Source organism: Aeromonas sp. QDB62, from assembly GCF_027705695.1.
Lineage (GTDB): Bacteria > Pseudomonadota > Gammaproteobacteria > Enterobacterales > Aeromonadaceae > Aeromonas > Aeromonas allosaccharophila.
Genome location: NZ_JAPDCD010000001.1, coordinates 1 through 55,731 on the forward strand (window position 1 = coordinate 1; position 55,731 = coordinate 55,731).

Annotated in this window: 54 protein-coding genes and 3 tRNA genes (1 of these 57 only partly in view); 20 read left to right on the plus strand and 37 right to left on the minus strand. The window is 60.2% G+C overall.

Going from position 1 to position 55,731, the window contains the following annotated elements; translation table 11 throughout:
- Positions 1-88: 88 nt before the first annotated feature.
- From OKC27_RS00005 to OKC27_RS00060, 12 genes are all read right to left on the minus strand, one after another.
- Entirely contained in the window at positions 89-1,009 is a 921-nt protein-coding gene (locus OKC27_RS00005; protein WP_270805734.1) for a tyrosine-type recombinase/integrase, read from the minus strand.
- A 161-nt stretch (positions 1,010-1,170) separates the two neighbouring features.
- Positions 1,171-1,257: transfer RNA gene (locus tag OKC27_RS00010), tRNA-Leu, on the minus strand.
- 41 nt (positions 1,258-1,298) lie between these two features.
- Positions 1,299-1,372: transfer RNA gene (locus OKC27_RS00015), tRNA-Cys, on the minus strand.
- A 35-nt stretch (positions 1,373-1,407) separates the two neighbouring features.
- Positions 1,408-1,483, minus strand: a tRNA-Gly gene (locus OKC27_RS00020).
- 181 nt (positions 1,484-1,664) lie between these two features.
- Positions 1,665-2,219: a CDP-diacylglycerol--glycerol-3-phosphate 3-phosphatidyltransferase gene (pgsA, locus tag OKC27_RS00025; protein WP_042057638.1), complete on the minus strand. Its 555-nt coding sequence runs from the start codon at positions 2,217-2,219 to the stop codon at positions 1,665-1,667.
- Between the two features lie 211 nt (positions 2,220-2,430).
- The gene (gene uvrC / locus OKC27_RS00030; protein WP_270805735.1) at positions 2,431-4,284 is read right to left on the minus strand and encodes an excinuclease ABC subunit UvrC; all 1,854 of its coding nucleotides are present in this window, start codon (positions 4,282-4,284) and stop codon (positions 2,431-2,433) included.
- A 127-nt stretch (positions 4,285-4,411) separates the two neighbouring features.
- Positions 4,412-5,056 carry a UvrY/SirA/GacA family response regulator transcription factor gene (gene uvrY, locus OKC27_RS00035; protein ID WP_270805736.1) on the minus strand — a complete coding sequence of 215 codons (645 nt, stop codon included), beginning with the start codon at positions 5,054-5,056 and terminating at the stop codon, positions 4,412-4,414.
- Between the two features lie 213 nt (positions 5,057-5,269).
- Entirely contained in the window at positions 5,270-6,019 is a 750-nt protein-coding gene (gene kdsB / locus OKC27_RS00040; protein WP_270805737.1) for a 3-deoxy-manno-octulosonate cytidylyltransferase, read from the minus strand.
- Complete coding sequence (locus tag OKC27_RS00045; RefSeq protein WP_005347033.1) at positions 6,016-6,204, minus strand: Trm112 family protein; 189 nt, start codon at positions 6,202-6,204, stop codon at positions 6,016-6,018. The genes kdsB and OKC27_RS00045 overlap by 4 nt, the downstream gene beginning before the upstream one ends.
- A gap of 85 nt (positions 6,205-6,289) precedes the next feature.
- Entirely contained in the window at positions 6,290-7,279 is a 990-nt protein-coding gene (gene lpxK, locus OKC27_RS00050; protein ID WP_270805738.1) for a tetraacyldisaccharide 4'-kinase, read from the minus strand.
- Positions 7,279-9,042 carry a lipid A ABC transporter ATP-binding protein/permease MsbA gene (msbA, locus tag OKC27_RS00055; RefSeq protein ID WP_270805739.1) on the minus strand — a complete coding sequence of 588 codons (1,764 nt, stop codon included), beginning with the start codon at positions 9,040-9,042 and terminating at the stop codon, positions 7,279-7,281. The genes lpxK and msbA overlap by 1 nt, the downstream gene beginning before the upstream one ends.
- Before the next feature lie 104 nt (positions 9,043-9,146).
- A complete protein-coding gene (locus tag OKC27_RS00060) occupies positions 9,147-11,348 on the minus strand; it encodes a DNA internalization-related competence protein ComEC/Rec2 (RefSeq protein WP_234601440.1) in 2,202 nt (733 codons plus the stop codon).
- A gap of 27 nt (positions 11,349-11,375) precedes the next feature.
- Between OKC27_RS00060 and OKC27_RS00065 the strand changes: the two genes are divergently transcribed.
- Together OKC27_RS00065 and OKC27_RS00070 are read left to right on the plus strand one after the other, a co-directional pair.
- The gene (locus OKC27_RS00065; protein ID WP_182969279.1) at positions 11,376-11,894 is read left to right on the plus strand and encodes a DUF2062 domain-containing protein; all 519 of its coding nucleotides are present in this window, start codon (positions 11,376-11,378) and stop codon (positions 11,892-11,894) included.
- Positions 11,888-12,391, plus strand: a complete 504-nt coding sequence (locus OKC27_RS00070; RefSeq protein ID WP_234601468.1) for a DUF2062 domain-containing protein — start codon at positions 11,888-11,890, stop codon at positions 12,389-12,391. The genes OKC27_RS00065 and OKC27_RS00070 overlap by 7 nt, the downstream gene beginning before the upstream one ends.
- Positions 12,392-12,507: 116 nt before the next feature.
- Here the strand turns inward: OKC27_RS00070 and OKC27_RS00075 are convergent, their stop codons facing one another.
- The 9 genes from OKC27_RS00075 to glpT all read right to left on the minus strand — a co-directional run bounded on the left by OKC27_RS00075 (position 12,508) and on the right by glpT (position 22,417).
- Positions 12,508-13,698, minus strand: a complete 1,191-nt coding sequence (locus tag OKC27_RS00075) for an amino acid aminotransferase (RefSeq protein ID WP_270805740.1) — start codon at positions 13,696-13,698, stop codon at positions 12,508-12,510.
- A gap of 145 nt (positions 13,699-13,843) precedes the next feature.
- Entirely contained in the window at positions 13,844-14,785 is a 942-nt protein-coding gene (locus OKC27_RS00080) for a hypothetical protein (RefSeq protein ID WP_270805741.1), read from the minus strand.
- A 171-nt stretch (positions 14,786-14,956) separates the two neighbouring features.
- The gene (hdfR, locus tag OKC27_RS00085; protein ID WP_005337525.1) at positions 14,957-15,829 is read right to left on the minus strand and encodes an HTH-type transcriptional regulator HdfR; all 873 of its coding nucleotides are present in this window, start codon (positions 15,827-15,829) and stop codon (positions 14,957-14,959) included.
- Complete coding sequence (gene maoP, locus OKC27_RS00090; protein ID WP_042656085.1) at positions 15,829-16,200, minus strand: DUF413 domain-containing protein; 372 nt, start codon at positions 16,198-16,200, stop codon at positions 15,829-15,831. Before maoP ends, hdfR begins: the two co-directional genes overlap by 1 nt.
- Before the next feature lie 297 nt (positions 16,201-16,497).
- Positions 16,498-16,980, minus strand: coding sequence for a serine protease inhibitor ecotin (gene eco, locus OKC27_RS00095; RefSeq protein ID WP_042656084.1), 483 nt, complete (start codon positions 16,978-16,980; stop codon positions 16,498-16,500).
- Between the two features lie 218 nt (positions 16,981-17,198).
- Positions 17,199-18,287 (minus strand): glycerophosphodiester phosphodiesterase, encoded by a 1,089-nt coding sequence (gene glpQ / locus OKC27_RS00100; protein WP_270805742.1) that lies wholly within the window; start codon positions 18,285-18,287, stop codon positions 17,199-17,201.
- Positions 18,288-18,393: 106 nt separating this feature from the next.
- Complete coding sequence (gene glpD / locus OKC27_RS00105; protein ID WP_058054012.1) at positions 18,394-19,881, minus strand: glycerol-3-phosphate dehydrogenase; 1,488 nt, start codon at positions 19,879-19,881, stop codon at positions 18,394-18,396.
- A 316-nt stretch (positions 19,882-20,197) separates the two neighbouring features.
- Positions 20,198-20,956, minus strand: a complete 759-nt coding sequence (locus tag OKC27_RS00110; RefSeq protein WP_042012039.1) for a DeoR/GlpR family transcriptional regulator — start codon at positions 20,954-20,956, stop codon at positions 20,198-20,200.
- Positions 20,957-21,058: 102 nt separating this feature from the next.
- A complete protein-coding gene (gene glpT, locus OKC27_RS00115; RefSeq protein ID WP_270805743.1) occupies positions 21,059-22,417 on the minus strand; it encodes a glycerol-3-phosphate transporter in 1,359 nt (452 codons plus the stop codon).
- 498 nt (positions 22,418-22,915) lie between these two features.
- On the opposite strand from glpT, the gene OKC27_RS00120 reads away from it, so the two are divergent.
- Both OKC27_RS00120 and glpK read left to right on the plus strand, forming a co-directional pair.
- Complete coding sequence (locus tag OKC27_RS00120) at positions 22,916-23,764, plus strand: MIP/aquaporin family protein (protein WP_042057673.1); 849 nt, start codon at positions 22,916-22,918, stop codon at positions 23,762-23,764.
- A 38-nt stretch (positions 23,765-23,802) separates the two neighbouring features.
- Positions 23,803-25,305 (plus strand): glycerol kinase GlpK, encoded by a 1,503-nt coding sequence (gene glpK, locus OKC27_RS00125; protein WP_042057675.1) that lies wholly within the window; start codon positions 23,803-23,805, stop codon positions 25,303-25,305.
- Between the two features lie 176 nt (positions 25,306-25,481).
- Here the strand turns inward: glpK and OKC27_RS00130 are convergent, their stop codons facing one another.
- The gene (locus tag OKC27_RS00130) at positions 25,482-26,384 is read right to left on the minus strand and encodes a LysR substrate-binding domain-containing protein (RefSeq protein ID WP_270805744.1); all 903 of its coding nucleotides are present in this window, start codon (positions 26,382-26,384) and stop codon (positions 25,482-25,484) included.
- Positions 26,385-26,578: 194 nt separating this feature from the next.
- Here OKC27_RS00130 and OKC27_RS00135 point away from each other — a divergent pair, with 194 nt between their 5' ends.
- The 4 genes from OKC27_RS00135 (at position 26,579) to dkgB (ending at position 28,664) form a co-directional block, all read left to right on the plus strand.
- A complete protein-coding gene (locus tag OKC27_RS00135; RefSeq protein ID WP_213393081.1) occupies positions 26,579-26,977 on the plus strand; it encodes a DUF6404 family protein in 399 nt (132 codons plus the stop codon).
- Positions 26,964-27,326 carry a VOC family protein gene (locus OKC27_RS00140; protein ID WP_270805745.1) on the plus strand — a complete coding sequence of 121 codons (363 nt, stop codon included), beginning with the start codon at positions 26,964-26,966 and terminating at the stop codon, positions 27,324-27,326. Before OKC27_RS00135 ends, OKC27_RS00140 begins: the two co-directional genes overlap by 14 nt.
- A 173-nt stretch (positions 27,327-27,499) precedes the next feature.
- On the plus strand, positions 27,500-27,796 hold the full coding sequence (locus tag OKC27_RS00145; RefSeq protein WP_270805746.1) for a putative quinol monooxygenase: 297 nt from the start codon (positions 27,500-27,502) through the stop codon (positions 27,794-27,796).
- Between the two features lie 64 nt (positions 27,797-27,860).
- Positions 27,861-28,664, plus strand: coding sequence for a 2,5-didehydrogluconate reductase DkgB (gene dkgB, locus OKC27_RS00150; protein WP_270805747.1), 804 nt, complete (start codon positions 27,861-27,863; stop codon positions 28,662-28,664).
- A gap of 163 nt (positions 28,665-28,827) precedes the next feature.
- Here dkgB and OKC27_RS00155 read toward each other — a convergent pair whose 3' ends face one another.
- Complete coding sequence (locus OKC27_RS00155; protein WP_270805748.1) at positions 28,828-29,835, minus strand: HAD family hydrolase; 1,008 nt, start codon at positions 29,833-29,835, stop codon at positions 28,828-28,830.
- Between the two features lie 354 nt (positions 29,836-30,189).
- Here OKC27_RS00155 and OKC27_RS00160 point away from each other — a divergent pair, with 354 nt between their 5' ends.
- Entirely contained in the window at positions 30,190-31,368 is a 1,179-nt protein-coding gene (locus OKC27_RS00160; RefSeq protein WP_270805749.1) for an MFS transporter, read from the plus strand.
- 98 nt (positions 31,369-31,466) lie between these two features.
- Here the strand turns inward: OKC27_RS00160 and OKC27_RS00165 are convergent, their stop codons facing one another.
- From OKC27_RS00165 to OKC27_RS00200, 8 genes are all read right to left on the minus strand, one after another.
- The gene (locus OKC27_RS00165) at positions 31,467-32,075 is read right to left on the minus strand and encodes an HvfX family Cu-binding RiPP maturation protein (RefSeq protein ID WP_270805750.1); all 609 of its coding nucleotides are present in this window, start codon (positions 32,073-32,075) and stop codon (positions 31,467-31,469) included.
- Positions 32,072-32,866 carry an HvfC/BufC family peptide modification chaperone gene (locus tag OKC27_RS00170; protein ID WP_270805751.1) on the minus strand — a complete coding sequence of 265 codons (795 nt, stop codon included), beginning with the start codon at positions 32,864-32,866 and terminating at the stop codon, positions 32,072-32,074. The genes OKC27_RS00165 and OKC27_RS00170 overlap by 4 nt, the downstream gene beginning before the upstream one ends.
- On the minus strand, positions 32,859-33,716 hold the full coding sequence (locus OKC27_RS00175) for a DUF692 domain-containing protein (protein ID WP_270805752.1): 858 nt from the start codon (positions 33,714-33,716) through the stop codon (positions 32,859-32,861). Before OKC27_RS00175 ends, OKC27_RS00170 begins: the two co-directional genes overlap by 8 nt.
- On the minus strand, positions 33,704-34,033 hold the full coding sequence (locus OKC27_RS00180; protein WP_270805753.1) for a hypothetical protein: 330 nt from the start codon (positions 34,031-34,033) through the stop codon (positions 33,704-33,706). Before OKC27_RS00180 ends, OKC27_RS00175 begins: the two co-directional genes overlap by 13 nt.
- Positions 34,026-34,985 carry an MBL fold metallo-hydrolase gene (locus OKC27_RS00185; protein WP_270805755.1) on the minus strand — a complete coding sequence of 320 codons (960 nt, stop codon included), beginning with the start codon at positions 34,983-34,985 and terminating at the stop codon, positions 34,026-34,028. Before OKC27_RS00185 ends, OKC27_RS00180 begins: the two co-directional genes overlap by 8 nt.
- A gap of 128 nt (positions 34,986-35,113) precedes the next feature.
- Entirely contained in the window at positions 35,114-35,224 is a 111-nt protein-coding gene (gene cydX / locus OKC27_RS00190; protein ID WP_005337572.1) for a cytochrome bd-I oxidase subunit CydX, read from the minus strand.
- Between the two features lie 16 nt (positions 35,225-35,240).
- Positions 35,241-36,380, minus strand: coding sequence for a cytochrome d ubiquinol oxidase subunit II (gene cydB, locus OKC27_RS00195; protein WP_270805756.1), 1,140 nt, complete (start codon positions 36,378-36,380; stop codon positions 35,241-35,243).
- Positions 36,380-37,951 carry a cytochrome ubiquinol oxidase subunit I gene (locus tag OKC27_RS00200; protein WP_270805757.1) on the minus strand — a complete coding sequence of 524 codons (1,572 nt, stop codon included), beginning with the start codon at positions 37,949-37,951 and terminating at the stop codon, positions 36,380-36,382. The genes cydB and OKC27_RS00200 overlap by 1 nt, the downstream gene beginning before the upstream one ends.
- A 122-nt stretch (positions 37,952-38,073) precedes the next feature.
- On the opposite strand from OKC27_RS00200, the gene OKC27_RS00205 reads away from it, so the two are divergent.
- Positions 38,074-39,489, plus strand: coding sequence for an aminotransferase-like domain-containing protein (locus tag OKC27_RS00205; RefSeq protein ID WP_270805758.1), 1,416 nt, complete (start codon positions 38,074-38,076; stop codon positions 39,487-39,489).
- A gap of 92 nt (positions 39,490-39,581) precedes the next feature.
- Here OKC27_RS00205 and OKC27_RS00210 read toward each other — a convergent pair whose 3' ends face one another.
- The gene (locus tag OKC27_RS00210; protein ID WP_270805759.1) at positions 39,582-40,040 is read right to left on the minus strand and encodes a GNAT family N-acetyltransferase; all 459 of its coding nucleotides are present in this window, start codon (positions 40,038-40,040) and stop codon (positions 39,582-39,584) included.
- 154 nt (positions 40,041-40,194) lie between these two features.
- The gene (locus tag OKC27_RS00215) at positions 40,195-40,833 is read right to left on the minus strand and encodes a tellurite resistance TerB family protein (protein WP_270805760.1); all 639 of its coding nucleotides are present in this window, start codon (positions 40,831-40,833) and stop codon (positions 40,195-40,197) included.
- Positions 40,834-40,984: 151 nt separating this feature from the next.
- Here OKC27_RS00215 and OKC27_RS00220 point away from each other — a divergent pair, with 151 nt between their 5' ends.
- The 3 genes from OKC27_RS00220 to rsmS all read left to right on the plus strand — a co-directional run bounded on the left by OKC27_RS00220 (position 40,985) and on the right by rsmS (position 42,020).
- On the plus strand, positions 40,985-41,278 hold the full coding sequence (locus OKC27_RS00220) for a hypothetical protein (RefSeq protein ID WP_442866062.1): 294 nt from the start codon (positions 40,985-40,987) through the stop codon (positions 41,276-41,278).
- 20 nt (positions 41,279-41,298) lie between these two features.
- Positions 41,299-41,769, plus strand: coding sequence for an acyl-CoA thioesterase (locus OKC27_RS00225; protein ID WP_270805763.1), 471 nt, complete (start codon positions 41,299-41,301; stop codon positions 41,767-41,769).
- A gap of 95 nt (positions 41,770-41,864) precedes the next feature.
- Entirely contained in the window at positions 41,865-42,020 is a 156-nt protein-coding gene (rsmS, locus tag OKC27_RS00230; RefSeq protein WP_270805765.1) for a pleiotropic regulatory protein RsmS, read from the plus strand.
- Positions 42,021-42,090: 70 nt separating this feature from the next.
- Here the strand turns inward: rsmS and OKC27_RS00235 are convergent, their stop codons facing one another.
- A complete protein-coding gene (locus OKC27_RS00235) occupies positions 42,091-42,933 on the minus strand; it encodes a LysR family transcriptional regulator (RefSeq protein ID WP_270805766.1) in 843 nt (280 codons plus the stop codon).
- A gap of 176 nt (positions 42,934-43,109) precedes the next feature.
- Between OKC27_RS00235 and OKC27_RS00240 the strand changes: the two genes are divergently transcribed.
- Positions 43,110-44,372 (plus strand): cyanate transporter, encoded by a 1,263-nt coding sequence (locus OKC27_RS00240; protein WP_270805768.1) that lies wholly within the window; start codon positions 43,110-43,112, stop codon positions 44,370-44,372.
- A 68-nt stretch (positions 44,373-44,440) separates the two neighbouring features.
- On the opposite strand, the gene rluF is transcribed toward OKC27_RS00240, so the two are convergent.
- The 3 genes from rluF to OKC27_RS00255 all read right to left on the minus strand — a co-directional run bounded on the left by rluF (position 44,441) and on the right by OKC27_RS00255 (position 46,907).
- Positions 44,441-45,457: a 23S rRNA pseudouridine(2604) synthase RluF gene (gene rluF / locus OKC27_RS00245; protein WP_270805769.1), complete on the minus strand. Its 1,017-nt coding sequence runs from the start codon at positions 45,455-45,457 to the stop codon at positions 44,441-44,443.
- Positions 45,458-45,892: 435 nt separating this feature from the next.
- Complete coding sequence (locus OKC27_RS00250) at positions 45,893-46,261, minus strand: VOC family protein (RefSeq protein WP_040067818.1); 369 nt, start codon at positions 46,259-46,261, stop codon at positions 45,893-45,895.
- A 163-nt stretch (positions 46,262-46,424) separates the two neighbouring features.
- Entirely contained in the window at positions 46,425-46,907 is a 483-nt protein-coding gene (locus OKC27_RS00255) for a hypothetical protein (protein WP_270805771.1), read from the minus strand.
- Positions 46,908-47,061: 154 nt separating this feature from the next.
- On the opposite strand from OKC27_RS00255, the gene OKC27_RS00260 reads away from it, so the two are divergent.
- From OKC27_RS00260 to rsxG, 6 genes are all read left to right on the plus strand, one after another.
- Positions 47,062-50,205 carry a DUF3427 domain-containing protein gene (locus OKC27_RS00260; protein WP_270805847.1) on the plus strand — a complete coding sequence of 1,048 codons (3,144 nt, stop codon included), beginning with the start codon at positions 47,062-47,064 and terminating at the stop codon, positions 50,203-50,205.
- 166 nt (positions 50,206-50,371) lie between these two features.
- Positions 50,372-50,953: an electron transport complex subunit RsxA gene (rsxA, locus tag OKC27_RS00265; RefSeq protein ID WP_164536490.1), complete on the plus strand. Its 582-nt coding sequence runs from the start codon at positions 50,372-50,374 to the stop codon at positions 50,951-50,953.
- A gap of 2 nt (positions 50,954-50,955) precedes the next feature.
- The gene (rsxB, locus tag OKC27_RS00270; RefSeq protein ID WP_005350799.1) at positions 50,956-51,534 is read left to right on the plus strand and encodes an electron transport complex subunit RsxB; all 579 of its coding nucleotides are present in this window, start codon (positions 50,956-50,958) and stop codon (positions 51,532-51,534) included.
- A gap of 14 nt (positions 51,535-51,548) precedes the next feature.
- Positions 51,549-54,281: an electron transport complex subunit RsxC gene (rsxC, locus tag OKC27_RS00275; RefSeq protein WP_270805773.1), complete on the plus strand. Its 2,733-nt coding sequence runs from the start codon at positions 51,549-51,551 to the stop codon at positions 54,279-54,281.
- 11 nt (positions 54,282-54,292) lie between these two features.
- On the plus strand, positions 54,293-55,345 hold the full coding sequence (gene rsxD / locus OKC27_RS00280) for an electron transport complex subunit RsxD (protein ID WP_182969304.1): 1,053 nt from the start codon (positions 54,293-54,295) through the stop codon (positions 55,343-55,345).
- Positions 55,346-55,388: 43 nt separating this feature from the next.
- A protein-coding gene (gene rsxG, locus OKC27_RS00285) for an electron transport complex subunit RsxG (RefSeq protein WP_270805774.1) crosses the window boundary here: on the plus strand, positions 55,389-55,731 show its 5' portion. It continues 290 nt past the right edge of the window; only the first 343 of its 633 coding nucleotides appear in the window; it begins with the start codon at positions 55,389-55,391; its stop codon lies off the right edge, out of view.

A 55,731-nucleotide genomic window follows, 5' to 3' on the forward strand; every position in this document is an offset into this window, starting at 1 on the left:
ATGTTTCTGGATAACGCTGACGGGTCATAACACCTCCAATAGTTGCCTCATTTTAAGGCTGTGAGGTGTCTAGGGAAATGGGGGCGATTCAGATCGCCTCAATGATGGCCAGTGCCTGGCGTGACAACGGCACAATGTGCGGTTCTCGCATCTTGGCACCACGATGTGAGTATTTGACCCCTTCAATGGGGGGGCGGGACGCCGGGATCGTCCAGATTGCTCGCTCGATATCGAGCTCATCCCAGCGCATGAAGCGCAATTCACTCGAACGGACAAAGGTTAACAAGGTGAATTTCACCGCCATCTTGGTCAGCAGACGTCCCGAATAACTATCGAGACGGCGCACCAGCTTGGGAATATCCTGCAGCGGCAGCGCGGGATGATGCTGGACTTTGCGAACCGACAACGCCCCCGTCAAATCAGCGGCAGGATTGGTCTCAATCAAATCAGTTCGCATTACATAACTCATTATGCCATTGATGTGTTGCCGCACTCGTCCTGCCAAATCAAGCGCATTTCGCTGCGCTATCTTACGCAGTGGAACAAGCAGGTCACGAGTCTTGAGTTCGGCAACGGGGCAATGGCCAATCAATGGAAACACGTCTGTTTCAAGCCGGGTCAAGATGCGTGAAGCGTGATCGGAGGACCACTTGCCAGCATTTTTTGCATGCCATTCACGGGCAACAGCCTCAAAACTATTCGCTTGTTTGCGGGTGATGTTGTTACGCAACTGCTGCTTATGAACGACAGGGTCGATACCCTTGGCTAACAAATTTCGTGCGGCAGCGTGTTTGGCACGGGCCTCCGTCAACGACAGGATGGGGTAGTCGCCAAACGCCATCAGCCCTGCCTTACCATCTGGCTTGGTAAACTTGAAGCGCCACGAACGGGTACCGTTCTTTTTAACCAATAAGTGCAAGCCATTCCCATCGAACAGGGAATAGTCTTTTTCTCGCGGGCGGGCATTGCGACACTCGGTATCAGACAGGGGTTTGGTAGTTCGCGACATTGGTATACGACTCCTTTATCGAATCGATGTATACCTAAGCGTATACCAATTTATAGCGGATGTGTTAGGAATGACTCGGAATGTTCTGGACGTAAAAAAACCCAGAGACATTGAATCTACTGGGTTTTTTGAACTTTTTCGGAATACTTTGGAAGTATTAATGGTGCCCGAGGCCGGAATCGAACCGGCACGACGCGAACGTCGAGGGATTTTAAATCCCTTGTGTCTACCGATTTCACCACTCGGGCACCGCAATCGGTATCAAGCTCGCGTGGCGGGCTTGTCAATATGGAGGCACGTTCCGGAGTCGAACCGGACTAAACGGATTTGCAATCCGCTGCATAACCGCTTTGCTAACGCGCCATGCAAAAGAGAGTTGGCTCTCTAATGTCTGAATTTGGAGCGGGAAACGAGACTCGAACTCGCGACCCCGACCTTGGCAAGGTCGTGCTCTACCAACTGAGCTATTCCCGCATTGGTCTGGCTGACTGCCTGACTACGAGGACGCATTCTAGCGATGTTCCTCGCCCAGTCAACCAGAAATATTTAATTACCTGATCGTTCGGGCATTTTTTGCCCTTTTTGAACAGTTTTAGCGCCTTTGGCCGTTTCCTGCATCAAATCAGCGGAAACCTCACCTTGCGGCGCGGGTGACTCACAGCTTGGCGTGGTGGGTCAGATCGCCCCAGGCCGCCTTCATGTACTGGAACATCGACCAGAAGGTGAGCACGGTGGCGACATAGAGCATCACGTAGGCGAGCCACACCATCCAGACGTTGTATTGCCAAATCAGACCGGTGAGCGACACCATCTGGATCATGGTCTTCCACTTGCCAATCCAGCTGACCGCCACCGAGGAGCGTTTGCCCAGTTCGGCCATCCATTCACGCAAGGCAGAGATGATGATCTCGCGGCCAATCATGGTCATGGCGGGGATGGTGACCCAGATGGTGTTGTAGTGTTCGACGATAACCACCAGTGCGGCGGCGACCATGATCTTGTCGGCAACCGGGTCGAGGAAGGCGCCAAAGGCGGTGGACTGATTGAGCTTGCGAGCCAGATAGCCATCAAACCAGTCGGTGGCAGCGGCCAGAATAAAGATGAGGGCAGCCGCCAGATAGGACCATTGGTAAGGCAGATAGAACAGGATGACGAAGACGGGAATGAGCAAAATCCGGAAAAACGTCAACAGGTTAGGTATGTTTGTCATTATTTTTTCAGCCACTTCTTGTACGTCGCTACATAGTGCGCCAAAGCCGATTTGCGATGCAACCGCACTGGCGCCCGTCCTGGTCTTCTTAATCCATCAATCTTCTCAAGATGCAGGGCCATTATGGCATTTACGGCCCCCCCGCGTCACGGCTCTTGTGCATCAAGGAGTTAGCGATTTTTCCTGGCTGCTGGCTGCGCCTAAAACCTGTTCAGGCGCCGTGCAAGCCATCATGGATGGTCTGGGCCAGCTCCTGACTGATGCCGGGCACCTTGGCCAGTTCATCCACGCTCGCCTTTTTGACCTCCTGCAGGCCACCCAGGTATTTGAGCAGTGCCTGCCGCCGCTTTGGCCCCACCCCCGGAATATCCTCCAGACTGCTGCTGGTGCGGGCCTTGGCACGCCGCGCCCGGTGACCGGTAATGGCAAAACGGTGGGATTCATCGCGAATATGCTGAATAAGGTGCAAAGCGGGCATATCTGCCGGCAAATGTAACTCTTCGTGGCTCTCCCCCATGATGAGAGTCTCCAGCCCCGCCTTGCGGGTCACCCCCTTGGCAATCCCCACCAGCAGCGGGTATTTGCCGCCGAGAAACTCCAGCTGACGGGCCAGGATCTCTTCGGCGCGACGCAACTGGCCGAGGCCACCATCGATAAACAGCACGTCCGGCACCTTGTCCGGCTCCTGCTGCTTGCCAAAGCGGCGCTCCAGCGCCTGCTCCATCGCCGCGTAGTCATCACCGCCGGTGATGCCGTCGATGTTGAAACGACGATATTCCGATGAGAGCGGCCCCTCCCGGTTGAACACCACGCAAGAGGCCACCGTGCGCTCCCCCATGGTGTGGGAGATATCGAAACACTCCATGCGGGCGATCGGGCGCTCCAGCTCCAGCAGCTCTTCCAGCTGATCGTAGCGAGCAGTCATGGTGCTCTTGTGAGCAAGGCGCGAGCGCAGCGCCGTCTCGGCATTGATGGAGGCGAGCTTGATAAAGCGTGCCCGCTCGGCGCGGGTACGGCTCACCACCCGCACCTTGTAGCCCGCAGTCTGGCTCAGGGTCTCGGCGATAACGCTCTCGTCCTCGAGGGCCACATCGAGCAGCACCTCGCTCGGGATCTGCCGTCCCCCCTGCCCCGACAGATAAAACTGCAGCAGGAAGGATTGCACCACCTCGTCAAGCTGGGTATCGGCCGGCACTTTCGGGAAGTAGCTGCGCGAGCCGAGCACCTTGCCCTGACGGATAAAGAGCACGTGGATACAGGCTGCGCCTTGCTCGAAGGCGACCCCCACCACGTCGAGCTCGTCCAGCACGTTGCCGCTCACCGACTGCTGTTCAGTGACCCGGCGCAGCGCCAGGATCTGATCCCGATAGCGGGCCGCCTCTTCAAAGCGCAGATCGCCGCTGGCGGACTCCATCTTGCCTACCAGCTCGCCAATCACCTGCTGGTTCTTGCCCGCCAGAAACAGCTTGGCCAGCTCCACCTGCTGGGCATATTCGGCCTCGCTCACCAGCCCGGGTACGCAAGGACCGGCGCAGCGCTTGAGCTGATAGAGCAGGCAGGGACGGGTTCGGTTGGCATAGACCGCATCCTCGCACTGGCGTACCGGAAAAATTTTCTGCATCAGATGCAAACTCTCGCGTACCGCGCCGCCAGAGGGGTATGGGCCGAAGTACTCTCCTTTGATCTTGCGGGCACCACGATGAACACCGATGCGCGGATGCTGGTGCGCGGTGATGATGATCCAAGGGTAGGATTTGTCGTCCCGCAACAGCACGTTGTAACGAGGCTGATACTGCTTGATCAGGTTGTGCTCGAGGATCAGCGCCTCGGTCTCGGTGTGGGTGACGGTGACCTGGATATCGGCGATCTGGCGCACCAGGGTGCGGGTCTTGATGCTGTCGACGTTGGTGCGAAAGTAGGAGGCGAGCCGCTTTTTCAGATCCTTGGCCTTACCCACATAGATCACGGTACCACCGCTGTCATACATGCGGTAAACGCCGCTCTGATGGGTGACGGCGCTCAGAAACGCCTTGCTGTCGAAGAGAGGTTCGGGAGAGAGGGTCATCAGCTACTCGGCTCACACAAAGGCAAAAATTGACGGGCAGAGCATACTGCCCCCGCCGCCTGAAAAGCAAAGGGGCAGAAAAGCAAAAAGGCGGCACTCGCCGCCTTTATGACCACACGCCCCCCGATTAGAGGGTATCGGCATCCAGCATGCCATAGCGAATGGCCAGATGGGTCAGCTCCACGTCACCGTTGATCCCCAGCTTGCTGAACAGACGATAGCGGTAGCTGTTAACCGTCTTCGGGCTCAGGTTGAGCTGCTCGGAGATATCGGTCACCTTCTGCCCCTTGGTGATCATCATCATGATCTGCAGCTCGCGCTCGGAGAGGGACTTGAAGGGATTCTCGTCAGCGGAGGCAAACTGGCTGAGGGCCATCTGCTGGGCGATCTCCGGGGAGATGTAGCGCTGACCGGAGTGCACCAGCCGGATCGCCTGGATCATCTCGTCAGGGGCTGCTCCCTTGGTCAGGTAACCGGCGGCGCCCGCCTGCATCACCTTGGTGGGGAACGGATTTTCTGAATGAATGGTCAGCACTATGATGCGCACATCGGGGCGGATCCGCAGAATTTTGCGGGTCGCTTCCAGACCACCAATACCCGGCATGTTCATGTCCATCAGGATCACGTCCGGATGGTGTTGGCGACAGAACATAACTGCGGTCTCGCCGCTCTGTGCCTCGCCCACCACCTTGATCCCGCGCACATCTTCAAGAATGCGTCTTATCCCTGTACGCACCAGCTCATGATCATCGACCAGGAATACATTTATCACCCAAACACCCCGTTTTTATCTCGTTTTAGCCGCCCGGTTAGGGTTAACAGGGCGTCTTGCATCATAACCAAACTCGTCGCTTTGGCAAACCATGCGCGCCAAAAGTTTGAGAAAACCCATGTTTAGCGTTTAAAATCAAATAATTATATAAATTTTCAAAACAAAAAACGGTGCCTTGCGACACCGTTTTTCATGACTTTCGTGCAATGGCCATCACTTGGCCAAAAACGCGCGCACCTTCTCCAGATCGGCCTGGGTATCCACCCCCACCGGCGGCGCTTCAAGGGCCTGGGCGACGTGGATCTTCTCCCCGTACCAGAGCACCCGCAGCTGCTCCAGCGCCTCGACCTGCTCCAGCACGCTCGGCGCCCAGTCTACATAACGCTGGATAAATCCGGCGCGATAGGCGTAGATGCCGATATGGCGCTGGTAGTGGTCACCAATTTGCTCACGACTGTTGGCAAAGCGATCCCGATCCCAGGGAATGCTGGCGCGGCTGAAGTAGAGGGCGTAGCCATCCTTGTCAGTCACCACTTTCACTGCATTGGGATTGAACGCCTCTTCGGCATCCTTGATCGGCACCGACAAAGTCGCCATCGGCGCCGTGGCGGCGGCCAGATTGTCTGCCACCTGACGGATGATGGCGGGCGGAATAAGCGGCTCATCCCCCTGCACGTTGACGATGATGGTATCGGCGGCAAAGCCGTAGTGACGGCACACCTCGGCCAGACGCTCGGTGCCGGACTGGTGATCCGGTGAAGTCATGCACACCTCGACGCCGGTGGCCTGCAGCGCCTGCTGCACCCGGGCATCGTCAGTGGCGACAATCACCCGATCGGCACCTGATTGCAGGGCCTTTTCCACCACGTGTTGCACCATGGGCTTGCCATGGATATCCGCCAGCGGCTTGCCCGGCAGACGGGTTGACGCATAGCGGGCAGGAATGACGACGACGAAACTCATGACGGCAACTCATCGCTATTGAGCGGACGGGCACGGTTCTCCAGCAGTACCGGGATCCCCTCTTCCAGCGGATAGGCCAGCTTGTCGAAGCGGCAGACCAGCTCATGAACTGCTTTGTTGTAGTGCAGCTTACCCTTGCAGACCGGGCAGGCGATGATGTCGAGCAACTTGATGTCCAAAGCCAAAACGATACTCCTTCAACGATGTCGAGCAACCAAATATTCCATACGGGGCATATCACCCCCTGCTCTCCCGCCGAGGCGAGAGAGACTAATCTTGTGCCTTGGCAGCGCCCTTCGCCCCCAGCTTGTGCAGCAGGGTGTCGAGCAGGGAGGCGGGCAACTCGGCACTGACCGGCAGATACCACCAGTTATCGAGGGCAAACGCGCGGCACTTGACCGCATCCTTCTCGGTCATCAGCAGTGGCTTGCTGGCAAAACGGCCCACCAGCTCATCCCTATCGAAGGGGTGATGATCGCCGTAGGCGGCCTGCTGATCCAGCTGGTAGCCGAGCCCCTCGAGGGTGGCAAAGAAACGGGGCGGATGGCCAATCCCCGCCAGCGCATCGACCGGCCCCGACAAGGGGGCGGGCAGCGGCGCATCGTCGTACACCCGACGCGGGGTGTCGGCAACCAGTTGCATGGGGTACTCCCCCTTGCCCGGTGCACCGCCATTACAGATGATGGCATCCACCCGCTTGAGACGAGTGACCGGCTCGCGCAGCGGCCCCATCGGCAGCAAGCAGGCGTTGCCAAAACGGCGGGCTCCATCCACCACCACCAGCTCTATATCGCGGGCCAGCGCATAGTGCTGCAGGCCGTCGTCGGTGATGATGATATCCACCTCACCGCTCTGCTCCAGCAGTCGTACCGCATCGGCCCGTTTCGGGGCGACCACTACCGGGCAGCCGCAGCGCCGGGCAATCAGCACCGGCTCATCTCCGGCCTGCGCCGTGGTGCTGGCGCTATCAAGCCGATAGGGATAATGGGGCGCCTTGCCACCATAACCACGGCTCACCACCCCGGGGCGATAGCCGCGGGCTTGCAACTGCTCCACCAGCCAGACCACCACCGGCGTCTTGCCGTTGCCCCCCACCGAAATATTGCCCACCACGATCACCGGCAAGGAGGCGCGATACCCCCTGCGCCAGCCGTGGCGATAGGCGTAGCGGCGGGTGCCGCTGATGATGGCAAACAGCAGGGCAAAGGGGGCCAGCAACCAGCGCCAGCCACTCTTTGCATACCAGAGCCGTTCCAGCATCAGGCCTTGTTTCCCGCGTTACCAAACTGAATGGCACGCAGCTGGGCATAAGTGCCACGCTGCTCCATCAATGCTTCGTGGTTACCGCGCTCGACGATATGGCCTTCGTCGATCACCAGGATCTCGTCCGCCTTCTCGATAGTGGAGAGGCGGTGGGCGATCACCAGCGAGGTACGGGCCTTGCAAAGCTCGTCGATGGCCGCCTGAATGTGGCGCTCGGACTCGGTATCGAGGGCCGAGGTGGCCTCATCCAGCAGCAGAACCGGCGCATCGCGCAGCAGGGCGCGCGCAATGGCGACTCGCTGGCGCTGACCGCCGGAAAGAGAGGCACCATTCTCGCCAACCACGGTGTCGTACCCCAGCGGCATCTTGCTGACGAACTCGTCGGCATGGGCGATGCGAGCGGCCTGCACGATCTGGTCGCGGCTGTATTTGTCTTCTGCCGCGTAGGCAATGTTGTTGGCCACCGAGTCGTTGAACAGGTGGACATGCTGGGAGACCAGCGCGTACTGCTTGCGCAGCTCGCTCAACTTGTATTCGCGGATGTTGACGCCGTCCAGCAGGATCTCGCCCTGATCGATGTCGTAAAAGCGAGTCAGCAGGCTGGCGATGGTGCTCTTGCCAGAGCCGGAGCGGCCCACCAGCGCCACCGATTTACCCGCCTCAACCTTGAAGCTGACGTTATGCAGCGCCGGGGTATCCTTGGTCGGATAGGTGAAGGTGACGTTGCGAAACTCGATCTCACCACGGGCGCGATCCAGAGTACGGGTGCCGGTATCCTGCTCCGGCTCGCTGTCGAGCAGGCCAAACAGGCTGTGGCAAGCGGTGATGGCGCGCTGGAACTGATTGTTGACGTCGGTCAGGCTTTTCAGCGGCTTGAGCAGCATCATCATGGAGGTGATCATGACGGTAAACGTACCGGCAGTCAGAGTTGATTTGACGCTATCAATGGTCGCGACGTAGAGGAAGGCTGCCAGCGCGATGGAGGCAACCATCTGCACCACCGGACTGCCGATGGCATCGGCGGCGACCATCTTCATGGTCTGCTGACGCATGTTGTTGCTGACCTGGAAGAAGCGCTTCTCTTCAACCTTCTGGCCACCAAACATCAGCACCTCTTTGTGCCCTTTGAGCATCTGCTCGGTGGAAGTGGTGATATCCCCTACCGCCTGCTGGATGTGACGGCTGATCTGGCGGAAACGGCGGCTGATAAGGCCGATGATAATCCCCACCAGCGGGCCAACCACCAGGAAGATCACCGACAGTTGCCAGGAGTGCCAGAACATCAGGCCGAGCAGGCCGACCACGGTCGCCCCTTCCCGCACCAGGGTCACCAGGGTGGTGCTTGCCGCCGAGGAGACCTGACTCGCGTCATAGGTCACCTTGGAGAGCAGATGACCGGTGTTCTGACGGTCGAAGAAGCTCATCGGCATCGCCACCATGTGATTGAACACCTGCTGCTGCAGACGCATCACTACGTGGTTGCCGACCCAAGCCATGCAGTAGTTGGAGAGAAAGTTGGCAACACCGCGCAGGGCCACGATGCCGAGGACGAAGAAGGGCATCCATTTCAAGACGGTGCTGTCGTTGCCATTAATGCCCTGATCGATCAGCGGCTTGATGGAGTAGACAAAGGTGGTATCCACGGCAGCGTAGCCCAGCATCCCGATGATGCCACCGACCAGGCCCAGCTTGCGATCACGGACATAACCGAGCAGGCGTCGGAATACAGGCCAGCTCTCTTGTGAGGTTTCTTGTTGCATGAATAGCCGTTAGTAATGGAAATGACGGGCTATTCTAGCCAAAGCGCAGGATTACACCAAGCGTCGCCACCGATATAGAATCCATCCGCTGCGGAAATGACGGATTATTGCTCAAACCACGCTCTCGGCCGCCACCACTCGCCACCGCGTCGGTACCAGGGGCCCTGATTGCGCTCGGCAGTCACTTTCAATCCCGCTGCGGTGGGCTCGACCAGGATCGCCCCTTGCAGGCCGGTGACCCACTGGCGGGCATCCCGATAGCGGGCCACCACATCGGGACGGGGAAAGCCCCATTGGTTCATAAAACCGGCGCTGTGGATCACCTCCTGCGCCGCCACCGCCGCGACAAACGGGGGCGTGGAGGAGGTGCGACTGCCATGGTGTGGGCTCACCAACAAGGTGCTGGCCAACCCCTCCCCCGCCAGCGCCACCAGTCGCTGCTCGGCCTGCCGCTCGATATCGGCACTGAGCAACACGCTGCGCTGCCCATCGCTGATACGCACCACGCAGCCATCATTATTGTGCCCGCCACCGGGGCGCTCAGGCCAGAGCACCGTAAACGCGAGCCCTTGCCAGCGCCACTGTTGCCCACGCTGGCAAAGGGTGGTTCCCTTGCTAAAGGGGTAAGAGGAGAGCTCGTGGCGAACCGGCATGGCGCTGAGCAGTCGCTTGCGATTGCCGGCATGGTCCCGATCCTTGTGGCTGATAATAAGGCGATCGATCACCCGGATCCCCAGATGGCTCAGCTGGGGCAGGATCACCGCGTCCGCCATGTTGTAGCCACCGGGATAACGATCGCCGGTGTCATAGAGGATGGCACGCTCCCCATTGCTGATCAGCACCGCCAGCCCCTGCCCCACATCCAGCACCCGCAGTTGCCAGCGGGCAGGAGTTGGCCAGAGCGCCAGCAACAGCGCACATAGACCCGGTAGCAACAGCCAGCGTGCCGGGCGCCACCGCGAGGCGAACCAGAGCAGCAACAGCAGGGTGCAAAGCGGCAGCCACCAACCGGGCAGTGGCCACCACAGTTGCAGTTGATCGGCAAGCCAATTCAGGATCGTCAGCACCCAACCAAGCCCCAGATCCGCCAGCCAGAACAGGCCATAGGCGAGCGAGGTGGAGAGCGGCGCCAACAGCACACCGATCAGCGCCAGCGGAATGATAGCGATACAAAAGAGCGGCACCGCCAGCAAGTTGATCACCATGGCAAGGGGCGCTATCCCCTCGAACAACGCCAGCTGCAGCGGCAGCAGACCGAGCAGCAGCCAGAGCTGGATCTGCCACAGCCCCGGCTTGTCGTGGACATACCCCACCAGCAGCAGGATGGCCACCGCCAGAAACGAGAGCCAGAAACCGGCCGAATAGAGGGCAAAGGGATCCCAGAGGGTCAATACCACAAAGGCCCACAGCCAGATGCGCCAGGCAGGCCACTCTCGCCGGCTCCAGCGCAGCACACTCCACACCAGCACCATGATTAGGGCCCGCTCGGTGGCCACCGCAAATCCCGCCAATGCGCTGTAGACGGCGGCAAACAGCAGGGAGGTGATAATGGCGCCGCGCAGGCCAAACAGCCTGCCCAACCACCACCCGAGCACCGCCACCAGCGCGATGTGCTGCCCTGAAATCGCGATGATGTGAGTCAGGCCGCTGCCGCGAAACAGCTCCCACTGGGCATCCGTGATGCCGCTCTGCTCGCCAAAGGTGAGGGCGGCCAACAAGGGAGCATGATCAAGCGGGCGCCAACTCCCGGTCGCCTCGCCCAACCAGCGTTCGCGCCACCCCGCAGGTGCCTGTTGAATGTCGATCACCCGGCGCAAATTGCCGGTGGCGGTGATCCCCTTGCCCAGCAGCAGACGCCGCCCATCCAGCCCCGCCTCGTTGGCCAGACCGTGAGCCGGTTTCAACGAGGTCACCAGCGCGATCCGGCTGCCCACTGTCATGGCGGGCAATGCCTGATAGGCATTGACCCGGATCAGGGGCTCAGGTGTCACCGGTTGCTCGTCAAGGGTGCTCACCCGCAGCAACAGCCGGACAAATTTATCCCCCTCGGGCTCTGCACTTTGCAGCTGTGCGGTTATCATGTGGCTCGTCTGATCGCCCAATCGCTCCAGCCAGGCCAGTCGATAGGCAAGATTGGCCTGCATCCAGAGGATGCCGAGCAGGAGAAACAGCCACCGCCAGGCACGGCAATATGCAAGGGGGATCAGCAGGGACAGCAACAGGCCCCCCCATGCGAGTGAAGGTAACCATGGCCAGAGCAGTGAGGAGCTTGCCCCAAGGGCAAACGACAACAGACGCAGATCCATGGAGCAAGTATTTAGCAAGGTTTCAATATGCCCAAACGACTCATTAAACGCTGGATGCCCGATCAGCAAACCCTGAAAGAACACAAGCACTTGCGGCTGTTCGGCAAACTGCTGCTCGATGCAAACCTCTGGCACCTCAACCGCCGCTCGGCAGCCGGAGCATTTGCGGTGGGCCTCTTCATGGCCTGGGTGCCGCTCCCCTGCCAGATGCTGCTGGCCGCCGGTGGCGCCATCCTGTGCCGGGTCAATCTGCCGCTCTCGGTGGCGCTGGTCTGGCTCTCCAATCCCTTTACCATGCCGCCCCTGCTCTATGGCGCCTATCTGGTGGGTTGCCAGCTGCTGGGACATTCGGCGCAGCAGATTGAGATTGAGTTCACCTGGGAGTGGCTGGTCTCGGTACTGGGAACTGTCGCGCCGCCGCTGTTGCTGGGCTCGCTGATCCTGGCCCTTCTGAGTTCCCTCATCGGCTACACCCTGATCCGCACCTTCTGGCGGATCAGCACGGTGCGCCAGTGGCAAAAACGCAAGATGGCCCGCGCATGCTGAGTCGCTGGTTTGCCCGCTTCAAGCTCGATCCCGACACCCTGCGCCAGCAGAAGTGGTTTGCCCTGTTTGGTGAGCGACTGCTTGCTCCGGCCCTCTGGCAAGGGGGTACTCGCGCCCTGAGCGGCGCGGTAGCGGCCGGGATCTTCGCCTGCTGGTTCCCCATTCCGATGCACTCGCTCATCGCGGTCGGGCTGGCGCTGGCATTCAGCCTCAACCTACCGCTGGCGCTGCTGGCAGTCTGGTTCAACAATCCGCTGACCCTGCCATTCATGTATCTCTACGCCTATCGCACCGGCTGTCTGGTGTTGCACCAGACGCCGGAGCCTTTCCACCTTACCTGGACCCTCCACTGGCTGGAGCAGGAAGCGGCGACCCTGGTGCCTCCCTTCCTGCTCGGCAGCCTGCTGCTGGCGGTGCTCACAGCCCTGAGCGGCGGTGCCCTGACCGCGCTGCTGCTGCAACTGCGCAAACAGTGGCAAGACGCCCGCCACCGCTGAGCCGCCCTTCCCCTTGTTTGGCGATCAGCCGTTGGCGATCAAAAAAGCCCGTCACCTTGGTGACGGGCTTTTTCATTGCATAGTGCCGCATAGTGCCAGAGCGCAAGGCGATGCGATTACAGCACCTTGGCGATGGCCTCGCACAGAGGATCGATGTTGGCGCGGGTGATCCCGGCCACGCTGATCCGCCCGGAGCCGACGATGTAGATGGCAAATTCACTCTTGAGGCGCTCCACCTGATCCTTGGTGAGGCCGGAGAAGGAGAACATGCCGTTCTGCTCGCGGATAAAGCTGAAATCCTGGCTTACGCCGAGGGCAGCCAGCTTCTCTACCAGCAATTCGCGCATCTCGCGAATCCGCACCCGCATGGCAGCCACTTCTTCGACCCACTCGGCATAGAGAGCCGGATCGCTCACCACGGCGGTGACCACAGCGGCGCCGTGTGACGGCGGGTTGGAGTAGTTGGCACGAATGACTGTCTTGACCTGAGTGAAGGCCACATCGGCGATTTCCTTGGTCGAGCTGACCAGCGTGAAGGCGCCGACACGCTCGTTATAGAGGCCGAAGTTCTTGGAGAAGGAGCTCGCCACCAGCAGCTCGTCATGGCACTCGGCGAAGATACGCAGACCTTCGGCATCCTCTTCAATACCACGGGCAAACCCCTGATAGGCGAAGTCAAACAGCGGCAGCCAGCCGGCGGCAGCACTCTGCTTGGCCAGGGCGCGCCACTGTTCGGTAGTTGGGTCGATACCGGTCGGGTTGTGGCAGCAGCCGTGCAGCAGCACCAGCTCACCCGGCTGAACCTCGGCCAGCGAGGCCTGCATGGCGGCAAAGTCGAGCCCCTTGGTGGCGGCGTCGTAGTACTTGTACCACTTGACGGTCAGACCCGCGGCCTGGAATACGCTGACGTGGTTGGCCCAGGTGGGATCGGAGATCCAGATGGTCTTGGCCAGACCGTTGCGCACCACAAATTCTGCCGCGATACGCAGGGCACCGGTACCGCCCGGCGCTTGGGCTGTCTTGGCGCGGCCGCTGGCAACCAGCGCAGAATGTTGCCCGAACAGCAGTTGCTGCACGATGCGGCCATATTCGATATTGCCTTCAATACCGAGGTAGTTCTTGGTCTTCTCGTCGGTCAGCAGCTTCTGCTCGGCTTTCTTGACGCAGTGAAGAATGGGGGTGGCACCGGACTCGTCCTTGTAAATCCCTACGCCCAGATTGATCTTGTGGCTGCGAGAGTCAGCGCGGAAGGCTTCGGTCAGGCCCAGGATCGGATCCGCTGGGGCGGCAACAACCTTTTCAAACATGGTATTCCCTGTATTCCGTTGAGTTCGTTGGGTGGCAAAGCGGCTTGATAAACAAAAGCGCTCATCTGGCGAGCGCTTCGTCAACTCTTTATATCACCGCGTTCAATGGGGGAAAACCGCTTTTTGGCTCGCTTTCAGGCCAATTTCAACCAACGGCATGCCACGCTGGCGCCAGCGCACACACCTCGGCCGACAAGCCACCATTGGACTCAACCAAACCGCTACAAACTGCTAACAATGACTTGGGGATCCGGCTCGGTTCCCACGGCCGATCCTCCGTCAACGGTTGGGCATACGCGCTGAGGATGGGGGCCAGATCACGGGGCAGCCACCAGCTGGCCGGACGACCCAGCCGCTGGGCCAGCGCCTGCAGCCGATCCACTCCGGCAGGGTCGAGGGCGGTGAGATGGCTCCACAGCACATTGGGCGGCAAGGCGGCCACCACCTGCTGCAAGGCAAGGGGTGACGATGGGGGGGCCCACACCAGCAAGGTGCCAGCATCAAGGGGCAGCTCGGCAAAAGCGCCGACGCTGTCTGTGGTGATCACCCGCTCGATATTCCCCTCCCCCCACAGGATCTTGCCAAGACCCGCCAGGGTACGCTCGGGCAGGGCCACCTCCCCCAGAGCCTGCAACCAGGGCGCAGCATCGATTAAGGTGCCGCCGCTGAAAAAGAGGCTGAGCGGCTGGGCGGCGCGCAAGCGCAACAGCTGATCGGCACAGAGCCGGATCCCCTTGTCCTCGAAATCGATCTGCTCGTTGGGGGTGAAGTTCACCTCGCTCTTGCGATAGAGCGCCGCCAGCACCCGCTCGTTGACCTGCTCCCCCAATTGCCAACCCTGAGCATGCAACCACTCCTCGGGCTCGGGGGGGGCGGTGGCGATCTCGGCCAGCATCAGCTCGCGGGTGAGATAGCGCCGTCCGGCTGGGGTGAGTTCATAGCTGTGGCTGCCATGGGCGAGCAACAGCTGGTTATCCTTGAGCAGGCCCACCAGCGGTTGCCATTGGCGGCCACGGATCACCACAGGCGAGTGGCTCAGCAACTGCTGCGCCAGCGCCCGCCATTCGGGGTGACTAAAGTCGATCAATTACAATCCATCCCTGTCAATGCTCAATCGGATAAACAGCCTGAAAAGGTACCGTTACCGGCCGATGACACCAAGCCTCCCGCGCCAATTACGTGACCTTGCTCCCTGCAATTTTCCCCAAACGGAAGAGCCCACCGTGGGGTGGGCTCTTCCTTGGATAACACTCGACGCTTATTCGACGTTGAGGCGCAGCTCGGCGTCGTGCCAACCCAGTGGCAGGGTCAGCAGCTGATCGATCAGCTCCCGGCGATCGGATTTCTCCAGATAGGCGAGATAGAGCGGACGGCTCAGCGGCTGGCCCCCCTCCACCAGATGGAGCGCCCCTTTCTCGAGGAAGGGGCTGACCATCCGCCGTGGCAGGTAGGCTGCACCACCGTTGGCCAACACGAATTGCAACGCCATGCTGGCGGAGCTGGAGTGCAGCACTGGAGTCTTTTGCAGGCTCTGCAAGCGGCTGGGTTGCGGCTCGAAGCTGGTGCCCCAATCGAGGTGGATGTGCGGCATCTGCATCAGGTTGTCGGCATTGGCGGCCGGATCCCGGCTCACCAGCTCGAACACCAGCTCACCGATGGGATGCAGGGCGATCTCGTCGATCTTGGTGGGCTCGGAGAGCAGGGCCAGATCGAGGGAGCGCTCCAGCAACTGGCGGCAGAGGTGTTCGCGGGAAGCCGTTTCCAGCCGTACCGCCAAGCCGGGCGCCAGCGCATAGATGTGATTGAGCCAGTCGTTGAAATCGAGCTCCCAGAACACCGCGGGCGCGCCGATGGCCAACTGCTGGCTGAATCCCGGCGAGAGCGCCACATCCTGCTTGGCACGACCGAGGGTGTGCAAGATAGCGTCTGCGTAGGGCAGCAGACGCTCACCGGAGGCGGTCAGGCGGATATTGTTGCGATGACGGGCAAACAGACTGACACCCAGTTGCTGCTCTAGCTGGCGGATCCGGAAACTCACCGCCGACTGGGTCAGGTAGAGATTTTCAGCAGCCCGGCCAAAGTGCCGGGTCTTGCTGACCTCGATAAAGGTCCGAAGCAGCTCGGTATCCATTAATCGATGGACTCGTCACTGCCACCACCGCTGCCACCACCGACATCAAAGCTGGCACCACCGCTGCTCTCTTCGCTGGCACCGCCAACGACGGTGCAGAGGCGATGAACGCGCTTGGGACCGATCACCTTGAGGTATTTGAACCACACCTTGGCATGGGGGTTGGCTCCGGCCGCGCCGGATTTGACCTGCTCGACGAAGGCGGACTCGACATCGTCACGGGGAGTCAGATTGCCCTGATAGAGAGCCAGCATGGCGGTACCATACTTTTCCAGACTGTCCGCTTCGGCCACAGTGAATTCACCACTGCGACGCAGGCCACGGGGAAAATGTTTGAAGTCGTTGAAACGCTTGTCTGATTCGAAGCTCATAGTGCTCTTTTTCTGGTTAGTTTGACCTTTGCGGGCAAGTATCATCAGGCCATCGCCGAGTGCAAAATCAATTTTCTCACTATATTAATAAATATCTTTTATCGAAGTCACTTTGCCCCATAGCTGGCGCCGATTTTGTGGCAGAGCACACAAAAATCGTTGATAAATAATAAACTTATGTAAACGTACAGCCCGATTTCACGTCATTTCCCGGGCAATTCAGGTAAAAATAAAGCGCCGAACGGCGCTTTATTTGTCACATCAGATGAACCAGCTGAACCCTGGGTTCAAACATGCTTACTCAATCATGGCCGGTTGGGCCAGGTTGTCGGCACGCCACAGGCGGTAGCGCACTTCATACTCCTGTGGCACGTAGATCACGAACGGCAGCTTGGAGTTGTAGTTCACGAAAAAGCCCTGGCCGTAGATCTGGACGAAGGTCTCTTTCTGCTGGGCGTCCGGGCAAGCCATCAGGGTGGTGATGGGGTCGGAGACCTTGCCCAGTTGCAGGTAGTTGTAGCCCCAGCCTTTGACGCTGTGCTGTTCCAGGTTGCCGGCAAAACGCGGTACGTTGCAGTCAACCATCATCTTTTTACCGACCTGCAGCTCGACCATCATGTCGGATTCTTTCTCGACTTCTGGCAGGCGGATCACCACTCGCTCCTGATTCACGTCAGCGGCTGGGAACATGCTGATATCAAATTTTTTCGGCTCGGCGGCGAAGGCATGGCCACCCAACAACAAGGCGCCCAGCAGGCTAAAACGCAATACGGCTTTCATCTGTACCTCATGGGGTTGGTTCAACGCCGCTAGACTAACCGCTCCGCCGATTTCATGCCAGCGATCTGCTACGTAAAAAGTGCGTAAAATGATGCAGATCCGGCACACCATGACGTGATCTGGCTATTTTCTGACAGGGCGCACACTCCCGTTGCGGGAACCTCCAACAAAAAGCGAGGCCAACTGGCCTCGCGCTACACTCAAATGACACCACTTCGCTATTTAGCCGCCCCTTCATGGGCCTTGATCACGGCTACCGCCTTGTCGGGGAAGTCGCTGAACACCCCGTCCACATCGGCCTGATAGAGGAAGATGTTGAGGAGATCGGTGAAGTCCTTGGCATAGGCCGGGATCTGCCCCTCATCCTGACGGAAGGTATAAGGATGCACCTTGAGACCCGCCGCGTGGGCCTCTTTCACCATGCCGGTGAAGACCGGCTTGCCCAGGGTGCCCGGCTCGGTGACGATCATCGGCTTCCACGGGCCAATCCCTTCGGCATAACTGGCGATGGTTTTCATCGCTCCCGGCTTGAACATCCAGTCATAGTTGTAGGGGGTCGCCTTGCCCTTGGCATCGTAGACCATGGTCTCGTTCCAGTCGGTCTCGGCCATCAACTGCACCAGTTTCAGATCCATACCCATGGCAGGCATCAGCTCGCTGTTGATGCGCTTGAGTTCATCCGCATCGAAGCACTGCAGATAAACCTTGTCATCCTTCCCGGTGTAGCCGTACTCCTTGAGCACGGTCAGCACTGCTTTGGAGATATCCTTGCCTTCGTGGCGGAACAGCCAAGGTGCCTTGATCTCCGGATAGATGCCGATGTTCTTGCCGGTGCTCTTGTTGAGCCCCTGGATCATCTCGATCTCCTCCTGGAAGGTGTGGATCTTGAAGTTCGACTTCCAGAGCGGGAAACGGGCCGGATAGACCGGCACCTGCTTGCCATCCACCAACTGGAACGGCTCGGTCATGCGCAGGGAACGCACCTCGTCCAGCGTGAAATCCACCACATAGTAACGGCCGTCCGGGCGGGCACGACCGGGGAAACGCTCGGCCACATCGGTGATGCCATCGAGGAAGTGATCGTGCATCACCACCAGCTGGTCATCCTTGGTCATTACCAGATCCTGCTCCAGATAATCGGCCCCCATGCCATAGGCCAGTACCTTGGACTCCAGGGTATGCTCGGGCAGGTAGCCGGAGGCGCCACGGTGGGCAATCACCACCTTGCCTTCATCGGCAGCAAACACGGGTAATGAGAGGGATGCCCCAAGGCTCAGGGCGATGAGGGAAACGGCGAGTTTTTTCATAGGTGAGGCTCTTTATTATTGTGTGTAGGTAATTGTTCTATCAGAGGTTTGTTGCATATTTACGGTAGAACGCGGTGGGCAGCAGCGCACTGCCCACCGTCACACATCAGCTCGCCTTGCGCAGAGCGTGATGATATTGGTCGAGCCAGATGTGCAGCATCTGCTGCTCTGACTCGTTCAGGCGCAGCCCCAGCTTGCTGCGGCGCCAGAGGATATCGTCCAGTGAACAGGCCCACTCCCGCTCGATGAGATAGCGCACTTCCGACTCGTAGAGACCGCCACCGAAGTGAATGCCACGATCCTCTTTCAACCAGAGGCGGGCATGGGCGCCATAGGCCTCGGCAATGCGCAGAGCGCTGCGATCATCGAGCCAGTCAAACTCCAGCGCAAAGGCGCGGGCCAGCTCGCGCACCGAGCAGTCGAACTCGCCACCGGGCAACCGGCTGGTCGCAGTCCAGTCATCCCCCATCTGGCTGAACCAGGGCTTGAGCTTGTTGCAGGCGGCCTGCGCCAGCTTGCGATAGGTGGTGAGCTTGCCGCCAAATACCGAGAGCAGCGGCGCGCCATCCGATTCGCCCGACAGTTCAAGGGTGTAGTCGCGGGTCACCGCCTGCGGTGAGTCGGACTCGTCATCGCACAGCGGACGCACCCCGGCATAGGTCCAGATCACATCCTTCGGGGCGATCTGGCGAGTGAAGTGGGCGTTGACCACCTTGCACAGGTAAGTGATCTCGGCCTCGCTGATCTTCGCTTCCCGCGGGCTGCCGTGGTGCTCCACGTCGGTGGTGCCAATGAGGGAATAGTCCTGCTGATAAGGGATGACGAAGACGATGCGGTTGTCCTCGTTTTGCAGGATATAGGCCTCTTCGCGCTCATGGATGCGCGGCACTATCATGTGGCTGCCTTTAATAAGGCGAATGCCACGGGGGGATTTCTCGTTCAGGCTCTCGTCATAGAAGGTCTTGACCCAGGGACCCGCCGCATTGACCAGACCACGGCAGGTGACGGTGAACTGCTCGCCCCCTTCCCGCTCCAGCGTCAGCGTCCAGTGTTTGGATCCGCGCACCGCCTTGATGCAGCGGGTGCGGGTCTGCACATCGGCACCCTTGTCACGGGCCATCATGGCATTGAGTACCACCAGCCGGGCATCGTCTACCCAGGCATCCGAGTATTCAAACCCCTTGTTGATCCCCGCAGTCAAGCCATCTTGCGGCAGGAAGCGCACGCCGCAGCTCCCCTTGAGCTTGTCGCGCTTGGCCAGATTGTCATACAGGAACAGGCCGGCACGGATCATCCAGGCCGGACGCAAGTGCGGACGGTGCGGCAGGCGAAAACGCATCGGACGGGCGATGTGAGGCGCCATACCGAGCAGCACCTCACGCTCCGCCAACGCCTCTTTCACCAGCCGGAATTCATAATGTTCGAGATAGCGCAAACCGCCGTGGATCAGCTTGCTGGAGTTGGAGGAGGTGGCAGAGGCGAGATCTTGCGCCTCAAACAGGGCAACCTTGAGACCCCGTCCTGCCGCATCGGCTGCGATGCCGACCCCGTTGATGCCGCCACCGACGACGACCAGATCATAATGTTCGCTCATGTTCACCTACTTTCATTTTTATGATTGCTATAACAGCAATGTTTGATTTCGCTCATTTTAGAACATGAAAATACAACAAACGAACATTTTATGGCGAAAGTGTGATCGCCACAGCCCGCCAGAGGGGGCAAAAGTGGTACAGCAGGTGAGCGACAGGGATCAGGCTAAAACTGGCGAGTGAATAGCAAAAAAAGCCAGGCTAGAGAGTGATTTTGGCAATACCCAGAAAGGGGTGAAATGAACGCAAAAATGGGGGCAGGAACAGAAAGGAGGCCGCCCGAACGGGCGACCGGCACAGCCTTGGCCTCTTCAGCCGTCAGCAGATGTGGCAGGCGATCTGGTGTTGCGCCATCAATCGCGTCAGCTTTTCCGGTGGCTCCTGATCGGTAAAGAGGGCGTGGATCTGGTTGAGATTGCCCAGATTGACCATGGCATTGCGACCGAACTTGGTGTGGTCGGCGGCCAGGAACACCTGACGGGAGTGGGCGATGATGGCCTGGGCGATCTTCACCTCGTGATAGTCGAAATCGAGCAGGGAGCCGTCGTTGTCGATCCCCGAAATCCCGATGACGCCATAGTCCATGCGAAACTGACCGATAAAGTCGCGGGTCGCCTCCCCCACGATGCCGCCATCGCGGTTGCGGATCTCGCCACCGGCGATGATGACGGTGAAGTCATCCTTGGCCGTCAGGATGCTGGCCACGTTGAGGTTGTTGGTGACGATGCGCAGCTCGCGGTGATCGAGCAGGGCGCGGGCGATCGCCTCGGTGGTAGTACCTATGTCGATAAACAGCGATGAACCGTCGGGAATATTGGCCGCTACCTCGCGGGCGATGCGCTCTTTCTCCTTGAGTTGCATCACTTTACGGGCGCTGTAGGCGGTATTGACGGTACTCGAATGCAGGGAGGCACCGCCATGATGGCGCCGGATCTTGTTCTGTTCGGCGAGATCGTTCAGATCCCGGCGAATGGTCTGGGGGCTGACGTCAAAGTGGGTCACCAGATCGTCGGTCGAGACAAATCCCTGCCGCGTCAGGACGTCCAGGATCTCCAGATGTCGTTGGGTTTGCTTCACGCTTGCACTCCGATGATTAAACGAAAAAAGGCCCCGGCAGATGCGGGGCCTTTTGGCAGTTTACCTGATCCCCTTTGGGATCAATAAGCTGACGATCACGTTTTATGCCTTATTGGCAGCCGCTTTCTTGGCCGCAACGGCAATGTTCTCGTGTTTGAGGGTCATCGCCAGCAGGATGATGGAGAGCACGCACAATACGGTCAGCACCAGGAAGCCGCCATCCCAACCGAAGTGGTCAACGGTATAACCCAGCATGGCGTTGGCTGCCACAGCGCCGCCCAGATAACCGAACAGACCGGTGAAACCTGCCGCAGTACCGGCAGCTTTCTTCGGTGCCAGCTCAAGGGCATAGAGGCCGATCAGCATGACAGGACCGTAGATCAGGAAGCCGATAGCTACCAGCGCCATCATGTCGACGGTCGGGTTGCCAGCCGGGTTGAACCAGTAGACCAGCACAGCCACGGTCACCAGCACCATGAACAGGATACCGGCTGGCGCGCGGCGGCCCTGGAACATCTTGTCAGAGATCCAGCCACACAGCAGGGTGCCCGGAATACCGGCCCACTCGTAGAGGAAGTAAGCCCAGGAGGAGTTGTCGACGGTAAAGTGCTTGGCCTCTTTCAGGTAGGTTGGCGCCCAGTCCAGCACACCGTAACGAATGAGGTAAACGAAGGCGTTGGCGATCGCGATGTACCACAGCAGTTTGTTGTGCAGCACGTACTTGACGAAGATCTCCTTGGCGGAAAACTCCTGCTCATGGCTCGCGTTGTAATCCTTCGGATAGTCGTCCTTGTACTCCTCGATGGGAGGCAGACCGACCGATTGCGGGGTATCACGCATCACGAAGAAGGCGATCACCGCGATGGCAGCCGCCGCTGCCGCAGGCACATAGAAGGCGCTGCGCCAGTCGTTGAACCAGCCCATCCCGAGGATAAACAGCGGGCCAATCATGCCGCCGCCCACGTTATGCGCCACGTTCCAGACCGCAACCACTTCGCCGCGCTCTTTCTGTGACCACCAGTGCACCATGGTGCGACCGCAGGGCGGCCAGCCCATGCCCTGTGCCCAGCCGTTCAGGAACAAGAGCACGAACATGATGGCGATGCTGGAGGTGGCCCAGTGCATGGTACCCATCATGAACATGATACCGGCCGAGAGCAGCAGACCGGCGGAGAGGAAGTAACGGGCGTTGGAACGGTCAGAGACGTTCCCCATCAGGAACTTGGACAAGCCGTAAGCGATGGACACCCCGGAGAGGGCCAGACCCAGATCGCCACGAGAGAAGCCCTGCTCGACCAGATAGGGCATCGCCAGACTGAAGTTTTTCCGTACCAGGTAGTAACCGGCATAACCGAAGAAGATCCCGAAGAACACCTGCCAACGCATGCGTTTGTAGAAGGGATCGACCTTGTCAGCCGGGAGCCTGTCGATGTGCGCCGCAGGCCTGAAGAGACTAAGCATGTTCTGCTTCCTTATTGTTGTTATGGGCGGTTGAGGATGCCCTGACCATTCCGACGAACCATGTGAGTCCACTGATTCGTAAGCGAGCCCATTGTGCTCATATGCGCTCATTTAATCTGTGATGCATGCTCAAATATTTCATTTTTATTACAAATAAAAGTTCCAAATGAGCAGTTACTCATCTGCCTCAAACCCTTGCCGGACAAGGGATAGAGAGTACCCCCTTAGTGGTATCTTGCCGCCATCAAGTTGCTATACGTCACATTTTCTTAGCAATGAGTGGGATCTTGTCCACATTTCCCATGGCAGGGGGATGGTGAATTTCGCGGGAAGGTTTATTTTCTCTCTCGTCCGATAACGAGCGCAAACGAGCATAACGTTTGCGCAAGACGCAAAAACAACAAGAAAACGTTTTCGGCCGCAACGGATAGACACAAAAATGAAAAACGGAACATTAAACCTCTATGGCCTCTACGGGTGGATATAAGGAATAAAGATATGAGCATACAAAGACCCAATACCCTGCTTGGCGAATGCATCGCCGAGTTTATCGGAACCGGCTTGCTGATATTTTTCGGCGTCGGCTGTGTCGCCGCTCTGGTGCTGGCAGGCGCCAACTTCGGACAATGGGAAATCTCCATTACCTGGGGTCTGGGCGTCGCGATCGCCATCTATGTGACCGGCGGTATTTCAGGTGCCCACCTGAACCCGGCTGTTACCCTGGCGCTGATGACCTTCTGCGGGTTCGACAAGCGCAAGGTAGTGCCCTACATCATCGCCCAGATGGCTGGTGCCTTCTGCTTCGCGGCCCTTGTCTACTTCCTTTATGGTAACCTTTTCACCCAGTGGGAAGTGACCCATAACGTGGTGCGCGGCAGCGTCGAGAGCCTCGGCACCGCCGGGATCTTCTCCACCTACCCGAACGCCCTGCTGACCAACATGCAAGCCTTCGCCGTCGAGCTGGTGATCACCGCCGTGCTGATGCTGGGCATCATGGCGCTGGGTGACAACAACAACGGCGCCCCCAAAGGTTTCGCGGCCGCCCTGCTGATCGGTATCCTGATCGCGGTGATCGGCGCCTCCCTTGGCCCGTTAACCGGTTTTGCCATGAACCCGGCCCGTGACTTTGGTCCGAAACTGTTCGCGTTCTTTGCTGGCTGGGGTGATGTCGCCCTGACCGGTGGTCGTGACAACCCCTACTTCTGGGTTCCGATCCTTGGCCCCATCGTTGGCGCCCAGCTTGGTACCGCTCTGTATGTCAAAGTGCTGGCTCCCTGCGTCCCGGGCAACCGTGTTGCCGCCGCCGAGCAAGCTACCCAAACCACCAAAGAAGAGGCTGCCGCGTAAGACGGCACCCAACGTAGAAAATAAACGTGGAGAACATCATGTCTGCAGAAAAGAAATATGTCGTCGCTCTGGACCAGGGTACCACCTCTTCCCGCGCCATCGTGTTTGATCAGGACGCCAACATAGTCGCGACCTCACAGCGCGAATTTACCCAGCACTACCCGAAAGCGGGCTGGGTAGAGCACGACCCGATGGAGATCTGGGCGACCCAATCCTCCGTCTTTACCGAAGTGCTGGCCAAGAGCGGCCTGCGCAGCGAAGAGATCGCCGCCATCGGTATCACCAACCAGCGTGAAACCACCGTCGTCTGGGAAAAAGCCACCGGCAAGCCCATCTACAACGCCATCGTCTGGCAGTGCCGCCGTACCGCCGCCATCTGTGAAGAGCTGAAAGCGCGCGGTCTGGAAGAGTACGTCCGTGACAATACCGGCCTGGTGCTGGATGCCTACTTCTCCGGTACCAAGGTGAAGTGGATCCTCGACAACGTGGAAGGTGCCCGCGAGAAGGCAATGAACGGCGAGCTGCTGTTTGGCACCATCGACACCTGGCTGGTCTGGAAGATGACCAATGGCGAAGTACACGTCACTGACCCGACCAACGCCTCCCGTACCATGCTCTACAACATCCGCGACCTGAAGTGGGACGAGAAGATGCTGGACGAGCTGGGCATCCCGATGTCAATGCTGCCGGAAGTGAAACCCTCTTCCGAAGTGTACGGCTACACCACCCGTGGCGGCGGCTCCCGCATCCCCATCGCCGGTATTGCCGGTGACCAGCAGTCTGCCCTGTTCGGTCAGCTCTGCTTTGAAAAAGGGATGGCCAAGAACACCTACGGCACCGGCTGCTTCATGCTGATGAACACCGGCACCGAACCAGTTCGCTCCAATAACGGCCTGCTGACCACCGTCGCCATCGGCCCGAAAGGGGAAGTGAACTACGCACTGGAAGGTGCGGTGTTTATGGGTGGCGCCACCATCCAGTGGCTGCGTGACGAGCTGAAGATCATTCACGATGCCCGCGATACCGACTACTTCGCCTCCAAGGTGGGTGATACCAACGGCGTCTATCTGGTACCGGCCTTCGTCGGTCTGGGCGCGCCCTACTGGGATCCGTATGCTCGCGGCACCATGGTCGGTCTGACCCGTGGCGCCAACCGCAACCACATCATCCGTGCCGCGCTGGAATCAATCGCCTATCAGAGCCGCGATGTGCTGGATGCGATGCAGCAGGACTCCGGCATCAAGCTGGCAGCGCTGAAAGTGGACGGCGGCGCCGTGGCCAACGACTTCCTGATGCAGTTCCAGGCTGACATGATGCACACCCCGGTGGTACGTCCGACTCGCATCGAGACCACCGCCATGGGCGCCGCCTTCCTGGCGGGTCTGGCCGTCGGCTTCTGGAAGAGCTCCGACGAGCTGGAAGACAAGTTCAGCGTGGACCGCGAGTTCATCCCGCAGATGGACAGAGAAGATCGCGCCAAACGTTATAGCGGCTGGCAGAAAGCGGTCGAGCGTTCACGCCGCTGGGCTGAAGAGGAGTGATCGGGCAACTGACCTCCCGTTGAGATAAAAACCAGAGAGGCCGACAGCAATGTCGGCCTCTTTTTTTACATTTCCGGCAGGCTGTTACATTGCCAGCTTGGCGCCGTCTGAATAATTCACACATGCTGCGCCAACGCCCTTGCCCAGCCACCCACCGCGCATCCGGGCCCACCGCATCAGAGTGAGTGGCTGCCCAGCTGTTCTTTAAGAAAATCGAGCCAGACCCGCAGCCGGATATCCCGCTGGGCATCGGAGTAGAAGACCGCATTGATGGGGCGCGAGGCGCCGCTGTTATTGCGCGCCAGCACCTCCACCAGCGCCCCGCTCTCCCGATCCTGCCCGGTCATAAAGTCCGACAGACAGACGATCCCCTGCCCTCGCAGCGCCAGCTGGCGCAGGGTCTCACCGCTGCTGGCACGCAGGCTGGGGGTGATGGCAAAGCGATCCCCCTGCTCGGCACTGAGCAGCGGCCAGTGGTTGAGGTGATCGGGATGCAAAAAGCCGAGCAGCTCGTGACCGCTCAGCAGATCCGCCGGTTGGCGCGGGGTGCCACGCTCGCTCAAATAGCCGGGGGAAGCGAGCAGGCGCAGCCGCGAACGACCCAGCGGCAGTGCGCGCAGGGAGGAGTCGGTCAGCTCGCCGATGCGGATGGCCATGTCCACCCGCCGCTCCATCAGATTGATAAAGCCCTCCGAGCTGTGCAACTGCAACTCGATGGCGGGGTAGCGGCGGCGAAACTCGCCGATGATCGGCACCAACCGGTGCAGGATAAACGGGGTGGCGGCATCGACCCGCAAGATCCCCTCCGGCTGCTCCCGGCGCATCAGCAGATGCCCCTCCGCCTCGCTCATCTCGGTCAGGATCTTCACCGCCCGCTGATAGAACCAGCTCCCCTCCTCGGTCAGGCTGACCCGGCGGGTGGTACGATTGAGCAGCATGGTGGCGAGCTTCTCCTCCAGCCGTTTGATGCCACGGCTCACCACCGAGTTGTCCATGCCAAGGTTCTCCGCCGCCTGGCGAAAACTGCCCGCCTCCACCACCGCCACAAACAGGGTCAGTTCATCAGAATGGGTCTTCATTGCTGTTATCCAGACAAGAGTAATGGGCCTTTATAGGCGTAGCCGCTGTGGGTTGGCAAGGGGCCGGTGGGCCAGATCTGTTTTTCTACAGAGAAAGAACGTGACCGCGAGCCCACACCATGCTTGCGATTTGTCAGTACAATGCAGCCTGAAAAGCACCGTATGGCACCAATTATTTCACAAGGATGAATACCATGACATTTGAAGAACGGCTGGCCGCCGCCCATCAGGAGCTGGCTAACAAAGGGGTATGGCATGCCAACTACAATCCCCCGCTGTGCAGACTGCTGCGCAGGTTCGGTTATCCCGTCAAACCGCCTCACTATGAGGGCTGGCTAACCAACGTTCTGGTATTCGGGGTAGGCATTGGTCTGGTATGGGGCATGGCGATGTGGTTTTTCAGTTGGCACCCCATGGGGATAGATCCGCTGTTTGCCCTGCGCCAAACAGCCCTGTTTGCGGGATTCTGCGGCCTGACCATGGCATCTTGGCTCTGGCTACGGCGCAAGCAGCTTAAACTGACCCCGTGGGAGCAACTTGCTGAACCCATCGATGCTGATGTTGAGGGAGAGGAATGGCATGAACGTCCATGAAAAACTGAACTATGTGGAGTTTGCAGCGCGAGATCTTTCCGCGACTAAAACCTTCTTTCAGGCCGTATTTGGCTGGCAGTTTGTCGATTACGGCCCCGACTACTGCGCCTTTGCCGATGAGGGGCTGGATGGCGGATTCTATCGTGCTGATCAGTGCAACCAGACCGCGCAGGGCGGAGCCCTACTGGTGTTCTACAGCGCCGATATTGAAGCGACTCAAGCCAAAGTGAGCCAACACGGTGGCACCATCAGTCGCCCACTATTCGACTTTCCCGGTGGCCGCCGTTTCCACTTCGTTGAGCCCAGCGGTAATGAGTTTGCAGTCTGGTCGGAGCCTTCCCGCGCCTGATGATGTAGGGCGGTACGCCCGCCCCTTTTCTCATTTTTTCCATGGCACTTGCGCCATGTATTTCTTGCTGCAGGATTGCTGCTCTCCCCCCAATACTGTTTTGCGACCAGCGCCCTGTTTCCAGCCAGTCACGGCAGGCATACTGACCCTTCGTTTTTGCCAAGGAGGTTCAGATGTCATCACCCGTGATTGTGATTGCCCAGCTTGAAGCCAAACCCGAATTCGCCGCCCAGTTTCACGCCGCCCTTGAGCCGCTGATTGCGGCCACCCAGCAAGAAGCGGGCTGCCAGCGCTATCAGCTGCATCAGGACTTGGACCATCCCCACAGCTGGATGCTCTACGAGGTATGGGAGAGCGAAGCGGCCCTCACCACCCATCAGGGCCAGCCCCACTTTACCGAATTTGTCGCCAAGGCCGAGCCCTGGTTTGCCGACAGCACCATTCGCCGCTATCAGCCGCTGGTCGCCTGACGGGCACTTGCGCCGCTCCCGATTAGCCCGTCAAGGGCCAACCACCACCCCATTGAGGAACGAGATGATCAATATGCCACCCATGGGTCTGGGCACCTTCCGCCTGAAGGGCGAGCCGCTGCTTGCCACCCTGACCAACGGTCTGGAGCTGGGCTATCGCCATATCGATACCGCCCAGATCTATGACAACGAAGCCGAGGTCGGCGCCGTGCTGGCCCGCAACACTGTTGCCCGTCACGAGATCTACCTGACCACCAAGGTGTGGACCAGCGAATTTGGCCCGGGCAAGCTGATCCCGAGCCTTGAGGTGAGCCTCGAAAAACTGGGCACCGACTATCTGGATCTGACGCTGATCCACTGGCCCTCCCCCAAGGATGAGGTGCCGATGGCGGTCTATCTGGAGCAATTGGCCGAGGCCAAGGCACAAGGCCTGACCAGGGAGATCGGGGTCTCCAACTTCACCGTGGCCCAGCTTAAAGAAGCCATCGATATTCTGGGGCCGGGGGCCATCGCCCACCAGCAGATCGAGGTTCATCCTCTGCTGCAAAACCACAAGGTGGTCGAGTTCTGCAAAGCCCACGGTATCGCCGTTACCGCCTATATGCCGCTGGCCTATGGCAAGGTGCTCACCGAGCCGCTGCTGATGGAGATTGGCAAGCGCCACGGGGTATCGGCGGCGCAGGTGTCGCTGGCCTGGCTACTGGCCCAGAAGATGGCGGTGATACCGAGCTCCACCAAGCGGGAGCATCAGGCCGCCAATCTGGCCGCCCTCGATATCACCTTGAGCAGCGAGGAGATGGCCGCCATCGCCACGCTGGATCGGGGCGAGCGCTGCGCCAATCCCGATTTTGCCCCCGCGTGGGACTGACGCGAAAGGCATGAGACTAACGCGAACGAAAGACAGGATCTGCTAGTAAGCCAGATAAAACAGGGAGAGCATCATGCTCTCCCTGTCTCTTTTCTTGCCTCACGCGTTGCTGCGCTTGCTGAACCTCCAGCCAACCTGTTGACGCCAGCTGCAGCCCCCGCAATCAGGGCGAGTTCTGGCAGAGGGCGGGATCGAACACCTGATTCCAGTCTGATTTCATATCGACCACCACCCAGCCCCGCGCTTTTGCCTGCGCCAGCCCGTCGATCAGCTTGCCGCTGGCTGGCGGATGGCTGTCGTAGGCGTATTCGCGCTTGGCATCGGTGTGGTGCACCAGCAGGCCAAAGGTGTGGTAATCCGGGTTGGTCGAGGTGTATTGCAGCATGGGCACATCGCCATCGCTGTTGCCAAAAGCCGCCACAGGGCGCTGTCCCATAAAGAGGTGGATAGCCGCCGGTTTCGCCTTGCCATCATCAAAGAAGGCGCCGTTCATGGTCTTGCGGATCTCGCTGCCCTCCCCGTTCAGGGCAAACTCGCCAAGGGTAAAAGAGCCAATCACCTGCTGGGGCGGGATGCCATACATCTGCTCGGACATCACCCGCATAAAGTCGACGCCGCCGCCAGAGACAATCCAGGTCTGGAAGCCATTGTCCCGCAGATACCCCAGCAGCTGCTTCATCGGCAGATAACCGAGCTGATCGTAGTGGCAGCCAAAACGGGGATCCTTGCTGCTGTTGACCCAGCGGCTGACCCGCTCGGCAAACTCGGTGGTGGTCATGCCGCTGTGGGTCAGCCCCACCAGCTTGGCGAGCCCCTTCTCCCCCGATTTGGCCACAGCCTTGAGGTCATTGTTCAGCACTGCCGCGACGATGGGGTCGGCCTTCCACTCCGGGTGTTCCGGTGCAAGGCGCTTGATCTCGTCCATCGCAAACTGCAGCTGATAGGTCATGGGCGCTTCCGGCCAGAGGGTGCCGTCATTGTCAAACACCACATGGCGCTTCTCGAGCGGAATAAAGGTGGGCAGCTGCTGATCGGTGGCATTGGTCACCCAGCGGGTGATCGCCTGCTTGGCCGCCGTGTCATTCCAGGCAGAGAGGGGGTCGCTCTGGCCAGCCTGTACCGCAAAGGCGCCGCACAGCAGCAAAAGAGAGGAGAGTCGGTTCAATGTCATCATGTTACCTGTCAGCTGGATGTTGCCTATCAATTGCCTGTAGATGAAAGCGCACGGCCATCACACCACCGGCGCACATGGATTCAACACACACGGGTTTAACAGGGACAACCCTATGGCGGCCAGCTTGTACTGGAGCTTAAGCAAGCTCAAAAAAGGAGCTGCGCTTATCCCGTTCTGCGAGGCAGATCACTGCGTTGCGCTCGTACAGCGGGCAACACAACGCCATCCCACTCATCGTCATTGCTGCTGATTTGGCAAAAGTAATTTGATGTCACCATCATTTTTGCCAACAAACTGTCTCGGCATACTGGCGCCATTCTCCCGTCGGGAGTCCCTAACCAAGGAGTTGTTATGCCACTGGCGTTATTTGCCCTTACCCTGAGTGCCTTTGCGATCGGCACCACTGAATTTGTGATTGTGGGGCTTATCCCCACCATCGCCGAGCAGCTCAATGTCTCGCTCCCCTCGGCGGGCCTGCTGGTCAGCCTCTACGCCCTTGGGGTAGCCATCGGCGCCCCTGTGCTCACGGCGCTCACCGGCAAGGTGCCGCGCAAGTGGCTGCTGGTAGGGCTGATGGCGCTCTTTACCGCTGGCAACCTGCTGGCCTGGCAGGCCCCCGGTTACGAGAGCCTGATTGTGGCCCGTATCCTCACTGGGTTGGCGCACGGGGTCTTCTTCTCGGTGGGCAGCACCATCGCCACGGGTCTTGTGGCCAAAGAGAAGGCGGCGAGCGCCATCGCCATCATGTTCAGCGGCCTTACCGTGGCGCTGGTAACCGGCGTACCGCTTGGCACCTGGATTGGTCAGGTCTTTGGCTGGCGGGAAACTTTTTTGGTAGTAAGCCTGCTCGGCCTCGTCGCCATGGTGGGTAGCCTGCTGCTGATCCCGGGCAACCTGCCCAAGGGGGCAGCTTCGACCATCCGCGAACAGCTCTCGGTACTGACCAAAAAGCCGCTGCTGCTGGTCTACGCCAAGACCGCCCTTGGTTATGGCGGCGCCTTCACGGCGTTTACCTTCCTCGCCCCCATCCTGCAGCAGGTGAGCGGCTTTAGCGCCGGTGCCGTGAGCCTGATCCTGCTGGTGTACGGGGTATCGGTCGCCATCGGCAATATCTGGGGCGGCAAGCTGGCCGACAAGATGGGCCCATTGCCGGCGCTGAAACTGCTGTTTGCCGGTCTGGCGCTGGTGCTGCTGGCCCTCACCTTCACCGCCCCCCATCCGGTGCTGGCCGTGCTCACCGTGTTGGTGTGGGGCGCCTTTGCCTTCGGCAACGTGCCGGGTCTGCAGGTGCTGGTAGTGAAGCAGGCCCAACTGCACACCCCCAAGGCGGTGGATGTGGCATCGGGCCTCAATATTGCCGCCTTCAACGTCGGCATTGCGCTCGGCTCCGTGGTCGGTGGCTTGGTGGTTGAGCACCTCGGTCTGATGCACACCCCCTGGATCGGCGCCCTTATCGTGCTGCTGGCCTACGGGCTAACCCATGTCAGCGAGCGCCGCGAAGCTCTCCGGCTCGCAGCCTGTCAGGCATAAGCTGTGCCAGCAGGCCGCTCCGCCTCTTCCTTCATCAAATAAAAACGAGCGGCTTATGCCGCTCGTCTCTTTTCACGCTCTGTTATTTTTGTTGGTTGTTATGCCGTGCGAGAAACCACTGCCCTCTTGTTCACCGCCTGCGTGAGCCAGTAGTCGAGGCTGACGTAGCGGCCACCACCGTAAACCAGCAGCACCAGCAGCATCACGAAGTAGGTGGCGGCAAACTCCATCCCGTTGTTGAGCATCACAGGATCCCCGAGCTCGGTGATGTAGTTGTAGCGACCGGGGAAGTTGGCGGCCAGCCACTCGATAAAGCCGTTGAGGCGCACAGTGGCCTCCATGCTGCCGGTGGCGATGGCGTCCCAGCCGTGCTTCCAGTGCACCATGGCGCTCGCCACGCTCATCAGGAAGATGGTGGGAATGGCCATGATGCGGGTAAAGAGGCCAAGGGCGATGCAGATGCAGCCCAGCACCTCGGTGCCCGCCGCCAGAAAGGCGAGCAGGGTCGGGAATGGCAGGTTGAGCCCCCCTTCCGAGACTGGCGCACCAAACCAGGCGACGGTGCCGGCAAAGCCCATCACCTTGGAGTGGGCGCCCACATAGATGACCGGAATGAGATAGAGGCGAATGGCCAGCAGGGCCAGAAAATCGAGCCGCTTGCACTGGGCTACCGCCCGCTCGTACCACTGGATCAGGGTGTTGTTCATGGGAATTCTCCTTGGTGTTTGCTAAATGAGGGCAAGGGCGCGCCGGACTGACACTCGCCAACAGGCTGCGTCAGCAGACCCAGCCGGTGAAAATGGCGCGCCCACTCGCTCAGATCAAAGTCGCGGCGAACCTGTTGTACCTGTTGCTGGAACGCGGCTTGGGTGATCCCCGGCTGCTGTTGCAGCAGCTGGATCAGCGCCACATCCCATTCGCGCAACCGCTGGGTCACCACCTGATGATCCGGGCTGCGAAACAGGCTATAGAAGTGGTTGCCCTGCCGGGTCGGCACCACGCCGCTGCGACGAATGGCAAAGGGGAGCTCCAGCAGTTGCAGGGTGGGATTGAGCACAAGTGAACTCTCCGCCGTCACCTCCTCCCCCGCTAAAACTTGCGGCACCACCCCTTGGTCAATCTCGACACAGAGGCAGGCCCACTCGTACTCCAGCAGCGCCAGCCGCTGCTTGGGCCAGTTGAGAGAGCCCTCGCCGTGGCGATACTGCACATAGCGGACAAACTCGGTGGCGATATGGTGAAACTCGGGGGCCTCGGCGCCGTGCGCGATAACAAAGCCCTCCACCAGCTGCCATCTGTCCACCGGCGCCCAGTGAGCGTGGGTGAGCGGAAAAGCGCTCTCCAGCACCGACTCCACATTGGCGCGCACGCTGCGGGCATAGTGGCTGGCGATGCCATCCTGCGGCAGCCGCACCCGGCTCGCCAGCCAGGCGGTCTGCTGCTGCATCCGCTGCGGCGCCGTTTTGGGCGCAGTGATAAGAGATAACTGTCTATCCATAGCGCACCTCCCGCACCTGACGGTCGATCGCCTCGCAACAGGTGCCGTGCACCCGCGCCAGCTCGGCCTCCAGCTCTGCCAGCGGTGGCAGATGGTGATCCCGCTCCAGCAGCAGGGGGCGCAGGCCGTGGGTCTGCACCGTATAACGGGCCAGCGCCACCACCTCCTCACAGACCGGACGACCATGGGTATCCAGCAAGGTGCCGTCCGCCTCTTGCAGATGACCGGCGATATGGAAATAGCGGATCGCATTGCCCGGCAGCCCGGCGATCATCCGCTTGGGGCAGTAACCGTGGTTGCGGCTATTCACAAAGACGTTGTTGATATCGAGCAGCAGCTCGCAGCCGCTGCGCGCCACCAGCTCGGCGAGAAAATCCTCCTCCGGCATTTCGTGGTCATAGCCGTGGTAGTAGGAGATATTTTCCAGCACCAGCGGGCGGGCCAGCGCCTCCTGCACCTGCGCGATCCGCTCTGCCAGATAGGGGATGTTCTCCCACTGGCGCGGCACCGGTAAGAGCTCGTAGAGATAACCCTGTTGGTCGCGGGAAAAGCTCAAATGCTCGCTATAGATCCCGATGCCGAACTCATCCAGAAAGGTGCGGATCTGGCTGAGCAGGGTGCGATTGAGGGGCTGGCAATCGCCGAGGGAGAGACTGAGGCCGTGGGCCACCAGCGGGTAACGCTCGGCCAGCTGATGCAGCTGCGCCCGCTTGGCGCCACCGATGGCCATCCAGTTCTCCGGCGCCAGCTCGAGAAAGTCGATGCCGGGGCGGACGGGGCCGGAGCAGAGCGCATCCATATGCTCCTGACGCAGCCCGATCCCCCGACTGCGGGAGCTTATTGGCCGCATACCCCCTCCGTCATCTTGCTGCCCTTTCTGGATCTGTCGCCATCAATCCCCTCTCCCGCCACGCCGCATTTGCCATCGCGGGCGCGCACCAGCCGCCCCTGCGGATCACTGTCGAGGGCTTGCTTTTCAAAGCGCTTCTCGGTGCCACACTTGCCCGCCGCGCACTTGCCGCCGTGCTGTTCGCTGGGGGCGGCTTTCACCGGCGCATCGCTCGGGGTGGCCGCCAGCGCCAGCCCCGGAGTCAGGGCAATCAGGCTGGTCATGGCGATGGAGAGGGTCAGTTTGCCGGTGGTTTTGTTGCTGCTTGAGTTACTCATGGGCGGACTCCTTGACGGATGAAACGGGATAGCTGGAGAGATCGCGGGCGGCCACGATCTGGCCGTGGAACTGCTGTTTGACGATGGCCATCGCCTCTTTCTTGTGATTGAGGCCAACCCCCATCCAGTGGTTGAGCACCAGCAGCTTGGGGTTCACCTCGGCGGCAATCTTGGCCACCACAGATGGCTTGGCATGAAGCGAGGCCGAAACCGAGTCGGCCCCTTCGTGGATGGCGAGCGGCATCACCAGAATGTCGGCGCCTCGGGCAAAATCGAGGAAGGCGGGGTTGGAACCATTCTGATCCGCCGAGATAACGATGCTCCCTTCGGCGCTCTGGATCCGGTAGGCCAGACAGGGCACGTCACCGTGGGGGATGCCGAGGGCAGTGATGGTCAGCCCATCCTGCTGATAAACGGTGTGGGGCTGCGTGCTCTGGTAGGGCACATCATGGAGGGTGATGGGGAAGAGGCCATCGGTGCCATCCTTGAAGCCGCTCAGGTAGGCATAAGCGCCCTTCTCTTTGTTGAAGAGGGCATCGAAGTAGCCGCTCATGCTGGGAAAGGCCGAACCCGCCTCGGGCCCCGCCAGATCCAGCGGATCGCTGCGCTCGAAGAAATAGGCCCCCTTGAGCAGGGCGGGCAGGTCGGTCACATGGTCGGTGTGGAAGTGGGTGATGCCGATAAAATCGACCTCTTCGAGCTTGGCCCCCGCCTGGCCGAAGCGCAGGTAGACGCCGCCACCGGCATCGATCAGGATGCGGGATTTTCCCTTCCACCAGATCACCTCGCTGGAGGAGGCACGCAGGTCGTCGGAGATAGGGCCACCACTGCCGAGCACCTGCAGGGTGAAAGTTTTATCCAGTGGCGTCAGTTGTACCGGTTCGGCACAGGCCGGGGCGACGGTGAGCGCGCAGCCGATGGCCAGCGCCACCGCTTTCAATCTCTGTTTCATCACAATTACCTGTCGGTTGGTTGTCGGTTGAAAGTGTGTCGTTTGTATCGTTTAAAGAGGGGGGAGAGGGGCCGATGGCGACGTGTGAACGCCAGCCACCGGCCGTAGCGGGGCGCGAGCCCCCGCCGTCAGTTGCCGTCCCGTTCGTCCGCCTGCCAGCGCGCTTCCAGCCAGAGCAGGTTGCACAGGCCCAGCAGCAGGGCGAATCCGAGGCCCAAAATCCAGGTGAAGTACCACATAGCAGATTCCTTGAGGTCAGTAGAGTTGATGGCTGTCGCGCTTGATGCGGGCACGGTCGAGCTTGCCGCGCACCACCCGATAGACCCAGCCGGTGTAGCCCAGGTTGATCGGCATCAGCACCAGCACGAGGCCGAACATGATGGCCAGGGTCCTGTAGCTGGAGGTGCTGTCCCACAGGGTCAGGCTGCTGACCGCATCGAGGGATGAGGGCAGCACGAAGGGGAACAGGGCGATGGCCACCGAGCAGAGCATGGCGGCGCAGGCAATGGCGCTGGCCAGCAGCGCAATCCGGCCCCGCTCCAGCCAGGAGGCAATCCCGCTCACCAGCGGCGCCAGCGCCCCGATGATCGGCACCAGCCACAGCAGCGGATAGTCAAAGTAGTTGCGCAGCCAGCCTCCGGCGTGGGGGATCACCCCCTTCATCAGCGGGCTGATGGCAGCATTCGGGTCAAAGGGTTGTGTGCCGACACCGGTCAGCTGAAACCCTTGCAGATCCACCAGATGCCAGCCGGCCAGCAGGTAGCAGAGGCTCACCAGCGGGGCCAGCAGGATGGCGATCCCCCGTGCGCGCAGCGCAGGGGTGCCGGTCACCTTGGCTTGCAGAAAACCGGCGCCGTGCAGCAGCAACAGGCTGATGGCAGTGGCCAGTACCGAGAGCAGCCAGCCCCAGTGGAAGTCGAAGGCGCCATAGTGCAGACGCAGCGCCGTGTCGAAGCGAAACGGCAGCCCCTCCATCACCAGACCGATAGCCACACCGAGGATCAGGGTCGGTATCAGGCCACCCGCCACCAGTGCCCGATCCCACCAGCGGCGCCACACCGGATCGGCCAGCTTGCTGCGATAGTCAAAGCCGACCGGACGCAAAAATAGCCCGAGCAGCAGCACCACCATGGGGATGTAAAGCCCCGAGAAGGCGGCGGCATAAACCAGCGGCCAGGCGGCGAACAGGGCACCGGCACCAGCGATCAGCCACACCTGATTGCCCTCCCACACCGGCCCTACGCTGTTGATCACCAGACGGCGGTCGTCGTCATCTTTCGACACCACCGGCAACAGCATGGCGATGCCGAGATCGAAGCCATCCATCACGATAAAACCGACCATCATGAAGAGCACCAGCGCCCACCAGATGAGTTTCAGGGTTGCGTAATCCATCAGGCGATCCTCGCAAGTTCGGGTTGTTCACCGCTGTAGCGGCCGGTATGGAGAATGGCGGGCCCCTTGCGGATCACATGGCGCAACAGGAACAGCTCCACCACCAGCAACAGGGTGTAGATGGAACAGATGGCGATGAGGCTGAACCAGAGTAGGCCCGGCTGAAGCAAAGAGACCGAGGCCGAGACCGGCAGCACATCGCTGATGGTCCAGGGTTGACGGCCAAGCTCGGCCACCAGCCAGCCCGCCTCGATGGCAATCCAGGGCAGCGGAATGCTCCAGAGCAGGGTCTTGAGCAGCCGTGGCGAGTCTTGCAGCCGGTTGCGGCAGAGCTGGACAAAGCTCACCACCATCAGCCCCAGCATGGTGACGCCAAGCCCCACCATCACCCGAAAGCCCCAGAAGAGCGGCGCCACCGGCGGGATGGAGTCATCGACCGCTTTGGCAATCTCCGCCTCACCAGCCTTGGCGATATTGCTGGCATAGGGGGTGAGCAGCATGCCGTAGCCGAGATCCTTGCCGTGCTGCTCGAAGCGGGCGCGGTTGGCCGGGGTGTCATCGCCCTGCCGGATCTGCTCGAGGGCCTCGGCCGCCACCATGCCGCTGCGAATGCGTGCCTCGTTCTGCACCTTGATATCCTTGAGGCCGGTCACCGCCTCGTCGATGGAGCGGGTGGCGATGATCCCCATCAGATACGGGATCTTGATGGCGGCGTGAGTGGTTTCCGCCTGCTGATCCGGGAAGCCGAACAGGGTAAATGACGCAGGCGCAGGCTCGGTCTCCCACTCCGCCTCGATGGCGGCGAGCTTGACCTTCTGCACCTCGCCGGTGCGATAGCCCGACTCATCCCCGAGCACAATGACCGAGAGGATGGCCGCCAGCCCGAAGCCGGAGGCGATGGCGAAGGAGCGCAGGGCAAACTGCACTTCCGTCTTGCGCAGCAGATACCAGCTGCTCACCCCCATCACGAACATGGAGGCCGCCACATAGCCCGCCGCGACGGTGTGAACGAACTTCACCTGCGCCACCGGGTTAAAGAGCACGGCGGCGATATCCACCAGCTCCATCCGCTGGGTCAGCAGGTTGAACTCGGCTCCCACCGGGTTTTGCATCCAGCCGTTGCCGATCAGGATCCAGAGCGCCGAGAGGTTGGAGCCGAGCGCCACCAGCATGGTCACCAGCAGGTGCTTGCCGCGAGAGAGCTTGTCCCAGCCGAAGAAGAAGAGCCCCACCAGGGTCGATTCGAGGAAGAAAGCCATCAGCCCCTCGATGGCCAGCGGAGTACCGAAGATGTCCCCCACATAGTGGGAGTAGTAAGCCCAGTTGGTGCCGAACTGGAACTCCATGGTGATCCCCGTGGTGACCCCCATGACGAAGTTGATGCCAAACAGTTTGCCCCAGAAGCGGGTGATGTCCTGATAGATCACCTTGCCGGTCATCACATAAGCCGACTCGGCGATCACCAGGATCCAGGACAGCCCCAGCGTGAGGGGCACAAACAGGAAGTGGAACAGGGCCGTGGCGCCAAATTGCAGGCGAGACAGGCTGACCACGTCATCCGGATTGATCATGCGTCACTCTCTTTTGTTGTATTTGCCTTGCACGTTTCGTGCGTGACAAGTACATCACGGAGCATGACACCTATAACAGATGCAGTTATATTGAATTACACCTATAACAGTTGATCCAGATCATGTCCCTTTACCAGCAGTTGGCCGACCGCCTGCAAAGCCAGATCGACGATGGCATCTGGCAACCGGGGGAGCGCATCCCCTCCATTCGCCAGAGCTGCAAGACCCACGGGCTCAGCCCCATGACGGTGTTGCAGGCCTATCAACTGCTGGAGAGTCAGGGGCGGATCCTCGCCCGCCCCCAGTCCGGCTACTACGTCAAAGCCGCTTCGCCGCAGGTCGTGCAGCACACGCCGAGCCAGACCCACTACAGCGGCTCGGTGGATATCAACGATCTGGTGTTCGAGGTGTTGCAAGCGAGCAAATCGCGGGATCTGGTGCCCCTTGGCATGTCGGTGGCCGACCCGACCCTGTTCCCCCATCCCCAGCTCGGGCGGGCACTGGCCAGCTGCATGCGCAAGCTCGATCCCTTCAGCACGGTGGCCGACCTTCCCCCCGGCAACGAAGCGCTGCGCCGCGCCATCGCTCAGCGTTACGCCAGCGACGGGGTGGCGGTCAATCCGCAGGAGATCATCATCACCACAGGCGCCATGGAGGCGCTCTCCCTCAGTCTGCAGGTGCTGACCGAGCCCGGTGACTGGGTGGTGGTGGAGTCCCCCACCTTCTATGGCGCCCTGCAGGCCATCGAGCGGCTGAAACTCAAGGCGGTGGAGATCCCGGTCATTCCGGGGGTGGGCATCGATCTGGCGCTATTGAAAGACGCCCTCACCCGCATACCGGTCAAGGCCTGCTGGTTGATGGGCAATGTGCAGCACCCGCTGGGCCACACCATGCCCGATGCGCACAAACAGGGGCTGATGGCACTGCTCAACGCCCACAAGGTGCCGCTGGTGGAGGATGACGTCTATGCGGAGGTCTACTTTGGCCGCGAGCGCCCCAAGCCGATCCGCCACTGGGATCAGCGTGGCGACAGCCTGCTCTGCAGCTCCTTTTCCAAATGTCTGGCGCCGGGCTTTCGGGTCGGCTGGGTGGTGGCAGGGCCCCATGCCGAGCGGGTGCAGCGGTTGCAGCTGATGTCCACCCTCTCCACCAATGTACCGAGCCAGCTGGCGCTGGCCGAGATGCTGCGCCAGGGCGGAGTCGATGCCCACTTTCGCCGCCTGCGCCACACTCTGGCCCAGCGCCAGCAGCAGATGCGGGCGGCCCTGCAACGGCTGTTGCCGGACGAGGTGCGGATCTCCTCCCCCGATGGCGGCTACTTCCTCTGGCTGGCGCTGCCTGCCCATTTCGACAGCCGCGCCCTGCACGCCAAGGCTCTGGGCAGCGGTTTTTCAGTGGCTCCCGGCGCCCTCTTTTCCAGTCAGGGACAACACAACCACTGCCTGCGCCTCAACAGCTCCCATCCCTGGAGCGAGCAGCTGGAGCAGGCCCTCACCCGGCTGGCCGCGCTGATTGCCGCACAACTCGGTGAAAAGTAACGTGGCAAAGAGCCGCTGGCGAAACGAACAAAGGCCCGTAACGGGCCTTTGTGGTTGGGGGGTGACGCGCCTTGGCTCGCCTCAGAAACTGATCATCTGGCCATGATCTGCGACTGCACTTTGAACCCCAGCGCCTCGTAGAGCGCTTGGGCGCGCTCGTTGAAGGCCATCACCTCAAGCCGGATTTGCTGGGCATCACGGACCTTGGCCCACTCATCGCAATGGGCGATCAGCGCCTTGCCAATCCCGCGGGAGCGGCGCTGCTCATCCACCACCACTGAGCCAATGCGGCAAATCGGTGCACGGGTGAGAAACGGCACGCTCTCATTGATATCGATCCGTGCCGTCAAAAAGCCCACCACCATGCCATCCTGCTCGGCAACACAGAACAGACGCCCTTCCGCGCCGATGGCGTCGAGCAAAAACCCCCGTTCCTCTGGCGAAGGGGGGCAGAACACCTCGGGATAGTGCTGATGGTGGATCTCTCCAATCTGCCGATTCAGCTCGACAATGGCGTCTATATCTAATGCGGTTGCCTTGCGTATCTCCAACGGTTGCTCCTTGCAAAAATGGTGGTCTCCGTGCGCCATCTTAGGGGCTGTGCCCCGCAATCCAAATAGGCTCATCCGCATCTTTTTACGGGCAGCAGAAACAACAACGCCCCTTGAACGGGGCGTTATCGGCAATCCATGGCGATGAGGGATATCAGGCGGGGGTGTTAAGTTGGGCCACCTGCCGCTCGATGCTGCCCTTGAGGTTGTCATCAAGTTTGAGGGCGCGCGCCAGCTCGTCGAGATAACCGCGCTCCATAAAGTGATCCACCTCGATGGCGAGCAGGGAGGCAAGATAGACCTCGGTGGCCAGCTCCATGTCGGTCACTTCCCGCGCCAGCGCGTGGGGGTCGAGGGGGCGGGCCAGCTCGGCGTCAATCCAGCGGGCGGCATCGCTCTGGCCCTGTTCGGTCAGATACTCCTGAATCTTCTGGCGCTCGGCACCGTCGATATGGCCATCGGCCCGGGCTGCCGCCACCATGGCGCGCACCAAGAGCGCCGAGCGGGCATCCAGCGCATTGCCTGCCAGAGTGCTGACAGGATGGGTCGGTTGGGCGGGCGCCGCCTGCTGGGCCTGCCAATCCTGATAGAGCTTGTAGGCCAGCCCGCCAAGGGCCGCAGCGCCGCCCACGGCTGCGGCCTTGCCACCATATTTGCGCATTTTTTTGTTGCCCAGCAGCAGACCCAGCGCGCCACCGGCCAGCGCCCCCTGCATCTGCCCCTTGCGCTTGTCGCCCCCGTCGTTGAGCCAGCCTTTGCCAGCCCCCAGCAACTGTTCCAGCATCTGTTTCATCGTGGCACCTCGCTATTGTTCGGCCCATGCTGGCGCCAGACTGATGAACCAACAGTGAATGGGCCCTCATTATTGCACCAGCCCCTGTGCATCCTGCCGCCATTCGCGGTATACCTGAAACAGGTCAACAAGGAGCATCTGGATGCGCACCATCACCCCATTAGTCGCCTTGCTGCTGTGTGGCACCGCCAGTGCGGCCAGCGAGCTGGATCGCTCAGCCCAGCAGGCCAAACTGGATGCCGCCTGCCAACAAGCGCAACAACAACTGGTCGAGCAGGGCAAACAACAGCGGATCGATGCCTGTATCAAGGAGGGCGGCAAGGCCGACAAGTGCCAGCAGGAGTTCGCCAGCTTTGGCCAGCGCGAGGGCAACAAGCGGCCCGATCTCAATAACCTGCCTCCCTGCCAACAGGCAGATGTCTATCGCAAAAGCTACCGTCAATGACGGTTAACCAAGGAGAGAGCATGACCCCACCCCGCGAACTGACCCTGCAATTTCTGGCCGAACCCTCCGACGTCAATTTCGGCGGCAAGGTTCATGGCGGCATGGTGATGAAGTGGATCGATCAGGCGGGCTATGCCTGCGCCGCGGGCTGGTGCGGCGGCTATGCGGTGACCGTCTATGTGGGGGGGATCCGCTTTTTGCGCCCCATCCAGATTGGCCAGCTGGTGGAGGTGCACGCCCAAGTGATCCATACCGGCACCACCAGCATGCATCTGGCGGTGGATGTCTACAGCCGCCACCCCACCGAGACCGAGCGCCACAAGACCACCCACTGCATCATCATCTTTGTGGCGATGGACGAGCAGGGCAAACCGACCCCGGTGCCCCAGTGGCAGCCGGTGAGCGAAAGCGATCTGCAGTTGCAGCAGTACGCCAAAAAGCTGATTGCCCTGCGCGAGGAGATCGACAAAGAGATGCGCCAGCACCTCTAACCTTGGTGATTCCCCTCCCCGATACAGCGGGCGCTTTCGGCCTAAGGCGGCGCCCCTGTATAATCCCCCTTCTTCCCGCAACCGGAAAACTGCCCATGTCACTGGAAACTGCCCCGCCCGAGGTGAAACTCGCGGTGGATCTCATCGAATTGCTGGAGACCAACCAGCTGGCCCCCGAGCTGGTGCTGGCGGCGCTGGCCATTGTGAAAAGTGACTACGAGAGCAAGCTGGCGGAGGGGAAGGATCTCTGATCCGATCCTGCCCTTTGTCTCGCTTCTCGTCGCTTTCTCTTCCCGCCCAAGCCTTTCCCCACGTCGTCACTCATTGCGGCCCCATCACCTCGTCGCAGAGGGCGATCAGGGCTGCACTCAGGCGGCTGAGCGGCTCGCCCCCATCCTTTGCCGCATGGAGCGCCAGCTCCACCGATGCCACCTTGGGCCACTGGGTCAGGGCCAGCTGATCGGCGGGCATCAGCCGTTTGGGCAACAAGCTCACGCCAATGCCTGCACTCACCGCCCCCTGCAAACTGGCGAGACTGGCGCTGACATAGGCAATACGCCAGCGCCGGCCAAGGCCATCGAGCGCCTCGGTCATCTGCCGCCGATAGAGCCCTTCGCTCGGGAACACCACCAGCGGCAGCGGATCCCGTTCCCGGGCGGGCCAGTCGCGGCTATCGACCCACACCAGCGGTTCGCGCCAGCTGGCGAGCGGCGAACCCTGCCCACGCGTCTGCTTGACCAGCGCCAGATCCAGCTCCCCCGCCGCAAAGCGCTGCCAGATCTCGTGGCTCAGGCCGCTTTGCACCTCCAACCGCACCTCGGGGTAGTCGCGGGCAAAGGCGGCCAGCACCGGGGTAATGGCCCCAGCGGCGAAATCCTCCGGCACCCCGAGGCTGAGCGCCACGCTCCCTTCCGTCACTTGTTCTTCGGCCTGTGCCAGCAGCGCCAGAATACGGCGGGCCAGCCCCAATAATTTTTCCCCCTCCGCCGTTGCGACCACCTGACGGCCAGCGCGATCCAGCAGCGGGCAGCCGAGCTGCTGCTCAAGACGGCGGATCTGCTGGCTGATGGTGGATTGAGTCAGATGGACCCGTTCACCGGCACGGGTAAAGCTGCCGGTGTCGATAATGGCGACAAAACTGCGCAGTAACAGGGGATCCAGCATGGGGCACTCCATTTACAAAACCACTGACACCCATTTTATCATTTAATTTCCAAATGATGTTCGACCCCGCTAGGCTGGCGTTTTTGCCTCTTTTGACGGTGATCTGCCATGTTCAGCCCCGATGACTCCGTGTCCCGAATGCCCCCTGCCTCTCCCAGAACCGGAAACAGCACCCGATGAATCAACAAAATGCGGCTCAACCCGCAGGCCAGACCGCCCTGCTGGTGCTGGTGATCCTGATTGGCCTTAACCTGCGCCCCTTTCTCACCGCCATCGGCCCGCTGACGCAGGAGATTGGCCGCGCCCTGTCGCTCGGGATGGATACCCTGGCCTGGCTCACCCTGCTGCCACTGTGGCTGATCGGGATTGGCGTGCTGCTCACCCCGAGCCTGCGTCGGCGCGCCAGTGCGCGCCAACTACTGGGAGCGGCCCTGCTGTTGCTCGGTATTGGCAGCGCAATCCGCTTCGATGCACAGAGCGGCACCTTGCTGATCGCCAGTGCGGCGCTCTGTGGATTGGGGTCGGCGCTGGTACAGGGGGGGCTACCGGCGCTGATCAAGCAAGCGTTCGCCCACAAGGTGCCGCTGGTGATGGGGATCTTCTCCGCCTGCATGATGGGGGGCGGGGCGCTCGGGGCAAGCCTCACGCCACGGTTGGCAGCCAGCCTCGACTGGTCACGGGCACTGGCGCTCTGGAGCCTGCCGGTGCTGCTGGCCCTCGTCTGGCTAGGGTGGAAAGTGCGTCTACCACGGGCCGCAGCTGTCGCGATTCCCGACGGCGAGCAGCGGCTGATTGCCCTGCCCCGCAGCTGGTTGCTGATCGTCTGCTTTGGCATCATCAACAGCGGTTACGGCATAGTGGTGGCCTGGCTGGCCCCCGCCTACATGGCGCAAGGGTGGAGCGCCGCGCAGGCGGGCGAGCTGGTTGCCTGGCTGGCGCTGGCGCAGACCGCCAGCGGCCTTGGTCTGCCGTTGCTGGCGGCGCGCAATCTGGATCGGCGACCGTGGATGGGGCTTGCCATCGCCATGCAGCTGGCGGGATTTGGTGGTCTCTGGCTGGCGCCACAGGCGGCCCCCATGCTCTGGTGCATGCTGTGCGGCGCCGGTCTTGGCGGCAGCTTTTCGCTGATCATGGTGATTGCGCTCGATCACCTGCCCGACCCGCGCCGCGCCGGTACCCTGAGCGCCCTGATGCAGGGCTTCGGCTTTATGCTGGCCGCCACCGGCCCCTGGGTAGCGGCCCGCCTCTATCACCTGTTCGGTGACTTCGCGGCCGCCTGGCAGTGGCAACTGGGGGGCCTCCTGCTGATGAGCCTGCTGGTACTGCGCCTAGACCCGCGCCACTACCCTCGCGTAATGAAGTTACCTACCACCAGCGAGCCAACCCTTTCTGCTCCCCTCCCGGCCAGCTCTGCGGCCCAAAGCAACACACCGGCCTGAGGCCGGTGTGTTGGGGATGACTGTGTTGAGGATCACAAGGCGAGGCTGACGCCGCTCAGGGGAGCAACTCAGCGCCCCTTCTTTTGCCGCCCGGCGTTAGCGGTGCGCGGCTTGCCGGCGGCCGGTTTGCCACCCTTGGGGGCCGCTTTTCCAGCGCCGCCCTTATTGGCAGCCCCTTTACCCGCGCCGACCTTGCCCACCGGAGGCTTCTTCTCGAAGGCTTCCGGGCCCGGCACATTGGGGCGACCGCCAATCTCGTGATCATCATCGCGGCGCGGTTTCTTGCCCTGCCCCGGCTTGGCGCTTTGCGCCGCAGGGGCCTTGGCCGCCTTGGGTTTGTCGCCTTTGGCCGGTTTCACCTCGGAGGAGGAGTCCTCAATCAGCTTGAACAGCTCGATCAGCTCGTCGTCGGTCAGATCGCGCCACTCGCCTACCGGCAGCCCCTTGAGGCTGACGTTCATGATGCGGATGCGCTCCAGCTTGGTCACTTCAAAACCGAAGTGCTCGCACATGCGGCGGATCTGGCGGTTCAGCCCCTGCACCAGGGTGATGCGAAAGACGAACGGCGCCTCTTTCTTCACCTTGCACTTCTTGGTGACAGCACCGAGGATCGGCACCCCGGCCGCCATGCCGCGCACAAACTCGTCGGTCACCGGCTTGTCGACGGTCACCAGATATTCTTTCTCGTGATCGTTGCCCGCCCGCAGGATCTTGTTGACCAGATCGCCGTGGTTAGTAAGGAAAATCAGGCCCTGCGAATCCTTGTCCAGTCGCCCGATGGGGAATACCCGGGTGCTGTGGTTGACGAAATCGACGATGTTGTCCTTCTCGCCCGCCTCTGTGGTACTGACGATGCCCACCGGCTTGTTAAGGGCGATAAAGACCAGACTGTCCGCCTCGCGCGGCTCAATCACCTGACCGTTGACCTTGACCAGATCGCCAACCTGCACCTGATCGCCAATCCCGGCGCGCTTGCCGTTGATAAAGACGTGGCCCTGCTCGATAAAGCGGTCGGCCTCGCGGCGCGAGCAGATGCCGCTCTCGCTGATGTATTTGTTCAGGCGCATGGATTCGTTAGCCAGCATGAGTCACCTGCCAGAGGGGCTGAACCCCATCCTGTTGTACGGTTGCGTGCGTCGGCCATGCCGGACACATGATCTGCGGCATCACCCTCTCCACTACGTCGATTTTTTGCATACGGCTCCAATTTCAACGAGGCCAATGCCGGCCCATCCGGCAAAAAAGTGCGACACATTACCACATCGCCCGCCACAGCACGCCGGATTATCGCCAACTCCAGCGCACCGGCGACACAATTGCGGGCCAGCTCACAGCACCAAGCCCTGCATCAGGGGTTATGGGGCAAACGGGGTTTGCCCGGTTTCATAGCCAACAAAAGAGTCAGCGGTGGCGAGACAGGGGAGTACCGAAAGAGGCAAACGAGGGCATGGTTGCGCCCCGACCAGCGGCCGGGGCCAGCGGTTGATGCGCCAACCCAGCTCCCCTCTGCCGCGGCGGACTCAGGGGTAGCGACTGATCTCGATCAGGTTCTGATCCGGGTCGAGGAAGTAGATGGACTCTATCGGCCCGCAGGCGCCACTTTTGGTCACCGGCCCCTCGACAATCTCCACCCCGTGGCAGGCAAGCTGAGTCATCACCTGCTCCAGCGGCCAGCGGGTGATAAGGCAGACATCCCCCGACCCCACCTGCGCCCGGTTGCGCGGCTCCTGCCCCAGCAGTTGCAGATTGATCTTCTGGTTGCCAAATCCCACCGCCCGGCGCCCTGCGCCAAAGGTGATGGCCTCCATATTGAGCACCGAGCTGTAAAACGCCACGGCGCGCTCGATATCACTTACCGTCAATACCAGATGGTCGATATGGCTGATCATGGTTACCTCCTGGTGGTGATCTGGCTGATGTGAGCGGCATATGCCCGCAAGCATCCGACTGTCGCCGCCACTGCGGGCAGCCCCATCATACCCGGCAAGGGGGAGCCCATGTGTGCCGTGGCGCGCAAAGCGAGCGCAAATGATCTGGTCAGATAAATCCGCCTCACTGCACCGCAGTGCAGGCTTTCTCCCGCTGGGCCAGCAGGGCTTCATCGTCACTGTCCATTGCCGCCAGAATCGCCTGATTGCAGGCCCGCTCTGCCAGCTTGGCCGGACTCTGTTTGGCATCCCCGATTTCGGCACTCCTGATTTCGGCAATCATCGGCCGATAACTGACGGCCGCCGAGCAGTACATGGTGCGAAATTTGGGCAGTTGCCAACTGCTGTCATCCTGCCGGGTCAAGTCATCACACAGCTTGTGAAACAGGGCTGACGCCTTGACCGTGCACTGGCTAAAACGCCGCACATCCTGCTGGTAGGGACGACAAACGCTCGGCTGCTGGATCTGCCACAGCTGAAAGGAGAACGGGACCGACTCCCCCTCATACTGCACCACCAGCGTCTTGACCTCGGTGCCATAGATATCCGCAACCTGCTGCTGTACCAGATTGATATAAGCCGAAAAAAGATAAGAAACCGGATCCATCACCACCTCCCTGTGGTTGTCACTGCCGGGCTCTATTACCGAAAACCGTGGCGATTTTCAAACGAGTAACAGGCGACAACAGCTTACTGATTTGGTTGGAAAAAATGATACTCTTCTCGCCACCCTCATGTACAACGTTCAAGGCCAGTGTGCGATGCAACAATGCGGTATTTATGAACAGCTCATTACTCAACTGCTGACATCTCGACTCGACCGCGAGCGCTTTTACGTAGGGGAACGCCAACTTGAACCTGCCGAAGCGGCAGTTTGGTTATCCAGATTTCTGAGCCGGGTTTTGGAATATGCGGTGGGCTCGGTCACTGGAGAGGATCAGCTGCAACGGCAGATTGAACTGGCTAACCAGTTATTGCTTTGGCTAAAGGATCGGACCCAAGATCCAGACTTTATTGGCGAGAACCTCATCGATAGTCAGGGTAAAATTCTGACCGCGCTCTACCAGTTAGATAACCCCATCTCAGCCAATTTAAAGCAATATGCTGAGGATATTTTCCCTCTGACCGGTCTAACGCAAAGTGAGCTGTTCTGCGGCAGCAATGCGGGTTTGTCGATGGAATCGGAGATTAAACGGGAGATATTATCGGCAGATAGCATCTGCTGGCTGGTCTCATTTATAAAATGGGCAGGTATTCGTATTTTCCGTCATGAGCTGGAAGAGTTCACCCGCAGCGGCCGCCAATTAAAAATAATTACTACCTCTTATATGGGGGCGACCGACGCCAAGGCAGTTGAATTTTTAGCCAGCCTCCCCAATACCGAAGTCAAACTCAGCTATAACACCCAGCGTGAGCGGTTGCATGCCAAGAGTTATCTCTTTTGCCGAAATACCGGCTTTCATACCGGCTATATAGGTTCATCCAACCTCTCTCATTCTGCCCTCACCAGTGGCTTGGAGTGGAACCTAAAAATCACCTCGCAAGAGATCCCTCATATTATCGAGAAATCCCTGAGTACCTTTGAAACCTATTGGGAATCCGATGATTTTGAGCTGTTCGATGGCAAGCTCGAAAGCCGCAAGAAATTACAACATGCCCTGCAAGAGGCCCGTGGCGATGGGGACAAAAATAACCCGGCCTATTTCTTTGATATCGCGCCGTTTCACCATCAACAGGAGATCCTTGAACAATTGGCGATGGAGCGCACTTTACACCAGCGCTTCCGTAACTTGGTGGTTGCGGCCACCGGTACAGGGAAAACCCTGATCTCCGCTTTTGATTTTGCGCGTTTTCTGAAAACCAAACCCGATGCCAAGTTTCTGTTTGTCGCCCACAAAGAGGAGATCTTGCGCCAAGCATTGGCCTCATACCGCGGTGTGCTCAAGCAATCCAATTTTGGCGAACTCTTGGTCGGCGGTGCCGTACCTACTCACTACCGTCAGCTATTTGCCTCGGTGCAATCCTTGAATAACCAGCTGGCTAATTTACGTCTTAGCCCAGACTATTTCGATTACATTGTCATCGATGAGGTTCACCATATTGCAGCGGCCAGTTATCGTGGTCTGCTCGCCGCCTTTGAACCTCACATTCTGTTGGGATTAACCGCAACGCCAGAGCGCCATGATGGCGGCGATATTCTCGCTGATTTTTGTGGTGTCATCGCAGCGGAGATCCGTTTACCAGAGGCCATCAATCGTCGCCATCTCTGTCCGTTCCAATATTTTGGTATCGACGATGATACTGACTTGCGCCAAGTGACTTGGACAAATGGTCGTTATGACATCACAGAGCTCACCAATATCTACACCCATAATCAACAGCGGGTGCAGAAAATAGTCCAAAGCCTCTATGAGATCGTCACCGATATTACCAAGATCAAAGCACTGGCATTTTGTGTGAGCCGCGAACATGCCGATTTTATGTGCAAGGCATTTTTATTGAAGGGCATCAAGGCTGACATCCTCACCAGCGATAACCGAGACGAGCGTCATAGCAAACAACAGGATTTGCGTACCGGCGTTATCAATATTCTCTGCGTGGTAGACATCTTCAACGAAGGTGTTGATATCCCAGAAGTCGATACCTTGCTGTTTTTACGACCAACGGAAAGCCTCACCATTTTCTTGCAGCAATTAGGGCGGGGCCTGCGGCTGGCGAACGATAAAGAGTGCTGTACCGTGTTGGATTTTGTTGGCAATGCTCGCGCAGAGTATGACTTTGCCCAAAAATTCCGGGCTCTGGTGGGTAAAACCAGTAAGGCAATCAGCCACGAAATCAAACAAGGCTTTCCCCATGCCCCATTGGGCTGCCGCATCGAACTCTCAAAACAGACCCAAGAGTTAATTCTGAGCAATATCAAGAAGGCGACTCTCAATACCTCGCGCCTCATGGGCCTGATCCGCCGTTTCTCACAGGATTGCGATTTACCGCTGACACTGGCGAACTTTTTGAAGTTCTACCCTCACATCAGCCTTGAGGAGATCTACAAGCGCGGCAATTGGAGCACCTTGGTCAAACAGGCCCGCAACCACACTGTTTCTGAAATGAGCGATGAGAAGCTGTCGACCCTCTACACCCGGGCCATCAAAACCCGGCTATTGGGTTGCGATGCGCTCCATTATTTGAACTTCTTACAAACCTTGGTGGAAAGCGCCTTTACCTTAACGGCTGAGCACGATGAGCGGATGGCTTTGATGTGCCATTACGACTTCTGGCAACAAAGCGGACCCAACGCAGGCTTTGGCTCCTTGGCGCACAGCCTGAAACAACTCAATCAACCAGAGTTGAGGTCCGAGCTTGCAGATCTGTTGCCCATGCTGATCAACCGGGTGCAACACGAGCAATTGGCCATGCCTGACCTTCCCGGCAATCCACTGCAACTACATGCCCGTTATGCCAGAGAGCAGGTACTGGTTGGCTTTGGCGCGACCACCTTCGCGCAGCAACCCACGGCTCGCGAAGGGGTCTATGTCATCGCAGAGCAAAATATCGAGTTGCTGTTCGTGACCTTGAACAAAACGGAGCAGCACTTCTCCCCCACTACCCGTTATCACGACTACGCCATCAACGAGTCGCTGTTTCATTGGCAGAGCCAAAACAGCGCTCGCCCAGAGCGGGGTAAGGGGCTGAGTTACATAAACCACAGAGCAGAGGGTAAGCGCTTGTTTTTGTTCGTTCGTGAGCAGAGCAAAGATGAATTTGGCCGCACCCTTGGCTTTGTGAACTTTGGTGAGGTGGAGTACGTATCCCACAGCGGCAGCCAACCGATGAACATCAAATGGCGCCTAATGACCCCAATGCCGCCTTTTATATGGAAAGAGGCAGCCAAGCTTGCGATTGGCTAACCGCTATGAGTGGCGAAAAAGCCGACGAGATCTCGCACAGATCCACGCTGATATTGGCCATTTGACTAATAACCATGCGGCCTTGCGGTTGTTTAACTGGCCCTAACGTCAGATAATACCGCCCGCCTTCAACCCCCGATAACCCGACTTTCAGTGACGGTAATTGATGACTGAGTACCTGCTTTTATTGATCGGCACCGTGCTGGTTAACAACTTCGTGCTGGTGAAATTCCTCGGCCTCTGCCCCTTTATGGGGGTCTCCGGCAAGCTGGAAACCGCCATCGGCATGGGGCTGGCGACCACCTTCGTGATGACCCTCGCCAGTGCCAGCTCCTATCTGGTGGAGCACTATATCCTGCTGCCGCTGGATATCGCCTATCTGCGCACCCTCGCCTTTATTCTGGTGATCGCCGTGGTGGTGCAGTTTACCGAGATGGTGGTGCGCAAGAGCAGCCCGACCCTCTATCGCCTGCTGGGGATCTTCCTGCCCCTCATCACCACCAACTGCGCGGTACTCGGGGTGGCGCTGCTCAGCATCAATGAGCGTCATGACTTCGTGCAGAGCGTGATCTACGGCTTTGGCGCCGCCACCGGCTTCTCGCTGGTGTTGATCCTGTTTGCCGCCATGCGCGAGCGTCTGGTCGCCGCCGATGTGCCCGCGCCGTTTCGCGGGGTGTCGATTGCCATGATAACCGCCGGTCTGATGTCGCTGGCCTTTATGGGCTTTACCGGCCTTATCAAGATATAACCATGATCCATATTCTCTTTGCCATTCTGGTGCTCACCCTGCTGGCGCTGGCGTTCGGGATTATCCTGGGCTTTGCCGCCGTCAAGTTTCATGTGGAAGCAGACCCCATCGTCGATCAGCTCGATGCCCTGCTGCCCCAGACCCAGTGTGGCCAGTGCGGCTATCCCGGCTGCAAACCCTACGCCGAGGCACTCGCCAACGGCGATCAGATCAACAAGTGCGTGCCGGGTGGCGAGGCCACCATGCGCAAGATTGCCGATCTGATGGGGGTCGAGCCCCAGCCGCTGGGGGGCAGTGACGAGGCCGCTGTGCCGGTCAAGAAGGTCGCCTTTATCCACGAAGATCAGTGCATCGGCTGCACCAAGTGCATTCAGGCCTGCCCGGTGGATGCCATCGTCGGCGCCACCAAGGCGATGCATACCGTGATTGCCAACGAGTGCACCGGTTGCGATCTCTGTGTCGATCCCTGCCCGACCGATTGCATCGAGATGATCCCGGTGCCTACCACGGTCGATAACTGGAAGTGGGATCTCAATAACGTGCATGTTCCGGGCAAGATTCCGGTCAAGATAGTGGAATAAACAGCGGAGCAACCATGCATTCCTTACTCGAACGTATCAAAGCCGGCACGCTCTGGGACTTTCACGGTGGCATTCACCCCGCCGACAACAAGCTGCAATCAAGCCAGAGCCCGGTGGTAGACGCCGGTCTGCCGCCGCGCCTCATCATTCCGCTGCGCCAGCACGCTGGCCCCGCCGGCGATCTGCTGGTGCAGGTGGGCGACAAGGTCAAAAAAGGGCAGCCACTGACCCGTTACGCCAAAGGGCGTACGGTGCCTGTCCATGCCTCTACCTCGGGCACCATCACCGAGATTGGCAACCACACGGTTGCCCACCCCTCCGGACTCGGCGATCTCTGCGTCATTCTCACCCCGGATGGGGAGGATGAGTGGGGCGAGCGCAATGGCAAAGCCGATTACTGGAATCTGGAGCGGGGCGAGCTGCTCGAGCGCATCCAGCAGGCAGGGGTGGCGGGCCTTGGCGGCGCGGTGTTCCCCACTCACAGCAAGCTCGATGGCCGCGGCCAGCTCACCGAGATCCTGATCGTCAACGGGCTGGAGTGCGAACCCTATATCACCACCGATGATCGGTTGATGCAGCAGTACGCCGACGAGATCATGGATGGCATCCGGGTGCTCAAGCACCTGCTCAAACCCAAGCTGACCCTGATCGGGGTAGAAGACAACAAGCCCGAGGCGATCGAGCAGTTGACCCGCCACGCCACCGACGAGGACGTGCTGGTCAAGACGGTGCCGACCAAGTACCCCTCGGGCGGTGCCAAGCAGACCATCGAACTGCTTACCGGCCGTCAGGTGCCCAAAGGCGGCCGCGCGGTCGATATCGGCATCATGGTGCTCAACGTCGCCACCGTGTTTGCCATCAAGCGCGCCATTATCGACGGCGAGCCGCTGATCGAGCGGATCGTTACCCTCACCGGGGACAGCTTCAAGAAGCCCGGCAACGCCTGGGTGCGCCTGGGGACGCCGGTGCGCTGGCTGTTGCAGCGTTTCGAGCTGCAACCGGAAGCGGAGCAGCGGGTCATCATGGGTGGCCCCATGATGGGCTTTACCCTGCCCCACGCCATGGTGCCTGTGGTCAAGGCCACCAACTGCCTGCTGGCGCCGACGCAGGCCGAACTGCCCGCCCCCGGCCCGGAGCAGCCCTGCATCCGTTGCAGTGCCTGCGCCGATGCCTGTCCGGCCACCCTGCTGCCGCAAGAGCTCTACTGGTACAGCCGGGCCAAGGAGTATGACAAGGCCGAGAAGCTCAACCTGATGGATTGCATCGAGTGTGGCGCCTGCGCCTGGGTTTGCCCGAGCGAAATCCCGCTGGTGCAGTACTACAAGATCGCCAAGGATGACATTCGCGAAGCCCGCGCCGAGGCCGAAAAAGCCGAGCGCGCCAAGCAGCGTTTCGAGGCCAAGCAGGCCCGTTTCGAGCGGGAGAAAGCGGCCCGCGAAGCGCGTCATGCCGAAGCTGCTGCCCAGCGCCGTCAGACCATGACGGCCGCAGGCGGGGAAGATCCGGTGGCCGCTGCGCTGGCCCGCATCAAGGCCAAGCAGGATGCCCCCATCACTGCCATTACCGCCACCGCCGAGGGCGTGCCCGACAACAGCGCCGTGATTGCCGCCCGCGAAGCCCGCAAACGGGAAGCGGAAGCCCGCCGCGCCGCCAAGCTGGCGGAAAGCGCAAACAGCGACACTGCCGCCGCTGCGCCGCAATCTGCCGAGGCGGTTGACCCCGCCAGCGATCCCAAGAAAGCGGCCATCGCCGCCGCACTGGCCCGCGCCAAGGCCAAGAAAGCCGCACAAGCGGGTGATAGCGCCGAGCCTGCGGCTACCGAAGCTGCGGCTGCGGCTGCGGCTGCGGCTGCGGTAGATGCTGATCAGCAAAAGGCAGAGGTTGATCCGAAAAAAGCGGCGATTGCCGCTGCCATCGCCCGTGCCAAAGCCAAAAAGGCCGAGGCCAGTGGCGAGCCGGTAAGCACAGATCACAGCGTGACAGCCGAGGCTGACACGCCAAGCGATGCGCCCACTGATCCCAAGAAAGCCGCAATTGCGGCCGCCATCGCTCGTGCCAAGGCCAAAAAGGCAGCCCAGCAGGGTGACGGCGCTGAGGGCGACCTGACTGCAAACGCAGGCACCAGCGAATCCGCTGCAACCCAAAGCGATGCGCCATCTGCGGTCAGCGAAGCGGTTGATCCCAAGAAGGCGGCAATTGCCGCAGCCATCGCTCGTGCCAAGGCCAAGAAGCTGGCCCAGCAAGGTGAAAGTGCCGGTGCTGAAGATGCGGAGAGTAAACCAGCAGCCAGCGCGGAGACCCGCGACGTGGCGGTAGCCAAGAGCGAAGTAACCACCAGCCAGAGCGATACGGCAACTGCTGCAAGTGAAGCGGTCGATCCCAAGAAAGCCGCTATCGCCGCAGCCATCGCCCGTGCCAAAGCCAAAAAGCTGGCGCAGCAGAGCGAGCGTATCAGTGCTGAGGTAGAGAGTGCCGGTACTCAGGTAGATAGGGCCGGAACTGAGGGTGAGCGCGTATCGGTCGAGCCGATGCAAACCGCTGCTGCCAGCAGTGAGCAACCACTTGCCGTCGCTGCCGCGCCTGAAGCGTCTGCCCCTGCGGCTGATGTCCCGGTTGATCCGAAAAAAGCGGCCATTGCAGCCGCCGTTGCCCGCGCCAAGGCGAAGAAGCTGGCGGCCGAGGCGGCCAGAGCCGCCGGGACCGCCGCTGAAGATGCACCGTCAGCCGACCGAACAACCACAAGGTAACCGACAGACTCATGTTCAATATTGCGACTGCGCCGTTTGCCCATAACCGCAAACAGACCCGAACCCTGATGCTGCTGGTAATCCTGGCCTGCGTGCCGGGCTTGCTGGCCCAGACTTGGTTCTTCGGCTGGGGCACCTTTATCCAGATCCTGCTGGCGCTGGTCACTGCGCTGCTGTGCGAGGCGCTGGTGCTCAAGCTGCGGGGCCGCGCCATCAAACCGGCCCTGATGGATGGCAGTGCGGCGCTCACCGCCGTGCTGATTGGTCTCTCCCTGCCGCCGCTGCTGCCGTGGTGGATGCTGGTGGTGGGCACGGCCTTCGCCATCATCGTCGCCAAGCACCTTTACGGCGGGCTGGGCCAGAACCTGTTCAATCCGGCCATGGTGGCCTATGTGCTGCTGCTGGTCTCCTTCCCGGTGCAGATGACCAGCTGGCTGCCGCCAGAGAGCGTGCGCGCCTACAGCCTCGGCTTTGGCGATGCGGCGTCGGTGATCTTCACCGGCTTTAGCCTCGATGGCTACAGCATGGCACAGCTCAAGCAGGGGGTGGATGGCCTCACCATGGCGACCCCCCTCGATACCCTTAAAACCGGCCTGACCCAAGGGCTCACCACCGGCGAGATCCTGAGCGGCCCGCTGTTCGAGGGTTGGGGTGGCATCGGCTGGAGCTGGGTCAACCTCGGCTATCTGCTGGGCGGCCTCTTCTTGCTGCAGCAGAAGGTGATCAACTGGCGCATTCCCACCGCGATTCTCGGTGCCCTGCTGCTGGCCTCCACCATCGGCTATCTGGTGAGCCCGGATGCGACCGCCACGCCCATCTTCCATCTTTTTAGCGGCGCTACTATGCTGGGTGCCTTCTTTATCGCCACCGATCCGGTCAGCGCCTGCACCACGCCGCGCGGCCGACTGGTCTATGGCGTGCTGATCGGGGTGCTGGTCTACATCATTCGCCGCTTTGGCGGCTATCCGGATGCGTTCGCCTTCGCCGTGCTGCTGGCCAACCTTTGTGTGCCCTTTATCGACAGCCTGACTCGCCCGAAAGTGTATGGAGCCCGTCGCCAATGATGTTTCTGCCCTTTTTCCCCATCACAGCTGACGGAGCCCGGACATGTTAAAGAGCATGCGCAAGAACGGCCTTATTCTGGCGATGTTCGCGCTCGGCTGTACCGCGCTGGTGGTACTGACCAACGAACTGACCAAGGATAAAATCGCCCACCAGCAACAGCTGGAGAAGCAGCAGACTCTCTCGGTATTGCTGCCAGAGGGAAGCTATGACAACGATCTGGTGGCCAGCTGCAAGCAGGTCACCAGCAGGAAGTATCTCGGCAGCGATCAGCCGCAGGCGCTCTATACCGCCAGCAAAAATGGCGTGGTGACCGGTTATGCGCTGGAGGCGATTGCACCAGATGGTTACAGCGGGGCGATCCGCATCGTCGCGGGCTTTGATGCCA

What these genes read in the sequence shown, in the direction of transcription:
- OKC27_RS00065 (WP_182969279.1), top strand. Translation starts at nt 11,376, where the DNA reads ATGCCCAAACGACTCATTAAACGCTGGATGCCCGATCAGCAAACCCTG.
- maoP (WP_042656085.1), bottom strand. Translation starts at nt 16,200, where the DNA reads ATGAGCTTCGAATCAGACAAGCGTTTCAACGACTTCAAACATTTTCCC.
- OKC27_RS00140 (WP_270805745.1), top strand. Translation starts at nt 26,964, where the DNA reads ATGAACGTCCATGAAAAACTGAACTATGTGGAGTTTGCAGCGCGAGAT.
- glpK (WP_042057675.1), top strand. Translation starts at nt 23,803, where the DNA reads ATGTCTGCAGAAAAGAAATATGTCGTCGCTCTGGACCAGGGTACCACC.
- OKC27_RS00260 (WP_270805847.1), top strand. Translation starts at nt 47,062, where the DNA reads ATGCAACAATGCGGTATTTATGAACAGCTCATTACTCAACTGCTGACA.
- OKC27_RS00165 (WP_270805750.1), bottom strand. Translation starts at nt 32,075, where the DNA reads ATGAACAACACCCTGATCCAGTGGTACGAGCGGGCGGTAGCCCAGTGC.
- OKC27_RS00235 (WP_270805766.1), bottom strand. Translation starts at nt 42,933, where the DNA reads ATGCTGGATCCCCTGTTACTGCGCAGTTTTGTCGCCATTATCGACACC.
- OKC27_RS00070 (WP_234601468.1), top strand. Translation starts at nt 11,888, where the DNA reads ATGCTGAGTCGCTGGTTTGCCCGCTTCAAGCTCGATCCCGACACCCTG.
- OKC27_RS00145 (WP_270805746.1), top strand. Translation starts at nt 27,500, where the DNA reads ATGTCATCACCCGTGATTGTGATTGCCCAGCTTGAAGCCAAACCCGAA.
- rsxD (WP_182969304.1), top strand. Translation starts at nt 54,293, where the DNA reads ATGTTCAATATTGCGACTGCGCCGTTTGCCCATAACCGCAAACAGACC.
- cydB (WP_270805756.1), bottom strand. Translation starts at nt 36,380, where the DNA reads ATGGATTACGCAACCCTGAAACTCATCTGGTGGGCGCTGGTGCTCTTC.
- OKC27_RS00135 (WP_213393081.1), top strand. Translation starts at nt 26,579, where the DNA reads ATGACATTTGAAGAACGGCTGGCCGCCGCCCATCAGGAGCTGGCTAAC.
- uvrC (WP_270805735.1), bottom strand. Translation starts at nt 4,284, where the DNA reads ATGACCCTCTCTCCCGAACCTCTCTTCGACAGCAAGGCGTTTCTGAGC.
- eco (WP_042656084.1), bottom strand. Translation starts at nt 16,980, where the DNA reads ATGAAAGCCGTATTGCGTTTTAGCCTGCTGGGCGCCTTGTTGTTGGGT.
- OKC27_RS00180 (WP_270805753.1), bottom strand. Translation starts at nt 34,033, where the DNA reads ATGAGTAACTCAAGCAGCAACAAAACCACCGGCAAACTGACCCTCTCC.
- OKC27_RS00175 (WP_270805752.1), bottom strand. Translation starts at nt 33,716, where the DNA reads ATGCGGCCAATAAGCTCCCGCAGTCGGGGGATCGGGCTGCGTCAGGAG.
- OKC27_RS00215 (WP_270805760.1), bottom strand. Translation starts at nt 40,833, where the DNA reads ATGAAACAGATGCTGGAACAGTTGCTGGGGGCTGGCAAAGGCTGGCTC.
- rsxC (WP_270805773.1), top strand. Translation starts at nt 51,549, where the DNA reads ATGCATTCCTTACTCGAACGTATCAAAGCCGGCACGCTCTGGGACTTT.
- pgsA (WP_042057638.1), bottom strand. Translation starts at nt 2,219, where the DNA reads ATGACAAACATACCTAACCTGTTGACGTTTTTCCGGATTTTGCTCATT.
- OKC27_RS00075 (WP_270805740.1), bottom strand. Translation starts at nt 13,698, where the DNA reads ATGTTTGAAAAGGTTGTTGCCGCCCCAGCGGATCCGATCCTGGGCCTG.
- OKC27_RS00160 (WP_270805749.1), top strand. Translation starts at nt 30,190, where the DNA reads ATGCCACTGGCGTTATTTGCCCTTACCCTGAGTGCCTTTGCGATCGGC.
- rsxB (WP_005350799.1), top strand. Translation starts at nt 50,956, where the DNA reads ATGATCCATATTCTCTTTGCCATTCTGGTGCTCACCCTGCTGGCGCTG.
- OKC27_RS00225 (WP_270805763.1), top strand. Translation starts at nt 41,299, where the DNA reads ATGACCCCACCCCGCGAACTGACCCTGCAATTTCTGGCCGAACCCTCC.
- glpQ (WP_270805742.1), bottom strand. Translation starts at nt 18,287, where the DNA reads ATGAAAAAACTCGCCGTTTCCCTCATCGCCCTGAGCCTTGGGGCATCC.
- OKC27_RS00130 (WP_270805744.1), bottom strand. Translation starts at nt 26,384, where the DNA reads ATGAAGACCCATTCTGATGAACTGACCCTGTTTGTGGCGGTGGTGGAG.
- OKC27_RS00005 (WP_270805734.1), bottom strand. Translation starts at nt 1,009, where the DNA reads ATGTCGCGAACTACCAAACCCCTGTCTGATACCGAGTGTCGCAATGCC.
- OKC27_RS00170 (WP_270805751.1), bottom strand. Translation starts at nt 32,866, where the DNA reads ATGGATAGACAGTTATCTCTTATCACTGCGCCCAAAACGGCGCCGCAG.
- kdsB (WP_270805737.1), bottom strand. Translation starts at nt 6,019, where the DNA reads ATGAGTTTCGTCGTCGTCATTCCTGCCCGCTATGCGTCAACCCGTCTG.
- OKC27_RS00205 (WP_270805758.1), top strand. Translation starts at nt 38,074, where the DNA reads ATGTCCCTTTACCAGCAGTTGGCCGACCGCCTGCAAAGCCAGATCGAC.
- OKC27_RS00060 (WP_234601440.1), bottom strand. Translation starts at nt 11,348, where the DNA reads ATGGATCTGCGTCTGTTGTCGTTTGCCCTTGGGGCAAGCTCCTCACTG.
- msbA (WP_270805739.1), bottom strand. Translation starts at nt 9,042, where the DNA reads ATGCAACAAGAAACCTCACAAGAGAGCTGGCCTGTATTCCGACGCCTG.
- rsmS (WP_270805765.1), top strand. Translation starts at nt 41,865, where the DNA reads ATGTCACTGGAAACTGCCCCGCCCGAGGTGAAACTCGCGGTGGATCTC.
- cydX (WP_005337572.1), bottom strand. Translation starts at nt 35,224, where the DNA reads ATGTGGTACTTCACCTGGATTTTGGGCCTCGGATTCGCCCTGCTGCTG.
- glpT (WP_270805743.1), bottom strand. Translation starts at nt 22,417, where the DNA reads ATGCTTAGTCTCTTCAGGCCTGCGGCGCACATCGACAGGCTCCCGGCT.
- glpD (WP_058054012.1), bottom strand. Translation starts at nt 19,881, where the DNA reads ATGAGCGAACATTATGATCTGGTCGTCGTCGGTGGCGGCATCAACGGG.
- OKC27_RS00155 (WP_270805748.1), bottom strand. Translation starts at nt 29,835, where the DNA reads ATGACATTGAACCGACTCTCCTCTCTTTTGCTGCTGTGCGGCGCCTTT.
- OKC27_RS00185 (WP_270805755.1), bottom strand. Translation starts at nt 34,985, where the DNA reads ATGAAACAGAGATTGAAAGCGGTGGCGCTGGCCATCGGCTGCGCGCTC.
- dkgB (WP_270805747.1), top strand. Translation starts at nt 27,861, where the DNA reads ATGATCAATATGCCACCCATGGGTCTGGGCACCTTCCGCCTGAAGGGC.
- OKC27_RS00200 (WP_270805757.1), bottom strand. Translation starts at nt 37,951, where the DNA reads ATGATCAATCCGGATGACGTGGTCAGCCTGTCTCGCCTGCAATTTGGC.
- OKC27_RS00255 (WP_270805771.1), bottom strand. Translation starts at nt 46,907, where the DNA reads ATGGATCCGGTTTCTTATCTTTTTTCGGCTTATATCAATCTGGTACAG.
- OKC27_RS00240 (WP_270805768.1), top strand. Translation starts at nt 43,110, where the DNA reads ATGAATCAACAAAATGCGGCTCAACCCGCAGGCCAGACCGCCCTGCTG.
- lpxK (WP_270805738.1), bottom strand. Translation starts at nt 7,279, where the DNA reads ATGCTGGAACGGCTCTGGTATGCAAAGAGTGGCTGGCGCTGGTTGCTG.
- hdfR (WP_005337525.1), bottom strand. Translation starts at nt 15,829, where the DNA reads ATGGATACCGAGCTGCTTCGGACCTTTATCGAGGTCAGCAAGACCCGG.
- rsxA (WP_164536490.1), top strand. Translation starts at nt 50,372, where the DNA reads ATGACTGAGTACCTGCTTTTATTGATCGGCACCGTGCTGGTTAACAAC.
- OKC27_RS00250 (WP_040067818.1), bottom strand. Translation starts at nt 46,261, where the DNA reads ATGATCAGCCATATCGACCATCTGGTATTGACGGTAAGTGATATCGAG.
- rluF (WP_270805769.1), bottom strand. Translation starts at nt 45,457, where the DNA reads ATGCTGGCTAACGAATCCATGCGCCTGAACAAATACATCAGCGAGAGC.
- OKC27_RS00120 (WP_042057673.1), top strand. Translation starts at nt 22,916, where the DNA reads ATGAGCATACAAAGACCCAATACCCTGCTTGGCGAATGCATCGCCGAG.